The 57,671-nt window shown below is 60.6% G+C and carries 46 protein-coding genes (1 of these 46 only partly in view); 29 read left to right on the top strand and 17 right to left on the bottom strand.

The annotated features are described in order from the left end of the window. Window positions 1-301: 301 nt before the first annotated feature. The 7 genes from rnr to dnaB all read left to right on the top strand — a co-directional run bounded on the left by rnr (window position 302) and on the right by dnaB (window position 7,539). Complete coding sequence (gene rnr / locus V8J63_RS15725) at window positions 302-2,932, top strand: ribonuclease R (protein ID WP_122610363.1); 2,631 nt, start codon at window positions 302-304, stop codon at window positions 2,930-2,932. Beyond that, on the top strand, window positions 2,929-3,699 hold the full coding sequence (rlmB, locus tag V8J63_RS15730; protein WP_039756866.1) for a 23S rRNA (guanosine(2251)-2'-O)-methyltransferase RlmB: 771 nt from the start codon (window positions 2,929-2,931) through the stop codon (window positions 3,697-3,699). Before rnr ends, rlmB begins: the two co-directional genes overlap by 4 nt. Before the next feature lie 245 nt (window positions 3,700-3,944). Beyond that, window positions 3,945-4,367 (top strand): 30S ribosomal protein S6, encoded by a 423-nt coding sequence (gene rpsF, locus V8J63_RS15735; RefSeq protein ID WP_016771938.1) that lies wholly within the window; start codon window positions 3,945-3,947, stop codon window positions 4,365-4,367. 29 nt (window positions 4,368-4,396) lie between these two features. Then, complete coding sequence (gene rpsR, locus V8J63_RS15740) at window positions 4,397-4,627, top strand: 30S ribosomal protein S18 (protein ID WP_002551829.1); 231 nt, start codon at window positions 4,397-4,399, stop codon at window positions 4,625-4,627. 36 nt (window positions 4,628-4,663) lie between these two features. Then, the gene (locus V8J63_RS15745) at window positions 4,664-5,557 is read left to right on the top strand and encodes a hypothetical protein (RefSeq protein ID WP_016771937.1); all 894 of its coding nucleotides are present in this window, start codon (window positions 4,664-4,666) and stop codon (window positions 5,555-5,557) included. An 18-nt stretch (window positions 5,558-5,575) separates the two neighbouring features. Continuing rightward, the gene (gene rplI, locus V8J63_RS15750; protein WP_003221136.1) at window positions 5,576-6,022 is read left to right on the top strand and encodes a 50S ribosomal protein L9; all 447 of its coding nucleotides are present in this window, start codon (window positions 5,576-5,578) and stop codon (window positions 6,020-6,022) included. Between the two features lie 119 nt (window positions 6,023-6,141). Next, on the top strand, window positions 6,142-7,539 hold the full coding sequence (dnaB, locus tag V8J63_RS15755; RefSeq protein WP_016771936.1) for a replicative DNA helicase: 1,398 nt from the start codon (window positions 6,142-6,144) through the stop codon (window positions 7,537-7,539). Window positions 7,540-7,577: 38 nt separating this feature from the next. Here dnaB and V8J63_RS15760 read toward each other — a convergent pair whose 3' ends face one another. Next, the gene (locus V8J63_RS15760; RefSeq protein ID WP_336464303.1) at window positions 7,578-12,092 is read right to left on the bottom strand and encodes an NEL-type E3 ubiquitin ligase domain-containing protein; all 4,515 of its coding nucleotides are present in this window, start codon (window positions 12,090-12,092) and stop codon (window positions 7,578-7,580) included. 191 nt (window positions 12,093-12,283) lie between these two features. Continuing rightward, on the bottom strand, window positions 12,284-14,923 hold the full coding sequence (locus V8J63_RS15765) for a hypothetical protein (RefSeq protein ID WP_336464304.1): 2,640 nt from the start codon (window positions 14,921-14,923) through the stop codon (window positions 12,284-12,286). Between the two features lie 226 nt (window positions 14,924-15,149). Here V8J63_RS15765 and V8J63_RS15770 point away from each other — a divergent pair, with 226 nt between their 5' ends. The 4 genes from V8J63_RS15770 to V8J63_RS15785 all read left to right on the top strand — a co-directional run bounded on the left by V8J63_RS15770 (window position 15,150) and on the right by V8J63_RS15785 (window position 24,650). Next, on the top strand, window positions 15,150-17,453 hold the full coding sequence (locus V8J63_RS15770) for a YgiQ family radical SAM protein (protein WP_016771932.1): 2,304 nt from the start codon (window positions 15,150-15,152) through the stop codon (window positions 17,451-17,453). Between the two features lie 456 nt (window positions 17,454-17,909). Beyond that, a complete protein-coding gene (locus V8J63_RS15775) occupies window positions 17,910-21,185 on the top strand; it encodes a transglutaminase family protein (RefSeq protein WP_336464305.1) in 3,276 nt (1,091 codons plus the stop codon). Between the two features lie 88 nt (window positions 21,186-21,273). Beyond that, window positions 21,274-23,760, top strand: a complete 2,487-nt coding sequence (locus V8J63_RS15780; protein WP_336464306.1) for a circularly permuted type 2 ATP-grasp protein — start codon at window positions 21,274-21,276, stop codon at window positions 23,758-23,760. Further along, window positions 23,760-24,650: a transglutaminase family protein gene (locus V8J63_RS15785; protein WP_016771928.1), complete on the top strand. Its 891-nt coding sequence runs from the start codon at window positions 23,760-23,762 to the stop codon at window positions 24,648-24,650. Before V8J63_RS15780 ends, V8J63_RS15785 begins: the two co-directional genes overlap by 1 nt. A gap of 208 nt (window positions 24,651-24,858) precedes the next feature. Here the strand turns inward: V8J63_RS15785 and V8J63_RS15790 are convergent, their stop codons facing one another. Next, window positions 24,859-25,047, bottom strand: a complete 189-nt coding sequence (locus V8J63_RS15790) for a hypothetical protein (protein WP_016771927.1) — start codon at window positions 25,045-25,047, stop codon at window positions 24,859-24,861. 68 nt (window positions 25,048-25,115) lie between these two features. Further along, entirely contained in the window at window positions 25,116-25,703 is a 588-nt protein-coding gene (locus V8J63_RS15795; protein ID WP_016771926.1) for a TIGR00730 family Rossman fold protein, read from the bottom strand. Window positions 25,704-26,045: 342 nt separating this feature from the next. On the opposite strand from V8J63_RS15795, the gene azu reads away from it, so the two are divergent. Beyond that, window positions 26,046-26,489 carry an azurin gene (gene azu, locus V8J63_RS15800; RefSeq protein WP_016771925.1) on the top strand — a complete coding sequence of 148 codons (444 nt, stop codon included), beginning with the start codon at window positions 26,046-26,048 and terminating at the stop codon, window positions 26,487-26,489. Between the two features lie 116 nt (window positions 26,490-26,605). On the opposite strand, the gene nadE is transcribed toward azu, so the two are convergent. From nadE to V8J63_RS15815, 3 genes are all read right to left on the bottom strand, one after another. Beyond that, window positions 26,606-27,433 (bottom strand): ammonia-dependent NAD(+) synthetase, encoded by an 828-nt coding sequence (gene nadE, locus V8J63_RS15805; protein ID WP_016771924.1) that lies wholly within the window; start codon window positions 27,431-27,433, stop codon window positions 26,606-26,608. Between the two features lie 4 nt (window positions 27,434-27,437). Next, a complete protein-coding gene (gene pncB / locus V8J63_RS15810; RefSeq protein WP_024011382.1) occupies window positions 27,438-28,661 on the bottom strand; it encodes a nicotinate phosphoribosyltransferase in 1,224 nt (407 codons plus the stop codon). Window positions 28,662-28,875: 214 nt separating this feature from the next. Further along, window positions 28,876-29,775 (bottom strand): LysR family transcriptional regulator, encoded by a 900-nt coding sequence (locus tag V8J63_RS15815; protein ID WP_336464307.1) that lies wholly within the window; start codon window positions 29,773-29,775, stop codon window positions 28,876-28,878. Window positions 29,776-29,939: 164 nt separating this feature from the next. Between V8J63_RS15815 and amaB the strand changes: the two genes are divergently transcribed. From amaB to V8J63_RS15860, 9 genes are all read left to right on the top strand, one after another. Beyond that, window positions 29,940-31,430, top strand: coding sequence for an L-piperidine-6-carboxylate dehydrogenase (amaB, locus tag V8J63_RS15820; RefSeq protein ID WP_130888324.1), 1,491 nt, complete (start codon window positions 29,940-29,942; stop codon window positions 31,428-31,430). 90 nt (window positions 31,431-31,520) lie between these two features. Beyond that, entirely contained in the window at window positions 31,521-32,804 is a 1,284-nt protein-coding gene (gene amaA, locus V8J63_RS15825) for an L-pipecolate oxidase (protein ID WP_336464308.1), read from the top strand. 368 nt (window positions 32,805-33,172) lie between these two features. Next, on the top strand, window positions 33,173-34,306 hold the full coding sequence (locus tag V8J63_RS15830) for an ABC transporter substrate-binding protein (RefSeq protein ID WP_016771919.1): 1,134 nt from the start codon (window positions 33,173-33,175) through the stop codon (window positions 34,304-34,306). A gap of 244 nt (window positions 34,307-34,550) precedes the next feature. Then, complete coding sequence (locus tag V8J63_RS15835; RefSeq protein ID WP_016771918.1) at window positions 34,551-35,465, top strand: ABC transporter permease subunit; 915 nt, start codon at window positions 34,551-34,553, stop codon at window positions 35,463-35,465. Window positions 35,466-35,468: 3 nt separating this feature from the next. Further along, window positions 35,469-36,770, top strand: coding sequence for a high-affinity branched-chain amino acid ABC transporter permease LivM (gene livM / locus V8J63_RS15840; RefSeq protein WP_016771917.1), 1,302 nt, complete (start codon window positions 35,469-35,471; stop codon window positions 36,768-36,770). After that, a complete protein-coding gene (locus V8J63_RS15845) occupies window positions 36,767-37,639 on the top strand; it encodes an ABC transporter ATP-binding protein (protein WP_336464309.1) in 873 nt (290 codons plus the stop codon). Before livM ends, V8J63_RS15845 begins: the two co-directional genes overlap by 4 nt. After that, on the top strand, window positions 37,636-38,352 hold the full coding sequence (locus V8J63_RS15850) for an ABC transporter ATP-binding protein (RefSeq protein WP_076565449.1): 717 nt from the start codon (window positions 37,636-37,638) through the stop codon (window positions 38,350-38,352). The genes V8J63_RS15845 and V8J63_RS15850 overlap by 4 nt, the downstream gene beginning before the upstream one ends. Window positions 38,353-39,097: 745 nt before the next feature. After that, window positions 39,098-39,862 carry an SDR family oxidoreductase gene (locus V8J63_RS15855; RefSeq protein ID WP_336464310.1) on the top strand — a complete coding sequence of 255 codons (765 nt, stop codon included), beginning with the start codon at window positions 39,098-39,100 and terminating at the stop codon, window positions 39,860-39,862. 177 nt (window positions 39,863-40,039) lie between these two features. Continuing rightward, on the top strand, window positions 40,040-40,945 hold the full coding sequence (locus V8J63_RS15860; RefSeq protein WP_125926259.1) for a cation diffusion facilitator family transporter: 906 nt from the start codon (window positions 40,040-40,042) through the stop codon (window positions 40,943-40,945). Window positions 40,946-41,009: 64 nt separating this feature from the next. On the opposite strand, the gene V8J63_RS15865 is transcribed toward V8J63_RS15860, so the two are convergent. The 7 genes from V8J63_RS15865 to V8J63_RS15895 all read right to left on the bottom strand — a co-directional run bounded on the left by V8J63_RS15865 (window position 41,010) and on the right by V8J63_RS15895 (window position 46,241). Then, window positions 41,010-42,143, bottom strand: coding sequence for an AGE family epimerase/isomerase (locus V8J63_RS15865; protein ID WP_125926258.1), 1,134 nt, complete (start codon window positions 42,141-42,143; stop codon window positions 41,010-41,012). Window positions 42,144-42,322: 179 nt separating this feature from the next. Next, complete coding sequence (locus tag V8J63_RS15870; RefSeq protein WP_016771911.1) at window positions 42,323-42,895, bottom strand: HupE/UreJ family protein; 573 nt, start codon at window positions 42,893-42,895, stop codon at window positions 42,323-42,325. Between the two features lie 27 nt (window positions 42,896-42,922). Then, window positions 42,923-43,537 (bottom strand): urease accessory protein UreG, encoded by a 615-nt coding sequence (gene ureG, locus V8J63_RS15875; RefSeq protein WP_016771910.1) that lies wholly within the window; start codon window positions 43,535-43,537, stop codon window positions 42,923-42,925. A gap of 23 nt (window positions 43,538-43,560) precedes the next feature. Continuing rightward, on the bottom strand, window positions 43,561-44,235 hold the full coding sequence (locus tag V8J63_RS15880) for an urease accessory protein UreF (RefSeq protein ID WP_125926257.1): 675 nt from the start codon (window positions 44,233-44,235) through the stop codon (window positions 43,561-43,563). Beyond that, window positions 44,232-44,732 (bottom strand): urease accessory protein UreE, encoded by a 501-nt coding sequence (gene ureE, locus V8J63_RS15885; protein ID WP_016771908.1) that lies wholly within the window; start codon window positions 44,730-44,732, stop codon window positions 44,232-44,234. The genes V8J63_RS15880 and ureE overlap by 4 nt, the downstream gene beginning before the upstream one ends. A gap of 299 nt (window positions 44,733-45,031) precedes the next feature. After that, window positions 45,032-45,664, bottom strand: coding sequence for a TetR family transcriptional regulator (locus tag V8J63_RS15890; RefSeq protein ID WP_016771906.1), 633 nt, complete (start codon window positions 45,662-45,664; stop codon window positions 45,032-45,034). Window positions 45,665-45,818: 154 nt separating this feature from the next. Next, complete coding sequence (locus V8J63_RS15895) at window positions 45,819-46,241, bottom strand: hypothetical protein (protein ID WP_016771905.1); 423 nt, start codon at window positions 46,239-46,241, stop codon at window positions 45,819-45,821. Window positions 46,242-46,625: 384 nt separating this feature from the next. On the opposite strand from V8J63_RS15895, the gene V8J63_RS15900 reads away from it, so the two are divergent. After that, complete coding sequence (locus V8J63_RS15900; protein ID WP_130888328.1) at window positions 46,626-48,701, top strand: AsmA family protein; 2,076 nt, start codon at window positions 46,626-46,628, stop codon at window positions 48,699-48,701. A 119-nt stretch (window positions 48,702-48,820) separates the two neighbouring features. Here V8J63_RS15900 and V8J63_RS15905 read toward each other — a convergent pair whose 3' ends face one another. Then, window positions 48,821-49,351 (bottom strand): ferritin-like domain-containing protein, encoded by a 531-nt coding sequence (locus V8J63_RS15905; RefSeq protein ID WP_016771904.1) that lies wholly within the window; start codon window positions 49,349-49,351, stop codon window positions 48,821-48,823. A 254-nt stretch (window positions 49,352-49,605) separates the two neighbouring features. On the opposite strand from V8J63_RS15905, the gene V8J63_RS15910 reads away from it, so the two are divergent. Beyond that, entirely contained in the window at window positions 49,606-50,484 is an 879-nt protein-coding gene (locus V8J63_RS15910) for an esterase/lipase family protein (protein ID WP_336464311.1), read from the top strand. 96 nt (window positions 50,485-50,580) lie between these two features. On the opposite strand, the gene V8J63_RS15915 is transcribed toward V8J63_RS15910, so the two are convergent. Then, window positions 50,581-51,468, bottom strand: a complete 888-nt coding sequence (locus V8J63_RS15915; RefSeq protein WP_336464312.1) for a DMT family transporter — start codon at window positions 51,466-51,468, stop codon at window positions 50,581-50,583. A gap of 96 nt (window positions 51,469-51,564) precedes the next feature. Between V8J63_RS15915 and V8J63_RS15920 the strand changes: the two genes are divergently transcribed. The 3 genes from V8J63_RS15920 to V8J63_RS15930 all read left to right on the top strand — a co-directional run bounded on the left by V8J63_RS15920 (window position 51,565) and on the right by V8J63_RS15930 (window position 53,946). Beyond that, window positions 51,565-52,359 (top strand): AraC family transcriptional regulator, encoded by a 795-nt coding sequence (locus V8J63_RS15920; protein WP_336353956.1) that lies wholly within the window; start codon window positions 51,565-51,567, stop codon window positions 52,357-52,359. Window positions 52,360-52,422: 63 nt separating this feature from the next. Further along, entirely contained in the window at window positions 52,423-52,728 is a 306-nt protein-coding gene (locus V8J63_RS15925) for a PsiF family protein (RefSeq protein ID WP_016771900.1), read from the top strand. A 204-nt stretch (window positions 52,729-52,932) separates the two neighbouring features. Continuing rightward, window positions 52,933-53,946, top strand: a complete 1,014-nt coding sequence (locus tag V8J63_RS15930) for an AI-2E family transporter (RefSeq protein ID WP_016771899.1) — start codon at window positions 52,933-52,935, stop codon at window positions 53,944-53,946. 178 nt (window positions 53,947-54,124) lie between these two features. Here the strand turns inward: V8J63_RS15930 and V8J63_RS15935 are convergent, their stop codons facing one another. Then, the gene (locus V8J63_RS15935) at window positions 54,125-55,399 is read right to left on the bottom strand and encodes an Hsp70 family protein (RefSeq protein WP_336464313.1); all 1,275 of its coding nucleotides are present in this window, start codon (window positions 55,397-55,399) and stop codon (window positions 54,125-54,127) included. 290 nt (window positions 55,400-55,689) lie between these two features. Here V8J63_RS15935 and V8J63_RS15940 point away from each other — a divergent pair, with 290 nt between their 5' ends. The 3 genes from V8J63_RS15940 to V8J63_RS15950 all read left to right on the top strand — a co-directional run. Beyond that, the gene (locus tag V8J63_RS15940) at window positions 55,690-56,634 is read left to right on the top strand and encodes a DnaJ C-terminal domain-containing protein (protein WP_110603615.1); all 945 of its coding nucleotides are present in this window, start codon (window positions 55,690-55,692) and stop codon (window positions 56,632-56,634) included. 23 nt (window positions 56,635-56,657) lie between these two features. Next, on the top strand, window positions 56,658-56,963 hold the full coding sequence (locus tag V8J63_RS15945; RefSeq protein WP_016771896.1) for a chaperone modulator CbpM: 306 nt from the start codon (window positions 56,658-56,660) through the stop codon (window positions 56,961-56,963). A 207-nt stretch (window positions 56,964-57,170) separates the two neighbouring features. After that, window positions 57,171-57,671: the 5' end (the start) of a hypothetical protein gene (locus tag V8J63_RS15950; protein ID WP_336464314.1), read on the top strand. 900 nt of this gene lie beyond the right edge of the window; the window shows 501 of its 1,401 coding nt (coding positions 1-501); it begins with the start codon at window positions 57,171-57,173; its stop codon lies off the right edge, out of view.

The raw sequence follows: 57,671 nt of genomic DNA on the forward strand, positions 1-57,671 counted from the left end.
AGAAGACTCGAACTTCCACGACCGTAAGGTCACCAGCACCTGAAGCTGGCGTGTCTACCAATTTCACCACCTGGGCATCATCGAAAGCGCTTGTGCGTCGTCGATGGCGCGCACTATACGGAGCGCCTTTTTAACTGTAAACCCCTGCCGCAGAAAAAACTGAATTTTTTTACCAGCGGCGTTCAAAACGGTGTCCGAGCGTCGATACAAGGCCTTGCACAGCCTTATAGAAGCGGAAATTTCCCGTTTCCCGGCGCCTATGCCAAACTAACCCGCATATAGACAAGGTGAAAACTCTCTAATGGCCGATTGGCAGTCCCTCGATCCCGAGGCCGCTCGTGAAGCGGAAAAATACGAAAACCCTATTCCCAGCCGCGAACTGATCCTGGCGCACCTCGCCGATCGGGGTTCGCCTGCTGCCCGCGAGCAACTGGTCGAAGAGTTTGGTCTGACCACAGAAGACCAGATCGAGGCCCTGCGCCGCCGCTTGCGCGCCATGGAGCGCGACGCTCAACTGATCTACACCCGCCGTGGCACTTACGCGCCGGTCGACAAGCTCGACCTGATCCTCGGCCGCATCAGCGGTCACCGTGACGGTTTCGGCTTCTTGGTGCCGGACGACGGCAGCGACGACCTGTTCATGAGCCCGGCGCAAATGCGTCTGGTGTTCGACGGTGACCGTGCGCTGGCCCGGGTTTCCGGTCTCGACCGTCGTGGTCGCCGTGAAGGCGTGATCGTCGAGGTGGTGTCCCGCGCTCACGAAACCATCGTTGGTCGCTACTTCGAAGAAGGCGGCATCGGTTTCGTGGTTGCCGACAATCCGAAGATCCAGCAGGAAGTGCTGGTGACGCCGGGCCGCAACGCCAACGCGCAGATCGGTCAGTTCGTCGAAGTGAAAATCACCCACTGGCCAACGCCGCGCTTCCAGCCGCAAGGCGATGTGGTCGAAGTGGTCGGCAACTACATGGCGCCGGGCATGGAAATCGATGTTGCCCTGCGCACTTACGACATTCCGCACGTCTGGCCTGAAGCGGTTGTGAAAGAAGCTGCCAAGCTCAAGCCGGAAGTTGAAGAAAAAGACAAAGAAAAGCGCATCGACCTGCGTCATCTGCCGTTCGTCACCATTGACGGCGAAGATGCCCGCGACTTCGATGACGCGGTCTACTGCGAAGCCAAACCGGGCAAGCTGCGCCTGTTCTCCGGTGGCTGGAAGTTGTACGTGGCGATTGCCGACGTTTCCAGCTACGTGAAGATCGGCTCGGCGCTGGACAACGAAGCTCAGGTTCGCGGCAACTCGGTGTACTTCCCCGAGCGCGTGATTCCGATGCTGCCGGAGCAACTGTCCAACGGCCTGTGCTCGCTGAATCCTCAGGTTGATCGTCTGGCCATGGTTTGCGAGATGACCATCTCCAAGTCCGGCGAAATGACCGACTACTGCTTCTATGAGGCGGTGATCCATTCCCACGCCCGTCTGACCTACAACAAGGTCAGCGCGATGCTGGAAACGCCGAAGGCTACCGAAGCGCGCAAATTGCGTGGCGAGTACACCGACGTCGTGCCGCACCTCAAGCAGCTCTACGCGTTGTACAAGGTATTGCTGGCCGCCCGTCACGTACGTGGCGCGATCGATTTTGAAACCCAGGAAACCAGGATCATCTTCGGCTCCGAGCGCAAGATTGCCGAAATTCGTCCGACCGTGCGTAACGATGCGCACAAACTGATCGAGGAGTGCATGCTGGCCGCCAACGTGGCCACTGCCGAATTCCTCAAGAAGCACGAAATTCCTGCGCTGTATCGTGTTCACGCCGGTCCGCCGCCAGAGCGTCTGGAAAAACTGCGCGCGTTCCTCGGTGAGCTCGGCCTGTCCCTGCACAAAGGCAAGGACGGTCCGTCGCCGAAGGATTATCAGGCCCTGCTGGCGAGCATCAAGGATCGTCCGGATTTCCACCTGATCCAGACCGTCATGCTGCGTTCGTTGAGTCAAGCGGTGTACAGCGCTGAAAACGATGGCCACTTCGGCCTGAATTACGAAGCCTATACCCACTTCACCTCGCCGATCCGTCGCTACCCGGACCTACTGACGCACCGTGCGATCCGCAGTGTGATCCATTCGAAACAGGACACCCCGCACGTCCGTCGTGCCGGTGCGATGACCATTCCGAAAGCGCGCATCTATCCGTACGACGAAGCGGCGCTGGAGCAGCTCGGCGAGCAGTGCTCGATGAGTGAGCGCCGTGCCGACGAGGCGACCCGCGACGTGGTGAACTGGCTCAAGTGCGAGTTCATGAAGGATCGCGTGGGCGAGTCGTTCCCGGGCGTGATCACCGCAGTGACCGGTTTTGGTCTGTTCGTCGAGCTGACCGATATCTACGTCGAAGGCCTGGTGCATGTCACCGCGCTGCCGGGCGATTACTACCACTTCGATCCTGTGCACCACCGCTTGGCGGGCGAGCGCACCGGTCGCAGTTTCCGTCTTGGCGACACCGTTGAAGTACGCGTCATGCGCGTCGACCTAGACGAGCGCAAGATCGACTTCGAGATGGCCGAGAAAACCATCAGCGCGCCGATTGGTCGCAAAAAACGTGGCACCGAAACCGCTGCGCCTGCTGCCAAGGCTGCGGAAGAAAAGGCTCCAGCGAAAACCGCCAGCCGTCGTCCGGCCAAGGAAAAGGTCGCCGAAGCCTATCGCCCGAGCGACGCCGTGGCGAAAAACGCTGAGCTGCGCAAAAGCCGTGAATTGAAGAAGGCCTTGCTGGCCGATGCGAAAAACGGTGGTAAAGCGGCGTCCGGGGGAAAGACCGGACGGTCGGCGCCTGACAGGGCGACCGACGGCAAGCCAGCCAAGCCGAGCAAACACCGTAAGGGCCCGCCAAAAGCGGGTTCCGCTCCAGCCAAAAGTGGCGGGGCGCGTAAACCGAAGGCGAAGTCATGAGTCAGTTGGAAAAAATCTACGGCGTTCATGCGGTAGAAGCGTTGCTGCGTCACCACCCCAAACGCGTCAAGCAGATCTGGCTGGCGGAAAGCCGCAACGATCCGCGCGTGCAGACGCTGGTCGAGCTGGCCAATGAAAACCGTGTTCAGGTCGGCCAGGCGGAGCGTCGCGAAATGGACGCCTGGGTTGAAGGCGTGCACCAGGGCGTGGTCGCGGAAGTCAGCCCGAGTCAGGTCTGGGGCGAGGCCATGCTCGACGAGTTGCTTGATCGCACCGAAGGCGCGCCGCTGTTGCTGGTGCTCGACGGTGTGACCGATCCGCACAACCTCGGCGCCTGCCTGCGCTCGGCCGATGCGGCCGGTGCGCTGGCAGTGATCGTGCCGAAGGACAAGTCGGCCACGCTGACTCCGGTGGTGCGTAAAGTTGCCTGCGGCGCCGCGGAAGTGATTCCGCTGGTGGCCGTGACAAACCTGGCGCGCACTCTGGAAAAACTCCAGCAGCGCGGTTTGTGGGTAGTCGGCACCGCAGGTGAAGCCGAGGTCAGCATTTATGACCAGGACCTCACCGGCCCGACCATCCTGATCATGGGCGCCGAAGGCAAAGGCATGCGCCGCCTGACCCGCGAGCACTGCGACTATCTGGTGAATCTGCCGATGGCCGGCAGCGTCAGCAGCCTCAACGTGTCGGTCGCCACCGGCGTGTGCCTTTTCGAAGCCCAGCGCCAGCGCGGTGCGAAGGCCAAGGCCAGCGCTTCGCGCAAGCTATAAGCTGCAAGCTGCAAGCTGCAAGCCTCAAGTCAAAAGCGGTCCGCTTGCAGCTTGAGGCTTGTAGCTCATAGCTGCTGTTCAAATAATCACCAATTGCCTTGCGCCCCCGCAGTCCCTTCTCTACAATTGCGCCCCTTGCTGTGACGGCAGGCACGCATGTGCCCCGCGCCAGCAAGTCCATAAGTGTCATTCACTCCTTGTCTGACCGTTTTTGAGCGGCAGGCTACAACCCGTAAGGAGCATTCATGCGTCATTACGAAATCATCTTTCTGGTCCACCCGGATCAGAGCGAGCAAGTCGGCGGCATGGTTGAGCGTTACACCAAGCTGATCGAAGAAGACGGCGGCAAAATCCACCGTCTGGAAGACTGGGGCCGTCGTCAACTGGCCTACGCAATCAACAATGTTCACAAGGCTCACTACGTGATGCTGAACGTTGAGTGCACTGGCAAGGCTCTGGCCGAGCTGGAAGACAACTTCCGCTACAACGATGCAGTGATCCGTAACCTGGTCATCCGTCGCGACGAAGCCGTTACCGGCCAGTCCGAGATGCTCAAGGCTGAAGAAAACCGCAGTGAGCGCCGTGAGCGTCGCGACCGTCCTGAGCACGAAGGCGCCGAAGGCACCGACAGTGATGACAGCGACAACAGCGATAACGCTGACGAGTAATCCACGGACCTTATTAAGGAGCCTATCAAATGGCACGTTTCTTCCGTCGTCGTAAATTCTGCCGCTTCACCGCTGAAGACGTGAAAGAGATCGACTACAAAGATCTCAACACTCTGAAAGCCTACGTATCCGAGACCGGCAAAATCGTTCCAAGCCGCATCACCGGTACCAAAGCTCGTTATCAGCGTCAGCTGGCCACCGCTATCAAGCGCGCCCGCTTCCTGGCCCTGCTGGCCTACACCGACAGCCACGGCCGCTGAGACCGGGCAGTCGACAAGTAGCAAAGGATTGAATGCATGCGCGCCTTAGCTGAGTTCATCATGCGAGGCCGAATGCAGGCCACTCTCGTGGTGGCCGGATGTGCAACATTGCCGTTGTTGTATTGGTTGGGTGCTGCCGCCGGGAGCCTTGTGCTGCTGCGGCGCGGATTGACGGACGCCCTTGGCGTTCTGTCACTGGGACTGCTGCCGGCATTGATCTGGTGGCTGTATGCCGACGACCCACGGGCACTTCTGGTGCTGCTGGGGTCTTCGGGGCTTGCGTTGGTTTTGCGCGCAAGCGAATCCTGGGTCCGCACGCTGCTGGTCAGCGTAGTGATCGGAGTGGTGTTTTCAGTGGTGCTCGGGGTCGCGTTTGCGGCCCAGATCGAGATGCTTGCACAGGCCCTTATAAAGGTCATGCCGGCACTTCTTGGTGAGACCTACAAGCAATTGTCGGTCGATGAGCAAGCGCGTTTCGCGTCCCTGATTGCACCAGTCCTGACCGGACTGATTGCGGCCTTGTTGCAGATCGTCAGCGTGCTGAGCCTGATTGTCGGGCGGCATTGGCAGGCGTTGTTGTACAACCCGGGTGGTTTCGGTCGCGAGTTTCGCGCCATCCGCATCCCGCTGGGGCCGGCGATGTTACTGCTGGCGTTGATGCTTCTGGGCCCGAATCTCGGTGCACAGATGGCCATGTTGACGCCGTTGTGCAGTGTACCGCTGGTGTTCGCCGGGCTGGCCCTGATTCACGGGCTGGTCGGGCAGAAGCGACTGGCCGGTTTCTGGCTGGTGGGGTTGTACGTCACGCTGCTGTTGTTCATGCAGCTGATCTATCCGTTGCTCGTGGTTCTGGCCATTGTCGACAGCCTGATTGATTTTCGCGGTCGTCACGTGTCGAAAGACACCGACAGCGCGAACGGTGAAGGTTAAAAGTTAGAGGATTTTCACATGCAACTGATCCTTCTGGAAAAAATCGCCAACCTGGGCAACCTGGGCGACAAAGTAAACGTTAAGGCCGGTTACGGCCGTAACTACCTGCTGCCTTTCGGCAAGGCTACCGCTGCGACCGCTGCCAACCTGGCTGCGTTCGAAGAGCGTCGCGCCGAGCTGGAAAAAGCCGCCGCAGACCGTAAGGCATCGGCTGAAAGCCGTGCTGCCCAACTGGCCGAGCTGGAAGTGACCATCACTGCCACCGCTGGCGACGAAGGCAAGCTGTTCGGTTCGATCGGTACTCACGACATCGCTGACGCACTGACCGCTTCCGGCGTTGAAGTGCAGAAGAGCGAAGTTCGTCTGCCGAACGGCACCATCCGCAACGTGGGTGAATTCGACGTGGCCGTGCACCTGCACGCCGAAGTTGAAGCCACCGTACGCGTTGTCGTGGTAGCAGCTTAAGCAACACGGATCGGCTGGCGGCTTGTCCGTCAGACGGTTAACATCGGGCACGATCCTGTTTACAGGTCGTGCCCTTTGTCTTTCTGAATTCCCTGCTTTTCACTAATACTCAAGTGGCCATGAACGATATCTCCGCTCCCGAGCAATACGATCTGCAAACCGCTGCCCTGAAGGTGCCGCCGCATTCCATCGAGGCTGAACAGGCCGTACTCGGTGGTCTGATGCTGGACAACAACGCCTGGGAACGCGTGCTTGATCAAGTCTCCGATGGCGATTTCTATCGACATGACCACCGTCTGATTTTCCGCGCGATCGCCAAACTGGCCGATCAGAACTCGCCGATCGACGTCGTGACCCTTGCCGAACAACTGGATAAGGAAGGTCAGACGTCGCAAGTCGGCGGCCTCGGCTATCTTGGCGAACTGGCGAAAAACACCCCGTCCGTCGCCAACATCAAGGCCTATGCGCAGATCGTCCGCCAGCGTGCGACGTTGCGCCAATTGATCGGCATCAGCACCGAGATTGCCGACAGCGCCTTCAACCCGGAAGGTCGCACCGCTGAAGAAATCCTCGACGAAGCCGAACGGCAGATCTTCCAGATCGCCGAAGCGCGGCCGAAGACCGGCGGCCCGGTCGGCGTCAATGAGCTGCTGACCAAGGCCATCGACCGCATCGACACGTTGTTCAACACCGCCGACGCGATCACCGGTCTGTCTACGGGTTACACCGACCTCGATGAGAAGACCAGCGGCTTGCAGCCGTCCGACCTGATCATTGTCGCCGGCCGACCGTCGATGGGTAAGACCACCTTCGCGATGAACCTGGTGGAAAACGCCGTGTTGCGCAGCGAGAAGGCTGTCCTGGTTTACTCCCTCGAGATGCCAGGCGAATCGCTGATCATGCGTATGCTGTCTTCGCTCGGCCGAATCGATCAGACCAAGGTGCGTTCCGGCCAACTCGAAGACGACGACTGGCCGCGCCTGACATCGGCGGTCAATCTGCTCAACGACCGCAAACTGTTCATCGATGACACCGCCGGCATCAGCCCGTCGGAAATGCGCGCGCGAACCCGGCGTCTGGTGCGTGAGCACGGCGATGTCGGCCTGATCATGATCGACTACCTGCAACTGATGCAGATTCCCGGGTCCAGCGGTGACAACCGCACCAACGAGATTTCCGAGATCTCGCGATCCCTGAAAGCCCTGGCCAAGGAATTCAACTGTCCGGTAGTGGCGCTGTCGCAGCTCAACCGTTCCCTTGAACAGCGCCCGAACAAACGCCCGGTGAACTCCGACTTGCGGGAATCCGGAGCGATCGAGCAGGACGCCGACGTGATCATGTTCGTTTACCGCGACGAGGTGTATCACCCGGAAACCGAGCACAAGGGCATCGCCGAAATCATCATCGGCAAGCAGCGTAACGGCCCGATCGGTTTCATTCGGCTGGCGTTCATCGGTAAATACACGCGCTTCGAAAACCTCGCACCAGGCAGTTACAACTTCGACGACGACGAATGACAGCAGGCCGGATCATCCGGCTGCTGTCTTGGCCTGCTTCAATCGGCCGAAACTGCCGTCTCGCTGCTGGCAGGCTTTTCAACTGCCTCACCGGGGCGAATTTCCTCGCGCGTCAGTGACTGGATCAGCGTCGCTTCGATAATGGCCAACTGTGCAGTGACGTCATTGGTTTGCGCGTCGTATTCGGCCTGGGTCAGTACTTTTTTCGCGAATTGCTCGTCCAGTGCCGCCTGTCTCTGTTGATAAGGCTGACGTGCGGCGTCGAACCGGGACGGATATTTGTGCGTGATGAAGTCCTGCCAGAATTCCATCGACACCAGAGCCTGAAACTCTTCGGGAGAGCCGTTCAAGGCGATGACTTTACGGTAGGCGACTTCCAGCATGGGCGGTGTGACGCCGGCCATGCCGATAAAGGACAGCGTCTGCGGCTGAAACGGCAACTGCAGCCGATCCTTGAGGCCAAAGCGGTAGGCCATGGTCATTTCATGCGGGTCGCTCAGGCGCAGGCGCTGGGTATTGCGCTCACGCGCTGGAGCCTGTGGATCGTTGGCGATTGTCCTGCTCGCAGCGATATCTGCTGCGGCCAGTTCATCGACCTGCCTTAGCCTGAACAGACTTCTGGACAGATCCACCAGGCGAGTGCCATCCCCGTCTTGCCTTGCCTGCACTCTGGCCGTATGCGTCATGGTCAGCACTTGCAGGTCAGTAAACGTGGCGGCGGCAAGGTCAGTGCAGCCGGCTTCGCAGGCGCGATCGAAAACATCTCTGCGCAGAGCGCGTGATTGCACGTTGTTCTCGCTGATGGCATCGACCACGTCCCAGACCTGCCGACGGAAATCGGCGTGGTGGCCGAGTCTGGAAATGATGTTGAAAAAGCCATCCGAGCCGTCCTGTGCTTTCAGTCTGTCCAGCTGCGCGGTGCGTTTCGTCGCCTCGGTTGCCGTCATACCGACGGTCAACTGCGGATAGGCCGACGCCGCGTTCATTAGCGCCGGCTGTGGGCGGGCTGCCGGGGCAGAAGTGGTCAGCAGGTTCAGAGGATTGTAAAGCGATGTTGCGGAGTGGCGCAGCCGCTCACTGTAGCCGGCCAGGCGTTCTCGGGTGTATTCGTTCAGGGGGTTATCGCTTATCTGAGTGCCGCTGTTGACCTGAATCGAATGCCTCAGGCGATCCGCTGCCGGTGCGACGACAAAGCTGGGCAGGTTCGTGATCCGGTTGTTGTTCAGAAGTATCCTGCCCAACAGGGGCTGATCGAACAGTCCGGCTGGCCAGCTTCCGATGCCGGTGTTTGACATGTCGACTTCGCGGATATCAGTGATCGCGCTGAAATCCGGGCTCACGTTCAAGTGCGGGTTGTCGTGTATCCACAAGGCCCTCAAGGTCGTTCTACCGGCCAGTATCTGCGCGGTCTCGGCGGTGAGTTCGAGTTGATTCCCCTGCAGGAACAGACGGGTCATCCCGTGCATTTCGCCGATGGCCGGCGGGAGATCCCTGAGACGATTGTTGGCCATGTTCAGCCAGCGCAAATGGCGGAAGCGGGTCAGAAAACCTTCCGGGGATTCGGTGAGATTCATGTTGTTGAGTTTGAGCGAGCCGACATGGCTGAAATCGGTGTTCAGATCCGGCAGGGTCGGCAACGTGAGGCCGCTCAAATCCAGCTCCAGACCTATCGGCGTGCCGTCGAAGGCGTGTTTCTGCGGCGTTTCACGTCGCCAGCAACTGATGATCCGATCCCGTGCCTCGATGCGCTCATTGCGGGTTTGGGTGTTGATCTGCAACTGATTGACGCGGATATAGCGCAGAGGATTGCTGCCTCCTGAAAAAACCCAGTTATCCAGCTGGTTTTTCAACACGGCGAAATCCTGTTCGAGCTCCAACAGCCTGGTCGCGACAGTGGCCTTGTCATGGTTCCAGATAAACTCCCGGCATTCCTTGATGCTTTTGCTCGGAAACAGTTTTCGGTAGCGCTGCGCGCGCGAGTTCTCACTGTCGAATACAGCGGGGTGGGCCGGAGTCATCAACTGCGGATGCAGTTCGTTGAGTTTTCGCCAGTAGCGATCGAACTTCCTCCAGTAAGGCGAAGGGAAGTCATTGCCTTCAAGCAGCGTGTGGTTGTTGATCCGCGCGACCACAGCCAATTGATCGGCTGGCGGGTTGATGTGTGCGTCGGGGACTTCGCGCAGTTTATTGTTGCTGAGGTCGAGGCCGGTCAAGGTGATCTTGTCAGCCAGGCCGATGGGCCACTCACTGATGCCGGTGTTCTTCAGGCCCAGTGTCTGCAGCCCGGACATCGCACTGAAATCGGGCAGCATCTGGAGTGGGTTGTTCGACAGGTCGATGCTGACCAACTGATGCAATGCACTCAATGCACCAGCGCTGTTCTCATCGAGTTTTATCTGGTTTGAGGTCAGATTCAGGTGGGTGAGCCGGCTCATCGCGCTGATCTCTGCGGGCAATTTTTCCAGACCGCAATGGCTGATCGTCAAGTTCTCCAGATTCGGCAACCGCGACAGGAACGTGTCGGCAGTGTCGGACCAGACGACGCTATCAAGAGTGAGCAACGTCAACCGACTGAAGTCGGCAGTCAGTGGCGGTAGCGGTCCTTTCAGTGGTGGCAGCGCAAGGTGCGGCGATTGCTGGAGCCAGCAGTCCTTGATGATCCGGGCAATGTGTTCTGCCCGAGCCTTTTCCCGGCCGGCCACGCTGGATGTTCCCGGCTGGCTGTCGGCGACGTAGGCCAGCAGTTGCGCATCGAGCGCCTTGAACTCTGCGAAACGCTGGCTGATCGTGGCTTCTGCACTGTCCCCCAGGCCAATCAGGTATTCCCGGGCGGTTTGTGGCGTTTTGTCCGGATACATCTGCAGCAGCATGGCGACTTCAGGGATGTCGCCATCAATCCGGAATGCACCTGTGCGTGCGCTGGTGATCAGTGCCGGATATTCCGCCGTAACCCGCTGCCAGTAGACTTCCAGCCGCCGCCAATAGCCGCTGGCAAAGGGGTTGCCTTCGATCAGGGTGATGCGGTTGATGTTGGCTATGGCGAGCAATTGATCACTCGCCGGGCTGATGACTGTCTGCGGAATTTCACGCAATCGGTTATTGCGCAGATCGAGCGACTCCATCGCCAATTGATGCTGCAATCCGGTTGGCCAGTCATCCAGTTGTGCATTGCGCAGACCCACGGACTTGAGCTCAGGCATGCCGCTGAAATCCGGGGCCTTGCCCAGCGGGTTGTCCGACAGGTCGAGTTTTTCCAGTTGGCTGAGCGAAGCCAGCTCGCTGGCGGTCTGGTCGCTCAGTTCAATGTGGTTCGCTCGCAGGTCCAACTCCTTGAGGGCTGGCATTTGCGCAAGGTTCGCCGGCGGCCTGGCGAGCGCCGAGGCATTGATTTTCAGACGCTCCAGGGCAGTGAACCCCTTGAGGAAGTTTTCGCCCCCCTCCGACCAGGCGACCGCCTGCAAGTGCAGCGTGCGGACATGGCTGAAATCTGCGGACAGCGGAACAATGCCTGCGTCGCCAAGATCCAGTTGCAACGTTGTTCCTGTCTGACGTTTCCAGCAGCGCTTGATCTCTTGCGCGGCGCGCTCCACCGAGGGATTGGTCGCCCCGCCGGCCAGCTCACTGGTTTTCAACCAGGTCGCCAGCTCCAGCTTCAGGGTCTTGTATTCATTCTCGAGGCGCGTCAAAAAGCTTGGTACATCGTCACCCTGGGTGCGCAACAGCGTGCGGATTTGCTCGCTGTCCAGAGATGGATAGAGTTTTCGCAGTCGCGACTGGGGCGTTCGCAGTCGATTGACCGCGGCATTGAGCCGCTCGCGCAGCCCCGGTGAAGCAGGTTGGTCGGCACTGCCGCGCTGCATCCCGCCGGCCCCGCCGACCACGATGCCCTGCCAGCCCTGATCGGCATCGAATACGACAGGCTCTGATCTGCCCGGGCGCGTAGCGCTGTAGATGTTGTCGACGTCAGCGGCGACAGGATCTTCAGGGCGGACGATGCGCATCACCTCGGTCAGAGGCGTCGAAGCATCGTGATCGTGCAGGACCTGATAGCTGTGATTGTCGATCACTGCGTAGAGTTTGCCGTCATGGTGGTACAGCCCATCGCTGTCGCGTGAGCTATGGCTGAAGTCGAGCGGAGTGCGAAACGCTTGCAGGCGTGTCACCGATAAAGCGAAGGTGCTCGGTGGCGAGAACTCCAGCGCATGCCACCTGCCACTCTCCGGATCGTGCAGCATCAGCGGTCCGGAGGGCTTCGATTCGCTCGCCAACCCGGCGCGCCAGAGGCCGCTCGGCGAATCCTTGCTCACCTGCACGAAACCGCCGTCGGCCATTTCCACGTAGTGACGACCCTTGAATGTCCTCAGGCCTTCGGCGTTGGCGTCAGGCAAGCCGGTTGCGACAGCGAGGCGGTAATGCTCGACGGGGTGGCCTGTGTTGACCATGGTTTGCAGCGCTGATGCAGCCGCATGCACTGTGACATTCGGCGCCGGGATGATCGCATCAGGATCGTTGCTGTCCGTGCGCCGGTTCGCGCGGATTGGCGGGCCGCTCAACGCGGTTGGGTCAAGACTGGGGCGCGGCGTGAGGAGGGGACGCTGCGGGATGGCATCGGCGGATGTATCCGGTCGAAGATGAAAATTACCGGGGGGAGCAACTGGGTGCGGCGTTTTGCTGCGCATGTCTTACGTTCCTTGTAGTGATTGAGCGGTCGCGTCCGCAACGGACGCTGCCGGCCGGTTCGGCGTCATGCCTGATGATGTGTCTCGGGATGGAAAGAGGTGGCGGCGAGGTCGAAAATTTTCTGCGCTGCGTGGCCATCGAGGGCGGCGCGCCAGATAGGTCTGTGTGGCCGCTGCGCCAGTTCTTCCCGGCGCTGCGAACGCACACCCATGCGGCTTTGCTCAAGGGTTTTCAGGTGCCCGCCGGAAACATTGAAGTTGAGATCGGGCGTATCCGGTTTCGCGTAATGAAAGTGCGCGTGCCAGAGGGGGTCGTAGGTGTGCGCGTCAGTCAGTAGATAGACGTCGATAAAGTCTCGATTCTGCCCCTTGCCGCGTTTCAACCGGGTCTCGATTTTCTGCGCACGCACTTCGCCCTTGTCGATCAGATACAACAATCGGTCGGGGCTCAGAAAATGTTTGTCCTTGTAGATCCGGACACGAATGTTTTCGCCCTCGCTGCGCAGGCGTTCACTGGTGTCCTGCAGGCGTTGGATCAGCGCATCTGTTTCGCCATCGGTGGGCTCCTGTCGCCGAAGCTGGAGTGCGATCTCATCCATTGCCCCGGCCTTGCGCTCAAGCATCTCGACAATGTTGTCCGGATGGTTTTTGCGCGACTCTTCGCGCCGGGCTTCGCGCACATGTGCGTCGGTTTGCTCAAGGTGCTGATTGGCTCTGAGAGTCAGGTCGGGCAGGTTTGTGTCCTGCGTTGCGCGGACGGGGTGCCACTCACCAGCCCTTTGTTCATAGGTCTGCACTGGCTGTTGCGGGTCGTGCAGACTGCGTACATCGATGACTTCTTCGTTGTGCGCGGTACGTCGGGACTCGCCGACATGGATCTTGTAAATACCGTGTTTCTTTGCCTTGAAAATGCGCTTGGGTGGCGGTTGGAAGCCGGATCTGTCCTGCTCCGGAACATACTCGAAATCAATGGCCTGATCGTTGATCGGCAGCGCCGGGAGATCAGGCTGGCGTTGATATTGGAACAGGCGATGAGTCAGCGTCTCTTCGAATATTTTCAGCTCCGCGGTGATAGCCGTGCGTGACGTTGCGTGCTGCTCATCGGGTGCCAGATCAAGGCGCTCGTACCAGTAGCGAAGGGCTGTGCATTCCTGGAGCAGATCACGCAATATCGCAGGGTGCGAAGTCTCCGGAATTTTACCCAGCGCTCCATACACGAAAGTTACCTGACCAAATCTGGTCGCCAGTTCGGAGGCCTGAGGGTAGTTTCCGCCTGATTGATGGTCGTCCAGCATCAGGCTTTTGGCCAATACCCACGAAGCCACGACGTCGTGAGTGTCCATTGGTGTCAGAGCGTATGCACTGAATTCGTCCGGCGCGACCCGCCATGTGTTCACCAGATTGTCGGCAATGTGCTGGCGCTCTCGCATATGACCGAGAATTTTCCCCAGGACGTTGACTGTTCGCGGGAGCCTGTCGATGTCGATCAGTGGCCCTCCCAGCGCATGGCGGGTCAAGCCGCATTCGACCAATTGATCGTAAAAGCTCATTTGGATCTTGTGCATCGCAATCATTTTTTTGTCGTAGTCTTCCTTCTTCATGAAGTGCCGTACCGCGGGTTTTTGCTGCTTATGGAATTTTATTGCTTTTGCAAGGGACCTCAGCGCCTGGTGGCTGTGTAATTCACGATCAAGCAGCGCCATCGCTTCGCGCTTGACCGCGCCTGAGCGCTCGCCCCCCGCTTCCCTGATGCTGCGCCACACCTCCTTCAGGTGTTCACTTTTAGCGGTGTCCTGCTCGATTCGCTTGTTGAAGTGGCCAAGTCTGATTCCGACTTCCACCCGCTGCCATAGCTCTGAGGGCGCCACTCCTGTCCCTCTCTGCATCCCGGCTGCCCCCGTTACACTGGTCCCTCGCCAGCCGTAGCGAGCGTCGAAAATGATCGGTTCCGACCTGCCTGGACGGGATGCGACGTAAACATTCGTGGCATCGCTGGCGATGGGATCGTCGGGGCGAACGATGCGCATGACCGCCCTCTGCGGCGCTGATGCATCAAGATCATGCAAGACCTGATAGGCCTGATTCTCGATCTGCACATAGAGTTTGCCGTTGAAGCGCAACAGGCCATCGCCGCCCGGCTCGGTCGTGCTGAAATCCAGATCGGTGCGAAACGCCTCGAGCCGGCTCTGGGATAGCGGGTAGGTCGATGGCGCCCAAGTATCGACGGGTTGCCAGAGACGGCTCTCGGCATCGAACTGCAACAGCGGACCGGACGGGTGCAATTCGCTGGGCAATTTCGCCCGGTAAAGACCGCTGGCGGGGTCCAGACCGACCTGCACGGTGCCACCCTCAGGCACTTGGACATACTGACGTCCCTTAAGCGTCGAAATGCCTTCGGCATTGGCTGACGGCAACACGACCAGCGAAGTGATCCAGTAATCTCCCAAGGGCCGCTGATGCACAACTGCAGCCGATTCGGCGGCCGCTGTCGTGCTGACCGTTGCCCGCGCAGGCACGGAGGTAATGCGGTTGAGCCCGTGATCGATCGATGTCGATACCGTTGTGAGAGTCGGGCGTGTAGGAATTCTGTGCCCCGGTCCGCCATCGGAAAGCGCCGTGAAACCAGGCCGGGTGATCGAATAATCGGGTCGCGGGTTATGAACCGAGACGGTCGTGATGCCTCTGGTTGGTGGTTTGGGTGCCATTGCCTGTCTTCCTTTTCGTTTAATGCCCCGCTGCTCTTGGGAGTGCGACGGGCGGGCGGCTTCCTTGCCGTTTCGTGCGTCGTGCGTTCAACAAAAACGCGTAATGTGTGGCGGGTTGGCGGCGCGAGAGCAGCGCACAGAGAAACCGACCACCGTCGTCGGAATTGGTCAAAATTTGTGCTATATTCCGCGCCCGCGATTTTTCACTTCAACACCGGTCGTCGACATGCAAGCAGCCAAGCCGTTATTTGACTATCCAAAATATTGGGCCGAATGTTTCGGGCCAGCGCCATTCCTGCCGATGAGCAGGGAGGAGATGGATCAGCTCGGCTGGGATTCGTGCGACATCATCATTGTTACCGGTGATGCCTACGTCGATCATCCGTCGTTCGGCATGGCGATCATCGGCCGGCTGCTGGAGTCGCAAGGCTTCCGCGTCGGGATCATCGCGCAGCCGAACTGGCAGTCCAAAGACGACTTCATGAAGCTCGGCGAGCCGAACCTGTTCTTCGGCGTCGCGGCGGGCAACATGGACTCGATGATCAACCGCTACACCGCGGACAAGAAAATCCGTTCCGATGACGCGTACACGCCCGGCGGCATGGCCGGCAAGCGTCCGGATCGCGCCAGCCTGGTTTACAGCCAGCGCTGCAAGGAAGCCTACAAGCACGTGCCGATCGTGCTCGGCGGCATCGAAGCCTCGCTGCGCCGCATCGCCCACTACGACTATTGGCAGGATCGCGTGCGCAACTCGATCCTGATCGACGCCAGCGCCGACATTCTTCTTTACGGCAACGCCGAGCGCGCGATTGTCGAAGTCGCCCAGCGCCTGTCGTGGGGCCACAAGATCGAAGACATCACCGATGTGCGCGGCACCGCGTTCATCCGTCGCGACACGCCGCAGGGCTGGTACGAAGTCGACTCGACGCGCATCGACCGTCCGGGCAAGGTCGACAAGATCATCAACCCGTACGTGAATACCCAGGACACTCAGGCCTGCGCCATCGAGCAGGAAAAAGGCCCGGTCGAAGATCCGCAGGAAGCCAAGGTCGTGCAGATCCTGGCCAGCCCGCGCATGACCCGCGACAAGACCGTGATCCGCCTGCCGTCGATGGAGAAGGTGCGTAACGACCCGGTTTTGTACGCCCACGCCAACCGCGTGTTGCACCTGGAAACCAACCCGGGCAACGCCCGTGCGCTGGTGCAGAAGCATGGCGAGCTCGATGTCTGGTTCAACCCGCCGCCGATTCCGATGACCACTGAAGAAATGGACTACGTGTTCGGCATGCCTTACGCCCGTGTGCCGCACCCGGCGTACGGCAAGGAGAAGATCCCGGCGTACGACATGATCCGTTTCTCGGTGAACATCATGCGTGGCTGCTTTGGTGGCTGCACCTTCTGCTCGATCACCGAGCACGAAGGCCGCATCATCCAGAACCGTTCCGAAGAGTCGATCATTCGCGAAATCGAAGAGATCCGCGACAAGGTCCCAGGCTTCACCGGGGTCATTTCCGACCTCGGCGGCCCGACTGCGAACATGTACCGCATCGCCTGCAAGAGCCCGGAAATCGAATCCGCCTGCCGCAAGCCGTCGTGCGTGTTCCCCGGTATCTGCCCGAACCTGAACACCGACCACTCGTCGCTGATTCAGCTGTATCGCAGCGCCCGTGCCCTGCCGGGTGTGAAGAAGATTCTGATCGCTTCCGGCCTGCGCTACGACCTCGCCGTCGAGTCGCCGGAGTACGTCAAGGAGCTGGTGACCCACCACGTCGGCGGTTACCTGAAGATCGCTCCGGAGCACACCGAGGAAGGTCCGCTCAACCAGATGATGAAGCCGGGCATCGGCAGCTATGACAAGTTCAAGCGCATGTTCGAGAAGTACACCAAGGAAGCGGGCAAGGAGCAGTACCTGATTCCGTACTTCATCGCCGCCCACCCGGGCACCACCGACGAAGACATGATGAACCTCGCCCTGTGGCTCAAGGGCAATGGCTTCCGCGCCGACCAGGTGCAGGCGTTCTACCCGTCGCCGATGGCCACCGCTACGGCGATGTACCACTCGGGCAAGAACCCGCTGCGCAAGGTGACGTACAAGAGCGACGGCGTGACCATCGTCAAGAGCGAAGATCAGCGTCGTCTGCACAAGGCGTTCCTGCGTTATCACGACCCGAAAGGCTGGCCGATGCTGCGTGAAGCGCTGATCCGCATGGGCCGCGCCGATCTGATCGGGCCGGGCAAGGATCAGTTGATCCCGGCGCATCAGCCGGCCACCGACAGCTACCAGAGCGCCCGTCGCAAGAACTCGACGCCGGCCGGCAGCCACAAGGTCGCCAAAGAGAAGACCACCAAGATTCTCACCCAGCACACCGGTCTGCCGCCGCGTGCCAGTGATGGCGGTAATCCGTGGGACAAGCGTGAACAGGCCAAGGCTGCGGCATTCGCCCGCAACCAGCAGGCGGCCAAGGAACGCAAGGATGCGGCCAAAGGCAAAGGGCCGAAGCCGACACGCAAGCCGGTCGTGCCGCGCTAAACACTGCTTGAGCTGAACAGAACGCCAACCTTCGGGTTGGCGTTTTGCTGATCGTTCCCACGCTCCGCGTGGGAATGCCTCTCGGGACGCTCCGCGTTCCAGCCGTTACTCGCAGTATTGTCGAACATGGTTGTGACGCGGAGCGTCACGGGCTGCATTCCCACGCAGAGCGTGGGAACGATCAAGTTGTTGCCGCTGGCCTCTTCGCGAGCAGGCTCGCTCCCACAGGGGAACGCATTGCACATGTGGGAGCGAGCCTGCTCGCGAAAGCGTCCGATCAAACACCGCAAGAATCAGCGTTCGCAACATTTGCGTGCAACTGAGCCAAACCATTTCCTCGCATCGCCCGGTTTTGGTGCTGTACTGCCTTGAGCATTTCGCGAAAGCGCGCAAGCCCGTGCATGGCATAAGTCTTGCGCGCTTTCCCATACGCCCAAGGCTCGCAGGAGGCACGCCGTGTCGATTCATGTCGCATTGCATCACGTCACGCATTATCGCTACGACCGCGCTGTCGAACTCGGCCCGCAGATCGTCCGCCTGCGCCCGGCGCCCCACAGCCGCACGCGAATTCTTTCCTATGCGCTGAAAGTCTCGCCAGAGCAGCATTTCATCAACTGGCAGCAAGACCCCCAAGGCAATTACCTGGCACGTCTGGTGTTCCCGGAAAAAACCGCAGAGCTGCGCATCGAAGTCGATCTGGTCGCGGAAATGGCGGTGTTCAATCCGTTCGATTTCTTCCTCGAAGCGTACGCCGAGCGAATCCCGTTCAGCTACGCCGCCGACGAGCGCAAGGAGTTGGCGCCATACCTCGAAACCCTGCCGCTGACGCCAACGTTCAAGGCTTACCTGGACAGCATCGACCGCACGCCACTGCCGGCGGTGGATTTTCTGGTGGCGCTCAATCAGCGCCTCAGCGAAGACATCGGCTACCTGATCCGCATGGAGCCCGGCGTGCAGACTCCGGAGCACACACTGCAACACGCCTCCGGTTCCTGCCGTGATTCGGCATGGTTGCTGGTGCAGCTGTTGCGTAATCTCGGTCTGGCGGCGCGGTTTGTTTCCGGCTACCTGATTCAACTGACCGCCGACGTGAAAAGCCTCGACGGCCCGTCGGGCACCGAAGTCGACTTCACCGACCTGCACGCCTGGTGCGAGGTGTATCTGCCGGGGGCCGGCTGGATTGGCCTTGATGCGACGTCCGGGTTGTTCGCCGGGGAAGGGCATATACCGTTGGCGTGCAGTCCCGATCCGTCCTCGGCGGCGCCGATCAGTGGTCTGGTCGAACCTTGCGAGACACAGTTCAGCCACGAAATGTCGGTCGAGCGAATCTGGGAAGCGCCACGTGTCACCAAGCCCTACACCGATGAACAGTGGCGGGCGATCCAGGCGCTGGGGCGGCAGATCGATGCCGATCTGCTCGAAGGCGATGTGCGCCTGACCATGGGCGGCGAACCGACCTTCGTCTCCATTGACGACCCGGACGGCGCCGAATGGAACACTGCCGCGCTGGGGCCGGACAAGCGTCGGCTGTCCGCCGAACTGTTTCAACGCATGCGCAAGCAATATGCACCGCAGGGGCTGGTGCATTTCGGTCAGGGCAAGTGGTATCCCGGCGAGCAATTGCCGCGCTGGTCGCTCAATTGTTACTGGCGCCGCGACGGTCAGCCGATCTGGCACAACGACGCATTGATCGCCGACGAACAGCAGGACTACGGCGCCGACGGCGAACTGGCCGGACGCTTTCTTGCCAGCGTCGCCGAGCGCCTGAAGTTGCCTGCACGCTTCGTCTTCCCGGCCTACGAGGATCATCTCTATTACCTCTGGCGCGAGGGCGCGTTGCCCGGCAACGTCAGCGCCGAAGATTCGCGGCTGGAAGAACCGCTGGAGCGCGCGCGATTGCGCAAGGTCTTCAGTCAGGGCCTGAACAAGGTGATCGGCCAGGTGCTGCCGCTGGCGCGCACGGCAAAGGGCGATCAATGGCAGAGCGGGCGATGGTATCTGCGCGATGAGCACTGTCGCTTGGTGCCGGGGGATTCGCCGCTGGGTTATCGCTTGCCGCTGGCGTCGCAGCCGTGGGTGAAAGCGGCGGAATATCCGTTCATCCATCCCAACGATCCGAATCAGGACTTCGCTGAACTACCGGATGCCGCGCAGCTCGGTGTGCACGGCGAACCTGCTGCGCTGGATGAGCGGGTGCCGAAAATCGACGAGTCCGCTGACTGGCTGACCCGTACCGCATTCTGCGCCGAGGCCCGCGAAGGCCGGCTGTATCTGTTCATGCCGCCGCTGGAGCGGGTCGAGGATTATCTGGAACTGGTCTCGGCCATTGAGGCCACCGCTGAAGAACTGCATTGCCCGGTGCTGCTGGAAGGCTATGAACCACCAAGTGATCCGCGCCTGAGCAATTTCCGTGTCACTCCGGACCCGGGCGTGATCGAGGTCAACGTGCAGCCATCGGCGACCTGGGACGAGTTGGTCGAGCGCACTGAGTTTCTCTATGAACAGGCACGACAGACCCGGCTGACCACCGAGAAGTTCATGATCGACGGGCGCCACACCGGCACCGGCGGCGGCAACCATTTCGTCCTTGGCGGCGCGACACCGGCGGACTCACCGTTTCTGCGGCGGCCGGATCTGCTGCGCAGTCTGATCAGTTACTGGCACAACCATCCTTCGCTGTCGTACCTGTTTTCCGGCCTCTTCATCGGCCCGACGTCCCAGGCGCCACGCGTCGACGAGGCGCGTAATGACGCCTTGTACGAACTGGAAATCGCTTTCGCGCAGATGCCGGAACCGGGCGAGGAATGTGCACCGTGGCTGGTCGATCGACTGTTGCGCAATCTGCTGATCGACGTCACCGGCAATACCCATCGCGCCGAATTCTGCATCGACAAACTGTATTCACCGGACGGCGCCACCGGGCGTCTCGGCTTGCTGGAACTGCGCGCTTTTGAAATGCCGCCCCATGCGCGCATGAGTCTGGCTCAGCAGTTGCTGCTGCGGGCGCTGGTCGCGCGCTTTTGGCGCGAGCCTTACGCGCCGGCGAAACTGGCACGCTGGGGCACCGAGCTGCACGATCGCTTCCTGCTGCCGCACTTTATCGAAGAGGATTTCGCCGACGTCATCGTCGAGCTCAACAACGCCGGCTATCCGTTGCGTGCGGAGTGGTTCGCGGCGCATCTCGAGTTTCGTTTTCCCAAGGTCGGTGACTACGCCGTCAATGGCATCGAGCTGGAGCTGCGTCAGGCGCTCGAACCCTGGCACGTGCTGGGCGAGGAGGGCTCGGCGGGCGGCACGGTGCGCTACGTCGATTCATCGCTGGAGCGCTTGCAGGTCAAACTCAACGGCTTGCCGCCACAGCGCTATCTGCTGACTTGCAATGGCGTCGCGGTGCCGTTGCACCCGACCGGGCGGGTGGGTGAGTTTGTCGCCGGGGTGCGCTTTCGGGCGTGGCAACCAGCCAACTGTCTGCATCCGACCATACCGGTGCACGCGCCGTTGGTGTTCGACCTGCTCGATACCTGGATGGGGCGTTCGCTGGGTGGTTGCCAGTACCACGTCGCCCATCCCGGCGGGCGCAATTACGAGACCTTGCCGGTCAATGCCAATGAAGCGGAGAGCCGGCGCATGGCGCGGTTTTTCCGCCTCGGACACACGCCGGGGAAACTTCCCGTACCCAAGGTAGAAATCAATGACGAGCTACCGATGACCATCGACCTGCGCCGTTACTAGAGCCTACGCAACACGCGGATTTTTCGTATATCCGCGTGTCATGTGCCTGCGTTAGTCTGACCGTTCCCTGCTGTCTGCCGAGCTTTCCATGCCTGACCTGTTAGACCGCTACCCGCTGACTGCGGGCACCTATCACGAACTGCTCGACGGCAGCGGCGCAGTGCGTGCGCATTGGCAGCGCCTGTTCGATCAGTTGCAGCGCAGCAGCCCGGCGCAACTGGTGCAGCGTCAGGCCTTGCTGGCGCGGCAGATTCAGGAAAACGGCGTCACCTATAACGTCTATGCCGATCCCAAGGGCGCTGACCGGCCGTGGGAGCTGGATCTGCTGCCCCATGTGATCGCGGCTGATGAATGGCAGCAATTGTCCGCTGGCATCGCTCAGCGTGCGCGCTTGCTCAATGCAGTGCTGGCGGATCTGTACGGTCCGCAGCGGTTGATCAGCGAAGGCCTGCTGCCCGCCGAGCTGGTGTTCGGGCACAACAATTTTCTCTGGCCCTGTCAGGGCATTGCCCCGCCCGAGTCAGCCTTTCTGCATTTGTATGCCGTGGATCTGGCGCGCACGCCGGATGGTCGCTGGTGGGTCACTGCCGATCGCACCCAGGCGCCGTCCGGGGCCGGCTATGCGCTGGAAAACCGCACCATCGTCTCCCGCGCCTTTCCCGATTTGTACCGTGATCTGAAGGTTCAGCATCTGGCCGGTTTCTTCCGCACCTTGCAGGAAACCCTGGCCCGTCAGGCACCGCAGGGCGATGACGCACCGCTGGTGGTGCTGCTGACGCCGGGGCGGTTCAATGAAAGTTATTTCGAGCACCTGTATCTGGCGCGCCAGCTCGGTTATCCGCTGGTCGAGGGCGGCGATCTGACTGTGCGTAATGCCACGGTGTACCTGAAAACCCTCAGCGGCCTGCGCCGGGTGCACGCGATCATGCGCCGCCTCGACGATGATTTCTGCGACCCGCTGGAACTGCGGACCGACTCGGCGCTCGGGGTCCCCGGTCTGCTGGAGGCGGTGCGTCAGGGGCGGGTGCTGGTGGCCAATGCGCTAGGCAGCGGGGTGCTGGAATCGCCGGGGCTGCTGGGGTTTTTGCCGAAGATCAACCAGTTCCTGTTTGACGAAGAACTGATCCTGCCGTCGATCGCCACCTGGTGGTGCGGTGAAGCGCCAGTGCTGGCGCAGGCGTTGGAAAAACTTCCGGAGCTGCTGATCAAACCGGCGTTCCCGTCGCAGAGCTTTGCTCCTGTTTTCGGCCGTGACTTGAATGAAAGTCAGCGCCTCGAGCTGGCGCAGCGTATGCAGGCACGGCCTTATGCGTACGTCGCGCAAGAGCTTGCGCAACTGTCGCAGGCGCCGGTCTGGCAAGCCGAGGACGGTCATCTGCAACACCGCGCGATCGGCATGCGCATGTATGCGGTGGCCAGCCACGACGGCTACCGCGTGTTGCCGGGTGGTCTGACCCGAGTGGCGGCCGACGCCGATGCCGAGGTGGTGTCGATGCAGCGCGGCGGGGCGAGCAAGGACACCTGGGTGCTCAGCGACCGTGCGCCGAGTGGCGAGCAGTGGAAGGCGCAGCGCAATGTCGGCGTGCACGATCTGGTCCGCCGCGATCCATATCTGCCGTCGCGGGTGGTGGAAAATCTGTTCTGGTTCGGCCGCTACTGCGAGCGCTGTGACGACAGCGCGCGGCTGCTGCGCATCATGCTCACGCGTTACGTCGATGGCGATGATCCGCAGGCGCTGCAAGCAGCGGTCGATCTCGGCGAGCGGCTGGCGCTGTTGCCGGATGAGGGCGAACTGCCGGAGCGCCTGCTCGCTGCGTTGCTGGGCGAGGATTGGTCGTTCAGCCTGCGTTCCAATTTGCAACGCCTGCAATGGGCCGCCTCGCAAGTGCGCGGCAAGCTGTCCCGGGAAAACTGGCAGGCGCTGGTCGAATTGCAGCGCGAGGCGCTGGAGCTGGAAGTCGATGAACCGGACTTCGGCGAACTGCTGGATTTCCTCAACCGTCTGGTGATGTCGCTGGCAGCGCTGTCGGGGTTTGCCCTGGATGACATGACCCGCGACGAAGGCTGGCGTTTTCTGATGATTGGCCGGCGCATCGAACGCCTGCAATTTCTCAGCAGCAGTCTGGCGGCGTTTCTGCGCGGCGCGGGTGCGTTCGATCAGGCGGGGCTGGAGTGGTTGCTGGAGTTGGGTAACAGCAGCATTACCTATCGCTCGCGCTATCTGGCGGTGGCGCAACTGATTCCGGTGCTGGATTTGCTGCTGCTGGATGAGCAGAACCCCCACGCGGTGCTGTTTCAGCTGAAACTGGTGACACGCACGCTGAAACGCCTGAACGACGATTTCGCCGCGCCTCGGGAAACCGCGCTGCCGCAACTGGTCGAGCGCCTGTCGCGGTTTGATCTCGGTTGCCTGGAGAATCCGCTGTTCGGCAAATCCAGCGTACGTGCCGCGCTGGATGGTCTGGCCGATCTGTTGCATAAAATCGCCGAAGCCAGCGGCCAGGTATCGGATCGTCTGGCGCTGCGCCATTTCGCCCATGTCGATGATGTCAGCCAGCGAACGGTGTCCGTGTGATGAGCGCTCAATATCAGATCTTCCACGACACCTGTTATCACTACGACAGCCCGGTCTCCCTCGCGCAGCAACTGGCGCACTTGTGGCCGCGCGAATGCAGCTGGCAGCGCTGCACCGAGCAGCAGTTGCTGATCAGCCCCGAGCCGACCATGCGCCGTGATGAACTGGACGTATTCGGCAATCCGTTGACGCGTCTGGCGTTTGAGCGGCCCCATGATGAATTGCAGGTCAACGCCCGGCTGACGGTGGAGGTGCTGGCGCGACCGGCGCTGGATTTCAACCAGTCGCCCGCGTGGGAGCAGACCCGCGATGCGCTGACCTACAGCAGTCAGCCGTTGTCCGCCGACTTGCTCGAAGCCTGTCGCTACCGGTTTCAGTCGCCTTATGTGCATTTGAAGCGCAGCTTCGTCGAGTTCTCGCAAAGCTGTTTTCCGCCAGGGCGACCGTTGCTGCTCGGGGTGCAGGCGCTGATGCAGAAGATCTTCAGCGAATTCACCTTCGATGCCGAAGCCACCCAGGTGGCGACGCCGCTGGTGGAAGTGCTGGAGCGTCGACGCGGCGTCTGTCAGGACTTCGCTCATCTGATGCTGGCCTGTGTGCGCTCGCGCGGTCTGGCGGCGCGTTATGTCAGCGGCTACCTGCTGACCCAGCCGCCGCCGGGGCAGCCACGCCTGATCGGCGCCGACGCCTCGCATGCGTGGGTATCGGTGTTCTGTCCGGTATCGGGCTGGGTGGATTTCGATCCGACCAATAATGTGCAGCCGGCGCTGGAACACATCACGCTGGCGTGGGGAAGGGATTTCTCCGATGTGTCGCCGTTGCGGGGGGTGATTCTCGGTGGCGGTAATCACGACCCGGAAGTGCGGGTTACGGTGATGCCTCAGAATTGATGGGTTTTCAGATGTGGGAGCGAGCCTGCTCGCGATAGCGTCAGGTCAGCCAATGGATTTGTAACAGATACACCGCTTTCGCGAGCAGGCTCGCTCCCACAGTGATTTTGGTGTGTCAGGGAAAGCAGGGCTGTGAGGGCCGGCAGCAGAACTGCCAGCCCCGTCACAAATCCGCAGGGTCTGATTCGATCATCAAACCCGGTGGGGCTCAGGCGTCGGGCGTCTGATCTTTCGGTGCATCGGATGCATCAACATCATCATCGGTCGCCACTTCACCGTCAGGGTTCAGTGCCGCTTCTTCAGCGGTTTGCTTCTTGCGCTGAAGCTTTTCCTCTTTCTTCTGTTCCTTTGCCAGGTCTCGTTGACGTTTGGCGAAGGAGTAATTGGGTTTGGCCATGGGCGATCCTCTGGGGTCGAAGGTGAGGTTGAGCGGCGCGTATTCTGCCCTGTATCGGTGTCCGGGGGTTAACCGGGTTTTTGGTCGACCCACTTGGGCGTGACGGTCGGCTGCCACTGATCGAGGGCGTCGAGCAGGGAATCTGGCGATTCGCTCACTTGCAGCATGTCACGGTGTGGCGCGCGAACGAAGCCTTCGCCGACGATATGATCGAGAAAAGCCGTGAGTTTGCTGTAGAAACCGTTCACTTCCAGCAGCCCCAAAGGCTTGCCGTGATAGCCGAGCTGGCCCCAGGTCCAGACTTCGAACAGCTCTTCCAGCGTGCCGAGGCCGCCGGGCAGGGCGATGAACGCATCGCTCAGCTCAGCCATCCGCGCCTTGCGCGCATGCATGCCGTCGACCACTTCCAGGCGCGTCAGGCTCTTGTGGCCGATCTCCTTGTCCATCAGGCTTTGCGGAATGATGCCGATCACTTCGCCGCCAGCCGCCAGCGCGGCATCAGCGACAATGCCCATCAAACCGACGGCACCACCGCCGTAGACCAGCGTCAGATTACGCTCGGCCAATGCCCGGCCGAGGGTCACGGCAGCTTCGGTGTAGGCCGGCACGGTACCGGCGTTGGCACCGCAAAACACACAAACGGATTTCAGCGACATGCGTTACTCCTGAGTCGATCAGTCGCACAGGGTAACGGCTGGCACGCTGCGCTCCAAGGTCTAGACTTCGCGTTCGGGTGATTCAAAAGTACCGCTGGCGCCACAGGCGTAGGCGGCGAGCAAGCTGCACAACAGGCCGTTAAAGAACATGACTGGCACTCCGTTTCAGTAGGTGGGCCGATCATAGGTCTGGGCCAACGAAATGGCCGTTAGATTGTGTCGATGAGTGTCATAGCCTGAAAGTTGTATACAATTTTTGACTCAAGTCATATGAACTTGCGATGATTTCAGGCAGTCTTTCCACCACTAGTGTTTTTGTTAACCCTGCCTTGGAGATTCACCATGTTTTCCAAAGTTGTTGCGGTATCCCTGCTGGCGCTGGCCAGCAGCCAATTGATGGCTGCCGAGTGCAAAACCACCGTTGATTCCACCGATCAGATGTCCTTTAACACCAAGGAAATCGTGATCGACAAGAGCTGCAAGACCTTCACCGTCGAACTGACCCACTCCGGCAGCCTGCCGAAGAACGTCATGGGTCATAACCTGGTGATCAGCAAAGAAGCTGACATGCAGCCAATCGCTACCGACGGCCTGGCAGCCGGTATCGACAAGAACTACCTGAAAGATGGCGACGCACGAATCATCGCCCACACCAAGATCATCGGCGCCAAGGAAACCGATTCGGTGACCTTTGACGTTGCCAAGGTGGCTGACGGTGGCTACGGCTTCTTCTGCTCGTTCCCTGGCCACATCTCGATGATGAAAGGCACCATCGTCGTCAAGTAATCAGGGCCAATGTGGGAGCGAGCCTGCTCGCGAAGAGGCCATCCGCTTCACTGATGGCCAAAGAAAAAGCCCGCTGAGGATCACTCCTCCGCGGGCTTTTTCATGCCTTTGAAAAATCAAGGCGCAAACGGCATGACCCGCTTGTGATGAGTCTTGTTGTACGTATCGACAATGATCTTCGCCGCCTCGTCCCGCACCGTTTCCCCGTGCAGAAACGCATCGATCTCGGCATAGGTCACGCCATGCGCTGCTTCGTCCGGTTTGCCCGGCGAAAGATCTTCCAGGTCTGCCGTCGGCACTTTCTCGACCAGCGTTTCCGGCGCGCCAAAGCTGCGGGCAATCGCACGCACCTGATTTTTCACCAGACCGCTGAGCGGGGCGAGGTCGCAGGCGCCATCGCCGAATTTGGTGAAGAAACCCATCACTGCTTCCGCCGCGTGGTCGGTGCCAATCACCAGACCGCCCGCCACCCCGGCAATCGTGTACTGCGCCACCATGCGCATCCGTGCCTTGGTATTGCCCAGCACGAAATCCACTGACGCCGCCGGTTTGCCTTCGAACGCCGACACCTGAGCCGCCAGCGCCTTGACCGCCGGGCCGATGTTCACGGTGTGGATTTCGTCAGGGGCGATGCAGTCGAGCGAGGCCTTGGCGTCGTGCTCGTCAAACTGGGTTTCGTAGGGCAGGCGCACGGCGATGAATTTGTAGCGGTCGTCGCCGGTTTTTTCGCGCAGTTCACGTACCGCGCGCTGGGCCAGGAGGCCGGCGGTCAGTGAATCGACGCCGCCGCTGATGCCCAGCACCAGGGTCTTGAGCCCGGAATTGACCAGACAATCCTGAATGAACGTCAGGCGCCGGGCGACTTCGGCCTGCAGGGCCTGATCGTCGGCGAACGGTGGTTGCACCTTGAGCTGCTCAGCAATCTCACGCTGTACGGCTTGCATGAATTCACTCCTTGCTAGATAGACTGGATTCGGCAGGAACCTGAAACACATGTCGCAAATAGGCGACGAAATTCGGATCTTTGCAGTGGGTCTTGCCAGGCTCGTCGGAGATCTTCGCCACCGGCTGGCCGTTGCAGGCGGTCATTTTAAGCACGATGCTCATCGGTTCGACACCCGGGATATCGCAGGTGAGGTTGGTACCGATGCCGAAGCTCACATTGATGCGACCGTGCAGCGCGCGGAAAATCTCCAACGATTTCGGCAGGGTCAGACTGTCGGAGAACACCAGGGTCTTGCTCATCGGGTCGATGCCGAGCTTGTGGTAGTGCGCGATGCACTTTTCGCCCCACGCCACCGGGTCCCCGGAATCGTGGCGCAGGCCATCGAAGAGCTTGGCGAAGAACAGATCGAAATCGCCAAGAAACGCATCGGTAGTGATGCAGTCGGTGAGGGCGATGCCGAGCAGGCCACGGTACTCGCGAACCCAGCAATCGAGCGCGGCGATCTGGCTGTCGATCAGGCGCGGGCCGAGTTGCTGATGGGCCATGATCCACTCGTGGGCCATGGTGCCCAGCGGTTTCATGTCGAGCTCGCGGGACAGATGCACGTTGCTGGTACCGACGAAACGCCCCGGGAAATCATGCTTGAGCACGTTGACCACTTCGGCCTGCACGCCAAAGGAAAAGCGTCGGCGGGTGCCGAAATCGGCGACCTGCAATTGCGACAGCTCATCGGCCGAAGCATTGGCGGTCAGCCAGTCGAACTTGCGATACAGCTGTTCGCGTGCCTGCTCCAGCGAGGTCTCCCGGTAGCGATAGCGATTGCGCACTTCGCTGACGATCGCCAGCAGCGGCACCTCGTAGAGGATCACATGCAGCCATGGCCCGCGCAGGCGGATGAACAGTTCTCCGTTCTCGATGCCTGTGTGCAGATAGCGCAGATTGAAGCGGAACAGGCCGAGGAAGCGCAGAAAATCCGGTTTCAAAAAGCTGATGCGCTCGAGAAAACTCAACTGATCGGCACTCAGGCTCAGCTCGGCCAGACGCTCGATCTGATGACGAATCTCGGCCAGATACGGACGCAGGTCCTCGGCGTTGCGGCAACGGAACTCCCATTCGACTTCGACGTTGGGGTAGTTGTGCAGCACCGCCTGCATCATCGTCAGCTTGTAGAAGTCGGTGTCGAGCAGGTTCTGCACGATGCGATCGGCAAACACACTCTCGCTCATAAACGGGTCTCCAGTTGCGCCGCGCCTGGCGCGGTCTATATCGATGGCGCTAGTGGCGCATATCGGCGGTGGGGATTGCCAGCATTTTTTCAGAGCGCCGCAGATCCACTGTGGGAGCGAGCCTGCTCGCGAATGCGGTGTGTCAGTTAAAGATGATGTGGCTGACCCGACGCTTTCGCGAGGAGGCTCGCTCCCACAGGGATCCCGGTTGACCTCACAGCGGGCTATCGATTTGTTCAAGCATCCATTTCACAAAATCCCGCACCTTCGGCACTTCCGCCGCGTGCTCCGGGTAGGCCAGGTAATAGGCATCGCTGCTGGGCATTGCATGCTGCCAGGGTATGACCAGTTTGCCTTCGGCCAATTCCTCTTCCACCAGAAACCGCGGCAGCAGCGCCACGCCACAACCGACCTGGGCGGCGCGGATGCACATGTAAAAGGTTTCGAAACGCGGCCCGTGGTAGCTGTGTTCGGTGTGGTAGCCCTGACTGTCGAACCAGTCGTGCCAGGCCTGCGGTCGCGAGGCATTTTGCAGCAGCACCAGGTCGGTGAGTTGCGTCGGGTCAGTGAATGGTGTGTCCGGCAGGCTGGCCGGGGCGCAGACCGGCACCAGTTGTTCGCCGAACAATTTCAGACATTCGGTGCCCGGACGCGAAGCCTGGCCGAAATAGAAAGCCAGATCGCTGCGCCCTTGCAACAGATCGTCGGCCTCCTGTTCGTTGCACAGATCCAGATGAATCGACGGATGGCGCAGGCGCCAGCCTTTCAGGCGCGGCACCAGCCAACGGGCGCCGAAGGTGGAAGGGGTAGAGACTCGCAGGACTTCGGTCTCGCCGCCGTAGGAACGCAGGTAATGCGTCGACATCTCCACTTGGCTGAGGATTTTTCTTACCTCGACCAGATACAAATCCCCGGCCGGCGTCATCTGCAAGCGCCGACGCACGCGGCGGAACAGCAAGTGCTGCAACAGTTCTTCAAGCTGCGCGACCTGTTTGCTCACCGCACTCTGGGTCAGGTTCAGCTCTTCGGCGGCGCGGGTAAAACTCAGGTGCCGGGTCACGGCCTCGAAGCATTGCAGCGCGGTGATCGAGGGCAAGTGGCGTTTGTTCAGCATGGCCAGTCCTTTTTCTTGTCTTTCGCTAGGCAGCATGAATAAACGGAATGATATCTGGCGTAAAGGTCGTTTGTTGCATCGCCGCAGTGAGGCTACAACTAAAGGCCTGCCCGGCCATGCGAAGGATGGCCGCACACATTCTGTTTTTGCTTGAGGAGAGACCGATGGTAGCCGCATTGCTTGATCGTCTGGGAGTCAACCCGGCCCTGTACCAGAACGGCAAAGTGCCGGTGCATTCACCCATCGATGGCAGCGAAATTGCCTCGGTGAACTGGGAGGGCGCAGCCGAAGTCGAGCAGCACATCAGTCGCGCAGATCATGCATTCGAGCACTGGCGCAAGGTGCCAGCGCCGCGTCGCGGTGAGCTGGTGCGCCAGTTCGGCGAAGTGTTGCGCGAGTACAAGGCCGACCTTGGCGAGCTGGTATCGTGGGAAGCCGGCAAGATCACTCAGGAAGGTCTGGGTGAAGTGCAGGAGATGATCGACATCTGCGATTTCGCCGTTGGCCTGTCGCGCCAGTTGTACGGTCTGACCATCGCCTCCGAGCGCCCGGGCCACCATATGCGTGAAACCTGGCATCCGCTTGGCGTGGTCGGCGTCATCAGCGCGTTCAACTTCCCGGTCGCAGTGTGGGCGTGGAACACCACCCTGGCGCTGGTCTGCGGCAACCCGGTGGTGTGGAAGCCATCAGAGAAAACCCCGCTGACCGCGCTGGCCTGTCAGGCGCTGTTTGATCGCGTAGTGAAGAATTTCAGTGATGCCCCACCGAGCCTGTGCCAGGTGGTGATCGGCGGTCGCGATGCCGGCGAAGCGCTGGTCGATGACCCGCGTGTCGCGCTGATCAGCGCCACCGGCAGCACGCGCATGGGCCGCGAAGTGGCGCCGAAAGTCGCCGCGCGTTTCGCCCGCAGCATTCTTGAGCTGGGCGGCAACAACGCGATGATCCTCGGCCCGAGCGCCGATCTGGACATGGCGGTGCGCGCGATTCTGTTCAGCGCCGTCGGCACCGCCGGGCAACGCTGCACGACTTTGCGCCGTCTGATCGCCCATGAATCGGTCAAGGAAGAAATCGTCACTCGCCTCAAGGCTGCCTATTCGAAAGTACGCATCGGCCATCCGCTGGAAGGCAATCTGGTCGGCCCGCTGATCGACAAGCACAGCTTCGAAAACATGCAGGATGCGCTGGAACAGGCACTGAGCGAAGGCGGCCGGGTGTTCGGTGGCAAGCGTCAACTGGAAGAGCAATTCCCCAACGCCTACTACGTGTCGCCGGCCATCGTGGAAATGCCTGAGCAGAGCGACGTGGTCTGCAGCGAAACCTTCGCGCCGATTCTCTATGTGGTTGGCTACAGCGATTTCGAGGAAGCGCTGCGCCTGAACAATGCCGTGCCGCAAGGCCTGTCATCGTGCATCTTCACCACCGACGTGCGTGAGGCCGAGCGGTTCATGTCGGCGGTCGGCAGTGACTGCGGCATCGCCAACGTCAACATCGGCCCGAGCGGTGCGGAAATCGGCGGTGCATTTGGTGGCGAGAAAGAGACCGGCGGCGGCCGTGAGTCCGGCTCCGATGCCTGGCGCGCGTACATGCGTCGGCAGACCAACACCGTCAACTACTCGCTGGAATTGCCGTTGGCGCAGGGCATTACATTCGATTAAGCAGCTACAAGCTTCAAGCTACAAGCGTCAAGCAGACCGGCTTGCAGCTTGTAGCTTGTGGCTTGCAGCTGCTCCGACAGGAGCTTGGCAATGCTGTTACGCGAAGAATGTCTGTGGGAAACGCTCACGCCACAACGCCCGGATAACGCGGCGCTCAGAGGCGAGGTCAAGGTCGATGTCTGTGTGATCGGCGCCGGGTTCACCGGGTTGTCGGCGGCGCTGCATCTGCTGGAAAAAGGCAAAAGCGTCTGCGTGCTGGAAGCGCATCGCGCAGGGCACGGTGGCTCCGGGCGCAATGTCGGGCTGGTCAACGCCGGCATGTGGATTCCTCCGGACGAGATCGAAGCGGGGTTCGGCGAGGCGGTCGGCAGTCAGCTCAACCGCATGCTCGGTGCGGCGCCGGCGCTGGTGTTCAGCCTTGTGGATAAATACGCCATCGATTGCCAGTTGCGCCGCGAAGGCACTTTGCACATGGCGCATAACGCCAAGGGCGAGGCGGATCTGCGCAGTCGCGAGCAGCAATGGAAACGTCGTGGCGCGCCGGTCGAACTGCTGACCGGCAAGGCCTGCGAGCAAGCCACCGGCACGCAGAAAATCGCCGCCGCGTTGCTTGACCGCCGCGCCGGCACGCTCAATCCGATGGCCTATGTCACCGGGCTGGCCAATGCCGTGCGCGGGCTCGGCGGGCAGATGTTCGATCATTCGCCGGTGACTCGCCTCGAGCGCATCGGGCAGAACTGGTCGGTGCAAACCGCCCAAGGTTCGGTACTCGCTGAACAAGTGGTCATCGCCTCCAATGCCTATACCGAAGGCGACTGGACCGAGCTCAAGCGCAATTTCTTTCCCGGTTATTACTACCAGGTCGCCTCGGTGCCACTTACCGAAGACGCTGCGCAAGAAATTCTCCCGGGCGGGCAGGGCTCGTGGGACACCCGTCAGGTATTGAGCAGCATCCGTCGCGACAAGGACGGGCGCCTGTTGCTTGGCAGCCTCGGCAATGGCAATCAGAAACCGACCTGGTTTCTCAAGGCCTGGGCTGATCGGGTGCAGCAGCATTACTTCCCCAATCTGAAGCCGGTCGAGTGGGAATGCACCTGGACCGGGCGCATTGCCTTTACCCCTGATCACCTGATGCGGCTGTTCGAGCCCGCGCCCGGACTGGTAGCCGTCACCGGTTATAACGGTCGCGGCGTCACCACCGGCACGGTGGTCGGCAAAGCCTTCGCCGATTACCTGTGCAACGGCGATCCGCAGGCACTGCCGATTCCCTTCGCACCGATGCAGCCCCTGGCCGGAGTGGGCTTGCGCAGTTGCCTGTACGAGGCCGGGTTTTCCCTGTATCACGCGGGCCAGTGCCTGCGCATCGTCATTTGAGTGTTGAAATTTGTTGCCGCAAGCGGCGCTTTTGCATCCAGCGACTAGCCTGTAATGGTGCGGGTTGTAGCAGTCCCGCACCAGCAGTGTGCAGTTCGGTGACGCGGGCTGTTACAGGCTGGTTGCACGTCGTTTGCCGCTGCGGTTGCAATGATGGCGCGTGCGGGTTGCGCCTGAAAAAACAAATGGTTTCACCTTCCGCGGTTTAGACGGTTGCACGCCCAATGAAAATGGGACCGAAACAGTCGAAATAACAACAACGCAGCGACTTTTTGAAGAATAAAAAACCGATGGCACGGGCCTTGCTCTGAGCTTTGAGTGAAGTGAAGTCGCAGTGCCAACTAAAAAAAACCTTGGAGCACCACCTCATGTCCCAGACGTTTTACAAGAAAGGCTTTCTGGCCCTCGCAGTCGCTACTGCGCTGGGTGTTTCTGCGTTTGCTCAAGCTGATATCAAGATCGGTGTAGCGGGTCCTATGACCGGTGCCAACGCGGCATTCGGCGAGCAGTACATGAAGGGTGCACAGGCGGCGGCCGATGCGGTCAACGCGGCGGGCGGCGTCAACGGGGAAAAAATCGTCCTGGTCAAAGGCGATGACGCCTGCGAACCGAAGCAGGCAGTGACGGTCGCCAAGGACCTCACCAATCAGAAAGTCGCCGGCGTGGTCGGGCACTTCTGCTCCTCGTCGACCATTCCAGCCTCGGAAATCTACGACGAAGCCGGCATCATCGCGATCACCCCGGGCTCGACCAACCCGCAAGTTACCGAACGCGGCCTCAGCGCCATGTTCCGTATGTGCGGACGTGACGACCAGCAAGGCATCGTTGCCGGCGACTACATCGTCGACATGCTCAAGGGCAAGAAAGTCGTTGTGCTGCACGACAAGGACACCTACGGCCAAGGCCTGGCGGACGCCACCAAGGCTCAGCTGGAAAAACGCGGCGTCAAGCCTGTGCTGTACGAAGGCCTGACCCGTGGCGAGAAAGACTTCAGCACCATCGTCACCAAGATCCGTGGCGCCGGCGCCGATGTCGTCTATTTCGGCGGCCTGCATCCGGAAGCCGGTCCATTGGTTCGCCAGCTGCGCGAGCAGGGTCTGAAAGACGTCAAGTTCATGTCCGATGACGGCATCGTGACCGACGAGCTGGTGACCACCGCTGGCGGCCCGCAATTCACCGACGGCGTGCTGATGACCTTCGGCGCCGACCCGCGCCTGTTGCCTGAAAGCAAGACCGTAGTGGACGCGTTCCGCAAGGCCGGCACCGAGCCTGAAGGCTACACCCTGTACGCCTACGCCTCGGTTCAGACCCTGGCGGCAGCGTTCAATGGCGCCAAGTCCAACAAGGGTGAAGAGGCTGCGGCCTGGCTGAAGAAAAATCCGGTGAAAACCGTGATGGGCGAAAAAACCTGGGACTCCAAGGGCGACCTGAAAGTCTCCGACTACGTGGTTTACCAGTGGGACAAGGACGGCAAATACCACCAGCTGGAAAAGCAGAAGTAAGGGGTGAAGCGATCACTCGGCTCACTTGAAACCCTGTGGGAGCGAGCCTGCTCGCGAAGACGCACTGACAAACAACCTCTGCGTTGAATGTTCAACCGCTTTCGCGAGCAGGCTCGCTCCCACAAAGGGGTTCCGTGTGGTCAGGGCTGATCACGCTCCGACATTGCTCCGACGTACATCTGTATTTTTCCTAGAAGAACCGCGCACCCTTGGTGCGCAGGTTCTCACTGCGTGAGATTGCGTTATGGATGGTATTTTCCTGCAGCAACTGGTCAATGGCCTGACCCTCGGGTCGGTCTATGGCCTGATCGCCATCGGCTACACAATGGTCTACGGCATCATCGGCATGATCAACTTCGCCCACGGCGAGGTTTACATGATTTCCGCTTACCTGGCGGCAATCAGTCTGGCTCTGCTGGCTTACTTCGGTATCGAATCCTTCCCGCTGCTGATGCTCGGCACGCTGATCTTCACCATCGTCGTCACGGCGGTATATGGCTGGGTCATCGAGCGTGTTGCCTACAAACCCCTGCGTAACTCGACCCGCCTGGCGCCGCTGATCAGCGCTATCGGTATTTCGCTGATTCTGCAGAACTACGCACAGATCGCTCAGGGCGCCAAACAACAGGGCGTGCCTACGCTGCTGACCGGTGCCTGGCGTGTTGAAGTCGGTACCGGCTTCGTACAACTGACCTACACCAAAGTCTTCATCCTGATCGCCGCGTTTGTCGGCATGGGGCTGCTGACCTACGTCATCAAATACACCAAGCTCGGCCGCATGTGCCGTGCGACCCAGCAAGACCGCAAGATGGCCTCGATCCTGGGGATCAACACCGACCGGGTGATTTCCTATGTGTTCATCATCGGTGCAGCCATGGCCGCACTGGCCGGTGTGCTGATCACCATGAACTACGGCACGTTCGACTTCTATGCCGGCTTCATCATCGGCATCAAGGCGTTCACCGCAGCGGTTCTGGGCGGCATCGGTTCACTGCCCGGCGCGATGCTCGGCGGGATCATCCTTGGCATCTCCGAGTCGCTGTTCTCCGGTCTGGTCAACTCCGACTACAAAGACGTGTTCAGTTTCTCGCTGCTCGTCCTCGTACTGGTCTTCCGGCCGCAGGGCCTGTTGGGCCGTCCTCTTGTGTCGAAGGTGTAAGCGATGTCTGCAACCACTGAAAAATCCATCGATATCAAAAAAAGTCTGGTCGAGGCGATTCTTGCCGGCCTGATTGCGCTGATCGTGTTCGGGCCGATTGTCGGCGTGGTTCTCGACGGCTACAGCTTCAACCTCGAGGCGACTCGCGTGGCGTGGATCATTGCCATCGTCATGGCCGGTCGCTTTGCCCTCAGCCTGTTCCTGCAAACCCCCAAGGGCCTGAAGATCCTCGACGGGTTCGAGAGCAGCGGTTCCGGCGTGCACGTGCTGCCGGCGGACTACAAATCGCGGCTGCGCTGGATCATCCCGCTGATTATCGTGCTGGCGATCATCGTGCCGTTTGTTTCCAACTCCTACCTGCTCGGCGTGGTCATCCTCGGGTTGATCTACGTGCTGCTGGGGCTGGGGCTGAACATCGTGGTCGGTCTGGCCGGGCTGCTCGATCTCGGTTACGTGGCGTTCTACGCCATCGGTGCCTACGGTCTGGCTTTGGGTTATCAATATCTGGGTCTGGGTTTCTGGACCGTGCTGCCGCTGGCGGCAATCACCGCAGGCCTGGCCGGCTGCATTCTCGGTTTTCCGGTGTTGCGTCTGCACGGTGACTATCTGGCGATCGTGACCCTGGGTTTTGGTGAAATCATTCGTCTGGTGCTGAACAACTGGCTGTCCCTGACCGGCGGCCCGAACGGCATGCCGGCGCCATTGCCGACGTTCTTCGGCCTGGAGTTCGGCAAGCGGGCGAAGGATGGCGGAGTACCGTTCCATGAGTTCTTCGGTCTGACCTACAACCCCGACGTGAAGTATTACTTCATCTACGCAGTGCTGTTCCTGGTGGTGCTGGCGGTGTTGTACGTCAAGCATCGGCTGGTGAAGATGCCGGTCGGTCGCGCCTGGGAAGCCCTGCGTGAAGATGAAATCGCCTGCCGCTCGATGGGCCTCAACCACGTGCTGGTCAAGCTCTCGGCGTTCACCATCGGTGCGTCGACGGCGGGTCTGGCCGGGGTGTTCTTCGCCACTTATCAAGGCTTCGTCAACCCGACCTCGTTCACCTTCTTTGAATCGGCGCTGATCCTCGCCATCGTCGTGCTCGGCGGCATGGGCTCGACCATTGGCGTAGTCATCGCCGCATTCGTGCTCACCGTCGCTCCGGAACTGCTGCGCGGCTTCGCTGAATACCGCGTGCTGCTGTTCGGCATCCTGATGGTGTTGATGATGATCTGGCGACCACGCGGGCTGATCCGCATCAGCCGCACCGGGGTCAAACCACGCAAAGGTGCCATTCACTACGAGAGGACTGCGCCATGAGTGAAGTCGTACTCTCTGTTGAAAAACTGATGATGCATTTCGGTGGCATCAAGGCGTTGAGCGATGTCAGCCTGAAGGTCAAACGCAATTCGATCTTCGCCCTGATCGGACCCAATGGCGCCGGCAAGACCACGGTGTTCAACTGCCTGACCGGTTTCTACAAGGCCACAGGCGGCAAGATCGAACTCAATGTGCGCGGCCAGCAGACCAACGTCATCCAGTTGCTGGGCGAGTCGTTCAAACCGGCCGATTTCGTGTCGCCGAAATCCTTCCTCAGCCGCATGTACTACAAGATGTTCGGCGGTACTCACCTGGTGAACCGTGCAGGTCTCGCCCGTACGTTCCAGAACATTCGCCTGTTCAAGGAAATGTCGGTGCTGGAAAACCTGCTGGTGGCGCAGCACATGTGGGTCAACCGCAACATGCTCGCCGGTATTCTCAACACCAAGGGCTATCGCAAGGCCGAGAGCGATGCGCTGGATGTCGCGTTCTACTGGCTGGAAGTGGTCGATCTGGTCGACTGCGCCAACCGTCTCGCCGGTGAACTCTCGTACGGCCAACAACGCCGTCTGGAGATCGCTCGGGCCATGTGCACGCGGCCGCAGATCATCTGCCTCGACGAACCGGCCGCCGGCCTCAATCCTCAGGAAACCGAAGCGCTCAGCGCGATGATCCGGCTGCTGCGCGACGAGCACGATCTGACCGTGGTGCTGATCGAACACGACATGGGCATGGTCATGAGCATTTCCGATCACATCGTGGTTCTTGACCACGGCATCGTCATCGCCGAAGGCGGGCCGGAAGCGATCCGCAATGATCCGAAAGTGATCGCGGCCTATCTGGGCGCCGACGAAGAGGAGCTGGTATGAGTCAACCGATCCTCGAACTGCGCAATCTGGACGTGTTCTACGGCCCCATCCAGGCGCTCAAAGGCGTTTCCCTGCAGATCAACGAAGGCGAGACCGTCAGCCTGATCGGCTCCAACGGTGCCGGCAAGTCGACCTTGCTGATGTCGATCTTCGGCCAGCCACGGGCGGCGGGCGGGCAGATTCTGTATCAGGGCGTCGACATTACCCACAAGTCCTCGCACTACATCGCCTCCAACGGCATCGCGCAGTCACCGGAAGGGCGGCGGGTGTTCCCCGACATGACCGTCGAGGAGAACCTGCTGATGGGTACCATCCCGATTGGCGACAAGTACGCCAAAGAGGACATGCAGCGCATGTTCGAGCTGTTTCCACGGCTTGAAGAACGGCGCAATCAGCGGGCGATGACCATGTCTGGCGGTGAACAGCAGATGCTCGCCATCGCGCGTGCGCTGATGAGCCGGCCGAAGCTGTTGCTGCTCGATGAACCGAGCCTGGGCCTGGCACCGATCGTGGTGAAGCAGATTTTTGCCACTCTGCGCGAGTTGGCCAAAACCGGCATGACCATCTTTCTGGTCGAGCAGAACGCCAACCATGCGCTGAAGCTGTCGGACCGGGCGTATGTGATGGTCAACGGCGAGATTCGCCTGACCGGCACCGGTAAAGAACTGTTGGTGAACGAGGAGGTGCGTAACGCCTATCTTGGCGGGCACTGATTCTTCTCGCGGTTGTACACAGCCCCGGCGACGAAAGTCCCGGGGCTTTTTTATTTTTTGGAATTCACCACAGGTAAATTGGCTAATTCCCGAAATTGTGGAAAACAAATTCCCCAAGCTGCCAAAGCGCGACATATAGACGCTGCAAATGGCTGTTTTTCCACAGTTTTGACTTGTCCCCGGTTACTGTGGAACTGGCTGTGAATAACATGGGTGTATATGGTTGCAGGCCTTGTAATACGTGGCCTCCAGGCTTGTGATTGTTTTTTGATCAGTCAGTTTCAAGCAGGCGCGAGGCGCCATTGTCAACCTTTTTATAGCGAATCCAGGTCGGGTACTGTTGTGTGTAAAAGCCTGTGGATAAGTCTGTGACTAAACTCTGGAAAGACCTCGCGGAGCGCCGTAATTGCTGGCCTCGCGCAATCACCCGGTTGCACCGTCCGTCGTGCAAAATGCCCTGTGCCGCACATCCCCCGCCTCACGGTCAAGCAAAAAACTTTCCATTTCGCCCGCAAAGCCTTGTGTGGCGCGGCTTTGCGCGTTTGCACTTGCCCCCGGAAACTGTGGAGCAGACTGTGGATAACATGCGTGCACATGGCTACAGGCCACGCTGGCTATGGCCTAGGCAGGTCTGGTTGATTTTTGTACAGCTGGCAAGTGTTGCCCGTATCCGCGAGGGCGGGCATGCTGCCTGCTGATTTTCTATTCCAAGGGCTGCCGTGGCGGCCGAAGCAAGGAGAACACGATGTCCGACACCCTGTTTATCACCGGCGCGACGTCCGGTTTTGGTGAAGCCTGTGCCCGGCGTTTTGCCGAGGCTGGCTGGAAGCTGGTCGTGACCGGCCGTCGTGAAGAACGCCTCAATGCCCTCTGCGCAGAACTGTCGAAGCAGACCGAAGTGCATGGTCTGGTCCTCGATGTGCGCGATCGCAAGGCGATGGAGGAGGCAATCGCCAACCTGCCGCCGTCGTTTGCCAAACTCCGTGGCCTGATCAACAACGCTGGCCTGGCGCTCGGCGTCGACCCGGCGCCGAAGTGCGATCTGGATGACTGGGACACCATGGTCGACACCAACGTCAAAGGCCTGATGTACGCCACCCGCCTGCTGCTGCCTCGGCTGATCGCCCACGGCCGTGGCGCCGGTATCGTCAACCTCGGTTCCATCGCCGGCAACTATCCGTACCCGGGCAGCCACGTGTACGGCGCGAGCAAAGCCTTCGTCAAACAGTTCTCGCTGAACCTGCGTTGCGACCTGCAGGGCACTGGCGTGCGGGTCAGCAATATCGAGCCCGGCTTGTGCGAAAGCGAGTTCTCGCTGGTGCGTTTTGCCGGTGATCAGGAACGCTACAACGCCACCTACGCCGGCGCCGAGCCGATCCAGCCGCAGGACATCGCCGAGACGATTTTCTGGGTGATGAACACCCCGGCGCACATCAACATCAACAGCCTGGAACTGATGCCGGTGAGCCAGACCTGGGCCGGGTTTGCCATCGAGCGTAACAAGGCTTGATACCGCGCTGAGGCCATTCGCGAGCAGGCTTGCTCCCACAGGAGAATGCATTTCAAACTGTGGGAGCGAGCCTGCTCGCGAAAAGGCCGGCACAGGCAAAACAGGACGATAAGCTAAACTCCGCACTCAACCAGCCCACTGCATTCGGCGGTGTGCAAGGTTTCATGAGGAGTTCAAGTGAGTAACCGAGGTGAGCAGGCACTGCTCAAACAGTCGACGCTGCTGATGCTGGCGGTGTCGATTGCCGGGATCGTCACCGGTTTTGTTTCAGGTTCGCAATCCATCCTGTTCGATGGCTTTTTTTCGCTGATCGCGACATTCATCAAAATCCTGATGCTGATCACCGCCCGGCTGATCGCCAAGCAAAGCAATCAGCGTTTCCAGTTCGGCTTCTGGCATCTGGAACCGATGGTGTTGCTGATCGAGGGCAGCTTCCTGCTGTTGATCGCCATCTACGCCTTTCTCAACGGCGTGTTCGGCATCATCAATGGTGGTCGTGATATCGAGTTGGGTCTGGTGATCGTCTATGCGGCGGTGTTTACCGTCGTCGAGTTCGCCTACTTCTTTTACGTGCGCCGGCGTAATCGCACGCTCAAATCCAGCCTCATCCAGTTCGACAACATCAGTTGGCTGGTGGACGCGATGCTGTCTGTGGGCCTGTTGATCAGTTTCCTCGCGGCGCTGCTGCTCAAGTCTCAGGGCTATGGCGAGTGGGCGGTGTATGTCGACCCACTGATCCTCATCGTGCTGGCCCTGACCATGCTGCCCCCGGCGTTGAAGATCCTCGGCCCGGCGTTGCGTGATGTGCTGGGTATTGCCCCGGACACTCTGGATGAGCAGGTCAGGCAGGTCATGGAGGTGGCGAAGGTCGAGCATGGTTTCGAGGATTACGTGTCCTACGTGCAAAAGCACGGTCGGGCGCGGTTCATCGAAATTCATGTGGTGTTGCCGGCGGAGTATCCGCTGCGCAATGTCGCGCAGCTGGACGCGCTACGTGAGCAGATATCGGCGCAGTTGGGTGAACCGGATGCGGCGAGGTGGCTGACGATCAGCTTCACCGGGGACAAGAAGTGGATTGCCTGATCTGACCCGGATGTCTGCTGAGAACACAGTAACCCTCTAGCCCCAAAATCCTGCTTTGCACAGGTCAACGCAGATATTCAGCCAAACCGTGATAGCAAGTCGCCAAATGATAAGGCGTAGTCGAAGGCATGTCCTTGCGGCTGACCTCCCCATTTTCATCCCGACACTCATGCCAGCCGCCGGCATGCAGAAACCGCTGCTGCAACGCCTGCAACTGGCGCAGTACTACCGCTTCGCTGTCCGCCCGCAAGGTCAGCGCGCGCAGGTATTCGGCCTGAGCCCAGATGCGCTGGGTCGAATCCCTCGGCCGTCCATTGCCATCCAGATCGAGCATCGCCCGCACCGCGCCGCAGGACTCCAGCACGCCGTACTGCTCGGTAAAGGCAAATGCCCGATCCAGCGCCCGATGCAGTTTCGAATCGCGCAACAACGCCGACGATTCGAGCAGGAAATACCATTCGAACTGGTGCCCCGGTTCGTACCAGTTATCCACAGCCCCCAGTGGCTTCTCCATCAATACGCCATATTGCGGATCGACGAATTGCTTGTGCATGGCTGTGCATAACTCAAGCAGGGCCTTCTGCGTCTGCGGGTCTTCGCGCACCGTCAGAGTGGCGAGGAAGGCTTCGGCCAAGTGCATCAGTGGATTTTGCAGTGGGCCGGTTTGCAGGGTGAGCCAATCACGCTCAAGGCAGGCTTCGTACAAACCGTCGCCGGTGGCGAATCGGCGGCCGATGATTTCCAGCGCGGCGTTGAGTGTCGATTCGGCCAGCGAATCCCGGGACTTGTCCCAATAATGCGCGCAGGCAAAGAGGATGAAGGCGTGGGTGTAGAGATCCTTGCGCTGGTCCAGCGGCTTGCCCTGTGCGTCGATGCTGTAAAACCAGCCGCCGTGCTCGGCATCATGGAAGTGCCGTTGCAGGGAACGGAACAGCGCGGCGGCGCGGACTTCGGCGTTATCCACAACCCCGATCAGGCTGGAGAACAGATACAGCTGCCGTGCGCAGGCCATCGCCCGATAGCGTTGCGCTGGCAACGGCTGGTGTGTAGCGTCCAGCGCCTCATAGGGCAACGCCATGTCGGCATTCCAGCCCGGGCCTTGCCACAGCGGCACGATCACGTCGAGGAAGTGCTGCTGCACTTGGCCAAACAGGGCGGTCAATTCGGGCAGGGCGGTGGAGCGGGAAGCGTGGGGCATGGGCGGGCGTCACGGGCTTGGGCGATTGCGCGACATGGTAGCAGAGAGCACCGCTTGAGAGAGGCGGTGTCTGTCAGGCCGTCTTCGCGAGCAGGCTCACTCCCACAGTGGATTTGCAGCGTACACAAAACCTGTGGGAGCGAGCCTGCTCGCGAAGAGGCCAGTGCAGGCGCTAAAAATCAGCCTGCCAACAACCAGACGCCAGTCGCCGCCGAAGCCGCACCCGCCAACCGCACCAGCGGCGCCGCTGCCTGCGGAAGAACTCGCACCACGCCATAACCGAGCGCATGCAAAACCGCTGTCGCCGCGACAAACCCGGCCGCATACGCCCACGGACTGCTCATGTCCGGCAACTCCAGCCCATGCGCCACGCCATGGAACAGCGCAAACAGCGCCGTCGCGGCCACCGCCATCACCAGTGGCGGACGTACCGCCAGTGCCACGGCCAGGCCCAGCGCCAATACCGAGGCGGCTATCCCGCTCTCCAGCGCCGGCAACTCCAGCCCTTCAAAACCGAGCAAACCTCCGAGCAACATGGTGCCGACAAAAGTGCACGGCAGCGCCCAGCGCGCCGCGCCTTGTTGCTGCGCCGCCCACAAACCGACGGCGAGCATTGCCAGCAAGTGGTCGAGCCCGCCGATCGGGTGGCTGATGCCCGCGACGAGGCCACTGTCGCCATGGCCCGGGTGAGCGAACGCCAGTGCCGGTGTCAGCAGCAACGCCAGAGCGCCAAGAATGCGTTTGAGTGTCATGGATAAGCTTCCTTGTGGATAAGTGGATCAGGCGGCGGTCAGCAGGCCCTGACGTTCGATGAAGGCGATGATTTCTTCGAGGCCCTGACCGGTTTTCTGGTTGCTGAACACGAACGGCTTGCCGTTGCGCATGCGTTTCGTGTCGCTGTCCATCATTTCCAGCGAGGCGCCCACCAGTGGCGCGAGGTCGATCTTGTTGATCACCAGCAGGTCGGACTTGCAGATCCCCGGGCCGCCCTTGCGCGGCAGCTTGTCGCCGGCGGAGACGTCGATCACGTAGATGGTCAGGTCGGACAGCTCCGGGCTGAAGGTCGCCGAGAGGTTGTCGCCGCCGGACTCCACCAGAATCAGATCCAGCCCGGGAAAACGACGGTTCAGTTGATCGACCGCTTCGAGGTTGATCGAGGCGTCTTCACGGATCGCCGTGTGCGGGCAGCCGCCGGTTTCCACGCCGATGATCCGCTCCGGCGCGAGGGCTTCGTTGCGCACCAGGAAATCGGCGTCTTCGCGGGTGTAGATGTCGTTGGTGACCACGGCGAGGTTGTAACGCTCGCGCAGGGCCAGGCACAGGGCCAGGGTCAGCGCGGTCTTGCCGGAACCGACCGGGCCGCCGATGCCGACGCGCAGAGGTTGTGTATCCATTTCATTCTCCAAAATAAACAGCCCTAAGAGCGGAAGAGACGGCTGTACTGGCGCTCGTGGGCCATGCACGCCAGGGACAGGCCAAACGCGGCGCTGCCGATATGTTCGGGATTTATGCGGGTTGCATCGTGCTGCGCCTGTTGCAGCAGCGGCAGCAGTTCGCTGGTCAGGCGCTGGGCGGCTTGCTGGCCCAACGGCAGGGTTTTCATCAACACGGCGAGCTGGTTTTCCAGCCAGCTCCACAGCCACGCGGCAAGAGCGTCCTGCGGGCTGATGCTCCAGGCGCGTGCTGCCAGCGCCCAGCACAAGGCCAGGTGCGGTTCTGTGGTCTGGTCAAGAAAGTCGCGGGCAGGCTCGTCGAGTTCCGGCAAGCCGTTCAACAACTGCTGCAAGGAGTAACCCATCTGCCGGCTCTCCAGATGCAACTCGCGGGTTTCGCGACTGGCGCGGTGGCTCTCGCAGAGTTGTCGTAGCTCGGCCCAGTTTTCATCTGCTGCGGCTTGGCAATGCGCCAACAGCAGCGGCGCTTCGAAGCGGGCGAGATTGAGCAGCAGTTGATCGCTGATCCAGCGGCGGGCGGCGTCAGGGTTGTGGACCCGGCCGTTATCCACCGCCATTTCCAGACCCTGGGAATAGCTGTAGCCGCCAATCGGCAATTGCGGACTGGCCAGACGCAGCAGCGCCCAGGCCGGATTCACAGGCGCACGCCGAACTGGTGAAGTTTTGGCGCGTAGTTGAAGTCTTCGTCACCGTGGCGGGAATGATGATGGCCGCCGCCGTAAGCGCCGTGTTCCGGCTGGAACGGCGCTTCGATAGCCTCGACCCGGGCGCCGAGCTGTTCGAGCATCGCTTTGAGCACGTAATCGTCGAGCAGGCGCAGCCAGCCATCGCCGACTTGCAGGGCGACATGGCGGTTGCCGAGGTGATAGGCCGCGCGCGTCAGTTCGAACGCATTGGCGCACGTGACGTGGAGCAGTTGTTCGGGACGGGCGCAGACGCGCACGACACGGCCGTCTTCGGCCTGCAGACATTCGCCGTCATACAGCGGTGGCTGGCCGCGCTCCAAAAACAACCCGACGTCTTCGCCTTCGGCACTGAAACAGCGCAAACGGCTTTTGCTGCGCGCTTCGAAGGTCAGGTGCAGCTCGGCGGCCCAGACGGGTTGAGGGTCGATTCTGCGATGAATCACCAGCATCGGAAAGCTTCCAGCAATGAACGTTGATTGGGCTAGAGCAAGCGCCGCGCCAATCGGGCGATCTGTAGGAAATAGCTGTCGGCGCGTGCCTGATCTTTCAACAGGCGCGGCGATTCTGGAAGGTTTTGGTGCATGAAGGATTTGTCATGCACCAAAGCGAGGCCATGACGGATGTTCAATGTGGGAGCGAGCCTGCTCGCGAATGCGCCGTGTCAGACAGATGTATTCAGCTGACCCAGCGCTTTCGCGAGCAGGCTCGCTCCCACGGGGGCTTTGCGCTGTGTCAGATAGACAAGGGATTACTCGGTACTGCCCAGCCCTTGCCAGTGCTTGAGGCCGATGAAGATGAAGCGCAGTTGCTGGGTGATCTTCGCCTGCGGGGTCAGGTGCTCCGGCAAGGCCTCGGCGGGTGGGTCGATGATGTCTGGGAGGGTGGCGAACACCGATTTGACGATCAGGTCGGCCATCACGCTGAGGCCGGCCAGATCCAGATGTTGCAGCTTGGGCATCAGCGCCAGGTCCGCCGCGAGGTCGGCGCTGATGTTCTCCCGCAGGCGTCCGATTGCCTGACGTACCGGCAGCGAGCCGCCGTATTGTTCGCGGGCGAGAAACAGGAATTGCGAGCGGTTGGCGTTGACCACATCAAGGAAGATGCGCACCGAAGCGTCGATGATGCCGCCCATGACGAATTCATTGTGGCGCACCAGGCGGATGGTCTCGCGGAAGGTCTGGCCGACTTCACTGACCAGCACCAGCCCCAACTCGTCCATATCGGCGAAGTGCCGGTAGAAACCGGTGGGCACGATGCCGGCGGTCTTGCTCACTTCGCGCAGGCTCAGGCTGCCGAATCCTCGGCCGCTTTCCATCAGGTGGCGGGCAGCGTCCATCAGTGCGTTGCGGGTCTGTTGTTTCTGTTCGGCGCGGGGCAGCATCGCAGGGTGTGTTCTTCGGCAGGACAAGCGCCGCACTCTAGCAAATAGGCTTTGTCGGCGTCGAACGGGGAGTCATGCAGCGAGGGATTCACAGAAGCTGAAAAGTCAAAAGCCCAATCCGCTGATTGGGCTTTTTCGCTGGGCCGTCATAGGCTCAGCTCACGGCGCTGTTGCGTTCGATCACACGGTCACCACCACCTTCGGCGAGGGCTTGACCTTGTGGAGTCTTGTCGTAGCCGTCTTCCACCAGACCTTTTTCTTCGAGACGATTGCGGCCGTTTTCGGCTACAGCCTGGCCTTGTGGCGTCTTGTCATAGCCATCTTCAACCAGACCTTTTTCTTGGAGGCGGTTGCGACCGTTTTCAGCCAGAGTCTGACCTTGTGGGGTTTTGTCATAGCCGTCTTCAGCCAGAGTCTGGCCTTGTGGGGTTTTGTCGTAGCCGTCTTCAGCGAGAGTCTGGCTGAACACCGAGTGGCTGTCTTTGACTTGCGGAGTGGCCTGATCGGCAGCGGGCAGGGCGAAAGCAGTGCTGGCTAGCATCGACAGGGTAAGGCTGAGCAGTAATTGGCGTTTCATGATAGTGGCTCCTTGGGAGGGCGATAAAGTGGGTACGAGGGCAATGCTACTCTCGATAAGTCGATATAAAAGTTCATAAACGCAATGGTAATAATCAACAGAATTGATTGTTCGGCGCGAAGGCTCTAGATCGGGCCTTTGCGGGCGACGGTTTTGCACCGTCGTGGGTATTTTCGACTCACTCGCGCCTCGTAAAAGTGCGGGCGGCGGTAACACTGCTCGACCGATCGGTCAGTTTTGCCGGGCTTTTTATGGCTTAAACTGCCTTTCAATTAAACCTGCGGGCCTTTCGCCAGTCACAGACTGCATAGGGGCCGCTTCGGTCTGCCGTTTCAGCTGTGCGTCGGGATGTTCGGCGTGCGGTCGTGATCAGGAGCTTTGTGCATGACGCGCACTGGAAAAATCTTCAGCTGGACCTTCGCCATCCTCGCGCTGCTGCTGGCAGCCTTGATTCTGATCATCGCGTTTTTCGACTGGAACCGGATCAAACCCACGATCAACGCCAAAGTTTCGGAAGAACTGCACCGGGCGTTTGCCATCAATGGCAACCTCGCGGTGATCTGGCAGCGCGAGCCGGAAGAAGGCGGCTGGCGCTCTTGGGTGCCTTGGCCGCACGTGGTCGCCGAGGATCTGAGCCTGGGTAATCCTGACTGGTCGAAGCAGCCGCAGATGGTCACGCTCAAACGCGTCGAACTGCGCATTTCGCCGCTGGCCCTGCTGGCCCAGCGCGTGGTGATTCCGCGTATCGACCTGACCGAGCCGAATGCCGAACTGCAACGTCTGGCCGATGGCCGCGCCAATTGGACGTTCAAATTCGATCCCAAGGACCCGAACGCCGAGCCGTCGAGCTGGGTGGTCGATATCGGCGCGATCGGTTTCGACAAGGGCCACGTGACCCTCGACGACCAGACCCTGAAGACCAACCTCGATGTGCTGATCGACCCGCTCGGCAAGCCGATTCCCTTCAGCGAGATTGTCGGCGAAAAAGCGGCGAAAACCGCTCAGGACAAGGGCGGCGCACCGCAGGACTATGCCTTTGCACTCAAGGTCAAAGGCCAATACCACGCGCAGAACCTCACCGGTCAGGGCAAGATCGGCGGGCTGCTGGCCTTGCAGGACGCCAGCAAGCCGTTCCCGTTGCAGGCCCAGGCGAAGATCGGCGACACCCGTATCGAACTGGCCGGCACCCTGACTGACCCGCTGAATCTCGGCGCCCTCGACCTGCGTTTGAAGCTCGCTGGCGACAGCCTCGGCAATCTTTACCCGCTGACCGGCGTGACCCTGCCGGACACCCCACCGTATTCCACCGACGGCCACCTGATCGCCAAGCTGCATGACGAGGCCGGGGCGAAATTCACTTATGAGAAATTCAACGGCAAGATCGGCGACAGCGATATTCACGGCGACTTGACCTACGTGGCCAGCCAGCCACGGCCGAAACTCACGGGTGCGTTGCTCTCCAATCAGCTGCTGTTCGCCGACCTTGCACCGTTGATCGGCGCTGATTCCAACACCGAGCAAAAGGCCCGTGGCGGCGCGAGCAAGCAGCCGGCAGACAAAGTCCTGCCGGTCGAAGAGTTTAAGACTGATCGCTGGCGCGCCATGGACGCGGATGTCGAGTTCACCGGCAAGCGCATCGTTCACAGCGAGAAGCTGCCGTTCAACGACCTCTATACCCATCTGAAACTCAACGACGGCGAACTCAGCCTGGAACCGCTGCGCTTTGGCGTCGCCGGCGGCACCCTGGATGCGCTGATCCGCCTCAATGGCCGCACCGAGCCGCTGGAAGGCCGGGCGCGGTTGACCGCACGCAAATTCAAACTCAAAGAGCTGTTCCCCACTTTCGAGCCGATGAAAACCAGTTTCGGTGAGCTCAATGGCGATGCCGACATCAGTGGCCGGGGCAACTCCGTGGCCAAGCTCCTCGGTGGCGCCAACGGCAATCTGAAGATGTTGATCAATGACGGCGCGATCAGCCGCGAGCTGATGGAACTGGCCGGGCTCAACGTCGGCAACTACGTGGTCGGCAAGATCTTTGGCGACAAGGAAGTGAAGATCAACTGCGCGGCGGCGGATTTCGACATCAAGACCGGCTTGGCGACCACACGGCTGTTTGTCTTCGATACCGAGAACGCAATCATCTACATCGATGGCACGGCGAACATGGCCACTGAACAACTCGATCTGACCGTGACCCCTGAGTCGAAAGGCTGGCGTCTGATCTCCCTGCGCTCGCCGCTGTATGTGCGCGGCAAGTTCATCAAACCGGATGCCGGTGTCAAAGCCGTGCCGTTGATGCTGCGTGGCGCGGGGATGGTTGCGCTGGGCGTGATAGCCGCACCGGCGGCGGGATTGCTGGCGCTGGTGGCGCCTAGCGGTGGCGAACCGAATCAATGTGCGCCGTTACTGGAGCAGATGAAGCAGGGCAAGGCGCCGGTGACCGTTAAACCCAGCAAGTAATGCGGCGTCTCTGAGGGCGCCTTCGCGAGCAGGCTCGCTCCCACATTCGAACGCATTCCTTCAATTGAAATACGTTCCAGTGTGGGAGCGAGCCTGCTCGCGAAAGCGGTGTGACGGGATTACAGATCGTTAAGGATATCCGCCATGTCGTCGGCGTGTTCTTCTTCCTGTGCGAGGATGTCTTCGAAGATGCGGCGGGTGGTCGGGTCCTTGTCACCGATGTACTGGATGATTTCGCGGTAGCTGTCGATGGCGATGCGCTCGGCCACCAGATCTTCGTAAACCATTTCCTTGAGCGTGTTGCCGGCCACGTATTGCGCGTGGGACATCTTGCTCAGCAGGTCAGGGTTGAACTCAGGCTCACCGCCCAGTTGCACGATCCGCTCGGCGAGGCGATCGGCGTGCTCGGCTTCCTGGTTGGCGTGTTCGAGGAATTCGTCAGCGGCGACGTTAGCTTTCAGGCCGTTAGCCATGAAGTAATGACGCTTGTAGCGCAAGGTGCACACCAGTTCGGTGGCCAGCGACTCATTGAGCAAACGCAGTATTTCCTCACGGTTGGCGTTGTAGCCCTCGGTGACCGCGCCGTTTTCCACGTGTTGCCGCGCGCGTTCGCGCAGGGTTTGAACATCAGACAAATGCACGTCACTCATTTCATTCTCCTGGAGGCTAATCCGATGGGCGCCACGTTCTGAAGACGCGGTCGCTACTGTGGGTGTGAGTCTTGAGCGAAGCGAAAAGTTTTATGCGATTTACGCCGGACTCGGTTCAGGAACTGCTGAGGACTGCGATGTCGGCAGGGTCAGAGCTGGAATAGGCTTATCGTTGAGTTGTCATCGTCGAGGTGGATGCTTGGCGAGCGTCTTGCACGTCTGGCCTCCACCCACCGCGCACAAGGATGTACCCCATGTCGACACGTTATCCACTGGTGCTGGTGCCGGGTATGCTCGGCTTTGTCCGGCTGGTGCTTTATCCGTATTGGTTCGGCATCATCAAGGCCTTGCGCCGTGGTGGTGCGACGGTGGTTGCTGTGCAGGTTTCGCCACTCAATTCCACGGAAGTGCGCGGCGAGCAATTGTTGATGCGGATCGAGGAGATCCTTCGCGAGACAGAGGCGCAGAAGGTCAACCTGTTCGGTCACAGTCAGGGCGCGTTGACCGCACGGTATGCGGCGGCGAAGCGCCCGGATCTGGTCGCCTCGGTAACATCGGTGGCCGGGCCTAATCATGGTTCGGAGTTGGCCGATTATCTGGAAAAGCACTATCCCGCCAACAGCGCCAAGGGGCGCTTGCTCGAAGCGTTGCTGCGCCTGATCGGCTGGGTCATGGCATTGCTCGACACGGGTTACCACGGGCCGAAACTGCCGGTGGATATCCACGCTTCCCACCAATCGCTGACGACGGCGGGCGTTGCAATATTCAATCAGCGTTATCCACAAGGGCTACCGGAGGTCTGGGGAGGGCAGGGGCCGGAAGAGGTCAACGGTGTGCGCTATTACTCCTGGTCAGGGACGCTGCAACCGGGCAAGACCGATCGTGGCGGCAATCTTCTTGACGGCACCAACCGCAGTTGTCGCTTGTTTGCCAGGACCTTCGTTCGCGAGCCGGGGCAGTGCGATGGCATGGTCGGCCGTTACAGCTCGCATCTGGGCACGGTGATCGGTGATGACTATCCGCTGGATCATTTCGACATCGTCAATCAGTCGCTGGGACTGGTGGGCAAAGGCGCAGATCCGGTAAGGCTGTTTGTCGAGCATGCGGCGCGGCTGGAGGCTGCAGGGTTATAGCCAAACAGACCGCGTCATCGTTCTTCGCGAGCAGGCTCGCTCCCACAGGTGTCTGCATGTCAACGTGGGAGCGAGCCTGCTCGCGAAGGGGCCTTATCAGGCAACGCCGACCCGCGGGCCCAGCACCGTGGTCCAGCGCTCCGACAAAACCACCCCAGCCAAGGTCAGCAACCCACCCACCAGGTGATACATCGCCAACTGTTCCTTCAACACCACCGCCGCAATCAGCGCGGTAATCAATGGCAGCAGATTGAAAAACAGCGTCGTCCGGCTCGGCCCCAGTCGCTGCACCGCCTGCATCCACGCCAGCGGCGCGACCATCGAGGCCAGCAGGCATGCATACAGCACCAGCGGCACGTTCTGCAGGTTCAGCCCGGTCTTTGGCGAAGCAGCGAACAATGGAAACAACACCACAATCGCCACCAGCACCTGCAAGTACAGCAGCACCAGTGGCGGCAGGCGCAGTTGCCACTTTTTCAGCAGCGTGCTGTAAACGGCGTAGGCCAGCGTGGCGATCAGCATCATCGCATCGCCCAGATTGACCCCGTGTTGCAGCAGCGCTCCGAGGCTGCCGGATGACACCACCACCAGCACGCCAGCGAACGACAGCACCGCACCGACCAGCGCACCAGCCGTCAGGCGCTGGCCGAGGCTGATGATCGCCATGGCCAGCGACATCAATGGCATCAACGACAGGATGATGCCCATGTTGGTCGCGGTGGTCAGTGTTGCGGCGAAATAGGCGAGGCTCTGATACACCGCCATGCCGAGCACGCCGAGGACGAAAATCCGCCTCAGGTTCGGCCGAATCTGCGGCCAGTGGGCGATGACTTTCGTGAGCATGAATGGCGTGAACAGCACGCCGGCCAGTAGCCAGCGATAGAAACCGATCTCGGCGGGGAAGATCGCCCCGACCGCCAGTTTGTTGATCACGGTGTTGCCGGCCCAGATGAAGATCGCCAGCAGGGGAAACGCGTATTGCATGGGACAAAACCAGAACGTTGATGAAGCGCGATTATCGCCTGTCTGGATGCAGGCCTATACTGCGAACCGGACAACCTGCCTCTGCATCCGGACAGCATGAACAGCAAACACATCGATCTGCTCGATTTCAGCGAACTGCCGTCAGTGGTGTATTTCCGCTACGCCGATTTCAATGCCCACGAATATGCCGCGCCGCATCGCCATCCTTGGGGCACGCTGGAATACGCGGCCCATGGCGTGTTGCACATGGATGTCGACGGCAGCCGCTTCATGTCGCCGCCGCAGTACGCGGTGTGGGTGCCGCCCGAGGTCGAGCACAGTTTCTACAGCCATCAGCCGGTCAACTACCGCGCGGTGTGTCTTGATCCAAGCGTTTGCACACGATTGCCGGCGCGGGCCTGCACCTTGGCGATCAGTGACATTCTCAAGGCGATTCTCAAGGACTTCGCTGCCCGCGATGTGAAGATTCCGGAGCATGAGGCCGATCAGCGTCTGGCCCAGGTATTGGTCGATCAACTGCAACAGGCACCGGTGCAGGAATGTTACCTGCCGTATGCGAGCAGCCCGGGCTTACTGACGATTCTCGACGCCTTGCAGGCCGCGCCGGGCGACAACCAACCGTTGGCGCATTGGGCCGCGCAAGTGCATGTCAGCGAGCGCACCCTGGCCCGGCAGTTTGTCCGCGAGCTGGGCATGAGCTTTGGCGAGTGGCGTCAGCGCTTGCGTTATCTGGCGGCGATCGAGGCGCTGGAAACCTCGCGTTCGGTGCAGGAAATCGCTTTCGACCTCGGCTACAGCAGCGGCTCGGCCTTCATCGCCATGTTCGCCCGCCAGGCCGGTTGCACGCCGGAGCAGTATCGGCGCAGCCACCTCGAGGGCAGGAAGGTGTAACAAGCTTTGACTACACTGCGACAGAGGCCGCATCCATCGGTGCGGCAACAAGGAGAAAACTCCATGAAGATGTTGCGTGTGCCGTTGTTGATGATCGGGCTGCTTGTGTGTTCCCAGGGTTTCGCCGCCACGGCGCAACAGAACAAGATGACCACCTGCAATGCCGATGCGACCGCCAAGAGCCTGAAGGGCGACGAGCGCAAGGCGTTCATGAGCACCTGCCTGAAAGCGGCACCAGCGGCCAACGATGGCAAGGAGCTGACCCCGCAGCAGCAGAAGATGACCACCTGCAATGCCGATGCGAAAACCAAAGCGCTGACCGGTGATGCGCGCAAGGCGTTCATGAGTGAGTGTCTGAAGAAAAAGTGAAGCGGTAAATAATGTGGTGAGCTTGCCGGCCTCTTCGCGAGCAGGCTCGCTCCCACATTTGAAATGCATTCCCCTGTGGGAGCGAGCCTGCTCGCGAAAGCGTCGCTGAATGCACCGCAAATCCCACGCCCCGCATATCCCTAGTGCTAACCCCGGATCGCTGGCAGACTGCCCATCCTTTCACGCCGTTCGTTTTGAGGCTGTATGCCAACGTTTTCTCAGCGTCATGTTGTGTTCTGGGTCAGTTGCATCATCATTTTTGGCGGTTTGCTGCTGGTGCTGCCGCTGCGCCTGCTGCCGAGCCTGCTGGCCGGGTTGCTGGTGTTCGAGCTGGTGAACATGCTCACCCCGCAACTGCAACGGCTGATCGAAGGGCGGCGTGCGCGCTGGTTGGCGGTGGCGCTGCTCGGCACGCTGGTAGTAAGTGCGCTGGCGCTGATCTTCGCCGGCGCCATCAGTTTCCTCCTGCATGAAGCGGAAAACCCCGGCGCCTCGCTCGATAAATTCATGGGCGTGGTCGATCGCGCGCGCGGACAGTTGCCGCCGTTCATCGACGCTTACCTGCCGGCCAGCGCGGCGGAATTTCGCGTGGCGATCGGCGAGTGGGCGAGCAAGCATCTGGCCGACCTGCAACTGGTCGGTAAGGACGCTGCGCACATGTTCGTCACCCTGCTGATCGGCATGGTGCTCGGCGCGATCATCGCCTTGCAGCGCATCCCCGACGTGACCAAGCGCAAGCCGCTGGCCGCCGCTTTGTTCGACCGTTTGCATCTGCTGGTGCAGGCGTTTCGCAATATCGTCTTCGCGCAGATCAAGATTTCCCTGCTCAACACCGTGTTCACCGGGATCTTCCTCGCGGTGATCCTGCCGATGTTCGGCATCAAGCTGCCGCTGACCAAAACCCTGATCGTGCTGACCTTCCTGCTCGGCCTGCTGCCGGTGATCGGCAACCTGATGTCGAACACGCTGATCACCATCGTCGGCCTGTCGCTGTCGATCTGGGTGGCGATCGCCGCGCTGGGCTACCTGATCGTTATCCACAAGCTCGAATACTTCCTCAACGCGCGCATCGTCGGCGGGCAGATCAGTGCCAAGTCGTGGGAGTTGCTTCTGGCGATGCTGGTGTTCGAAGCCGCGTTCGGTTTGCCGGGGGTGGTGGCGGGGCCGATTTATTACGCGTATCTGAAGAGTGAGTTGAAGCTGGGCGGGATGGTCTAAGGCCAGGCAACTGAATTGAATGCATCTGTGGCGAGGGGATTTATCCCCGTTGGCCTGCGCAGCAGGCCCCTGCTTTCAAGCTCAGGAGCGGGGCCGCTTCGCGGCCCAACGGGGATAAATCCCCTCGCCACAGGATAAATCCCCTCGCCACAAAGGCTCTTCGCCACAGAGATTGTGATCAGGCCATCGAACCGTAACGCTTCATCGCTTCAATCGCCAAACCGCTACCAATGCTGCCAAAGATGTTGCCTTCGACATGCCGGGCGTTCGGCAGCATTGCCGAGACGCTGTTGCGCAGGGCCGGGATGCCGCTGGAGCCCCCAGTGAAGAACACCGTGTCGACCTGATCGACCGCCACGCCAGCGTCATTCAACAACTGCGTAACGCTGCCACGCACACGCTCCAGCAAGGCCTCGATCGCCGATTCGAACAACGCGCGGCTCAGCTCGACGCTCAGCCCGGCTTCGATGCGGTCCAGCGGCACGTGGCGGCTGTCGGCGTGGGTCAGCTGGATCTTGGTTTCTTCCACTTCCATCGCCAGCCAGTGCCCGGCGCGCTGTTCGATCAGCTTGAACAGGCGATCGATGCCGCCGGCGTCTTCGATGTCGTAACGCATGCTGCCCAGCGCCAGCGTGGATTTCTGCGAGTACACCGAGTTGATCGTGTGCCAGGTCGCCAGGTTCATGTGGTGGCTGGTCGGCATGTAGGCGCCGCTCTTCATGCGGCTGCCGTAGCCGAACAGCGGCATCAGGCCTTGCAGACTCAGCTGTTTGTCGAAGTCGGTCCCGCCGATGTGCACGCCGCCAGTGGCGAGGATGTCGTCGTGACGGTTATCGACACCACGACGATCGGGGGACAGGCGCACCAGCGAGAAGTCGGAGGTACCACCGCCGATGTCGACGATCAGCACCAGCTCTTCTTTCTCGATGGTCGACTCGTAGTCGAACGCTGCCGCGATCGGTTCGTACTGGAACGACACATCTTTGAAACCGATTTTGCGCGCCACTTCGACCAGGGTGTCTTCGGCTTCCTGGTCAGCCAGCGGATCGTCATCGACGAAGAACACCGGACGACCCAGCACCACTTGGTCGAATTCCCGACCAGCGGCGGTTTCGGCGCGGCTCTTGAGCTGGCCGATGAACAGCCCGAGCAGGTCCTTGAACGGCATCGCCGTGCCGAGGACGCTGGTGTCGTGCTTGATCAGCTTGGAGCCGAGCAGGCTTTTCAACGAGCGCATCAGCCGGCCTTCGTAGCCTTCCAGATACTCATGCAGGGCCAGGCGACCGTAGACCGGGCGACGTTCCTCGATGTTGAAGAAGACCACCGACGGCAGGGTGATCTTGTCGTCTTCCAGCGCGATCATGGTGTCCATGCCGGGGCGCAGCCAGCCGACGGTGGAGTTGGACGTGCCGAAGTCGATGCCGCAGGCACGGGCTGGAGAGGCGTCTTTCATTTCTTTCGGATTCCGGTGAAAAAACGGCCGCGCAGTGTATGTCAGTGCGCGGCAGATTCGAAGGCCGGTCATCCGCTATTTCGCCGGCAGACAGCTTGAAAAGCGCCGCTTCGCCCCAAACTTGCTGGCATGGGCCGGCAGACACACCGGCGGTCGCAAGAACCGTCGTCCACTGCCGATAAACTTCTGCGGCGCCACCCGGTCACAAACTTGAGATCGGTCAACCCGGCACGTGCCAATCGGCGCATGCTGGTCTCGGCGCGAAATCGATAACGGATGGTGATCCTTCCATGGACTTCAAAGACTATTACAAGATACTCGGCGTGGAGCCGACAGCCGACGACAAGGCCATCAAGGCGGCCTATCGCAAGCTGGCGCGCAAATACCACCCCGATGTCAGCAAGGAAAAAGACGCCGAGGCCAAGTTCAAGGACGCCTCGGAAGCCTATGAAGCGCTGAAAAGCGCCGACAAGCGCGCCGAATACGACGAACTGCGCCGTTATGGCCAGCACGGTCAGCCGTTCCAGGGCCCGCCGGGCTGGCAGAGCCGCGGCGGCTTCGGCGGTGGCGGTGGCGACACGGGCGACTTCTCGGACTTCTTCAGTTCGATCTTCGGCAATCGCGGCCCCGGTTTCGGTGGCGCCGAGAGCCGCCAATCACGCGGACGCCGAGGGCAAGACGTGGAAATGGAACTGCCGGTCTTCCTCGAAGAAACCCTGTCGAACGAATCGAAGAAAGTCACCTTTCAGGTGCCGCAATACAATGCGCACGGCCAGCATGTCAGCAACACCAGCAAGAGCCTGAACGTGAAGATTCCGGCCGGCGTTACCGACGGCGAGCGGATTCGCCTGAAGGGCCAGGGCGCACCGGGCATCGGTGGCGGGGCGAATGGCGATCTGTACCTGACTATCCGGTTTGCGCCGCACCCGAAATTCGATGTCGAAGGCGAAAACCTGATCATCACCTTGCCCCTGGCTCCATGGGAGTTGGCATTGGGCACTGAAGTGGCCGTGCCGACCCTGACCGGCAAGATCAACCTCAAGGTCCCGGCCGGCAGCCAGAACGGCCAGCGCATGCGCGCCAAGGGCCATGGCCTGCTGAACAAGGCCGGCGAACGCGGTTATCTGTTCGTGCAGCTCAAGGCCGTGATGCCGAAAGCCTCCGACGAGGAGGTCAAGGCGCTGTGGCAGGAACTGGCGAAGAAAGCCGCGTTCAATCCGCGAGAGAACTTCTGAACCCGACGACGGAGTAGCCCATCATGAGCAGCCCCCTGATCGTTCAACTGGACCTGGCAGAATTCTGTGAGGCGGCCGATTTGTCGGACGTCTACGTGATCGAAATCGTCGAGCACGGCATCCTCGAACCTCAGGGCGCGCAGCCCCGGGAATGGCGCTTCACCGACTACGAATTGGCCTTGGCCAAGCGCGCGGCGAAGCTGCGCCGTGATCTGGAACTGGAGTGGGAAGGCGTGGCGCTGGCGCTGGATCTGCTGGATGAGGTGAAGCAGTTGCGCGCCGAGAACCGCATGTTGCGTCAACGGTTGGGGCGGCTGGTGGTCGAATAAGTTGTTTGAGGCGATGAGGTCTGTTTCGGCCTCATCGCGAGTCGGCCCGCTTGTGCCGGGTTAGTGTTTGCGAGTGTTTCACCCGGTATGAACCGGCTGGATGGTCTGATAGTTTTCCGGGCACATGTTGGCAATGGATGCCGACGGTCGTAGCGCCAGCCAGCCAGACTGGCCAGCGCTGCGCAATCTTTGCAAGGAAGCCTGTCAATGCCAGTCAGACCCAAGCCGCCCAAGCCGGGCGCAGTCGATATCACCACCCCTGGACGCACATCCCGGGATTCCGCCACGCACGGTATCGAGTCGCCGCACCTGACCCCCGGTCCGTTCATTCGCAAGACCCCGCCCGATACCAGCGAACCCGGCAGTAGCACGCAGCAAATGGAAATTGCAGCCACGCCGCACAGCGTGCAAGTCCATCCGACGCCGTCTACCTCGGGTTCCGTCCCAACGGTCGCAGCCTCCGCGCTGGAGCGTTACCTGATCGCCTCGACAGCCCCTCTACCGCAAGCGGACGTTGACGGGTTTCGCCTATTCAAGGGGCGCCAATACGTGGACTTGCAGGGCGGCGGTACGGTGCTGATCGGCGTCGATGCCGAGACCGGTCTGCATCGGGCCCGGCTGTCCAGCGAGCTGCAGCCGTCCGGTCCAGTGCTTGCCTATGATCCGTTGAACAAGCACTGGTACTCGCTGGAGGATTTCAGCGCATCG

This window comes from Pseudomonas sp. CCNWLW23 (assembly GCF_037095675.1).
Lineage (GTDB): Bacteria > Pseudomonadota > Gammaproteobacteria > Pseudomonadales > Pseudomonadaceae > Aquipseudomonas > Aquipseudomonas atacamensis.

Coding starts and splice junctions, on each gene's coding strand:
- rnr (WP_122610363.1), top strand. CDS start 302: ATGGCCGATTGGCAGTCCCTCGATCCCGAGGCCGCTCGTGAAGCGGAA.
- rlmB (WP_039756866.1), top strand. CDS start 2,929: ATGAGTCAGTTGGAAAAAATCTACGGCGTTCATGCGGTAGAAGCGTTG.
- rpsF (WP_016771938.1), top strand. CDS start 3,945: ATGCGTCATTACGAAATCATCTTTCTGGTCCACCCGGATCAGAGCGAG.
- rpsR (WP_002551829.1), top strand. CDS start 4,397: ATGGCACGTTTCTTCCGTCGTCGTAAATTCTGCCGCTTCACCGCTGAA.
- V8J63_RS15745 (WP_016771937.1), top strand. CDS start 4,664: ATGCGCGCCTTAGCTGAGTTCATCATGCGAGGCCGAATGCAGGCCACT.
- rplI (WP_003221136.1), top strand. CDS start 5,576: ATGCAACTGATCCTTCTGGAAAAAATCGCCAACCTGGGCAACCTGGGC.
- dnaB (WP_016771936.1), top strand. CDS start 6,142: ATGAACGATATCTCCGCTCCCGAGCAATACGATCTGCAAACCGCTGCC.
- V8J63_RS15765 (WP_336464304.1), bottom strand. CDS start 14,923: ATGGCACCCAAACCACCAACCAGAGGCATCACGACCGTCTCGGTTCAT.
- V8J63_RS15770 (WP_016771932.1), top strand. CDS start 15,150: ATGCAAGCAGCCAAGCCGTTATTTGACTATCCAAAATATTGGGCCGAA.
- V8J63_RS15780 (WP_336464306.1), top strand. CDS start 21,274: ATGCCTGACCTGTTAGACCGCTACCCGCTGACTGCGGGCACCTATCAC.
- V8J63_RS15785 (WP_016771928.1), top strand. CDS start 23,760: ATGAGCGCTCAATATCAGATCTTCCACGACACCTGTTATCACTACGAC.
- V8J63_RS15790 (WP_016771927.1), bottom strand. CDS start 25,047: ATGGCCAAACCCAATTACTCCTTCGCCAAACGTCAACGAGACCTGGCA.
- V8J63_RS15795 (WP_016771926.1), bottom strand. CDS start 25,703: ATGTCGCTGAAATCCGTTTGTGTGTTTTGCGGTGCCAACGCCGGTACC.
- azu (WP_016771925.1), top strand. CDS start 26,046: ATGTTTTCCAAAGTTGTTGCGGTATCCCTGCTGGCGCTGGCCAGCAGC.
- nadE (WP_016771924.1), bottom strand. CDS start 27,433: ATGCAAGCCGTACAGCGTGAGATTGCTGAGCAGCTCAAGGTGCAACCA.
- pncB (WP_024011382.1), bottom strand. CDS start 28,661: ATGAGCGAGAGTGTGTTTGCCGATCGCATCGTGCAGAACCTGCTCGAC.
- V8J63_RS15815 (WP_336464307.1), bottom strand. CDS start 29,775: ATGCTGAACAAACGCCACTTGCCCTCGATCACCGCGCTGCAATGCTTC.
- amaB (WP_130888324.1), top strand. CDS start 29,940: ATGGTAGCCGCATTGCTTGATCGTCTGGGAGTCAACCCGGCCCTGTAC.
- amaA (WP_336464308.1), top strand. CDS start 31,521: ATGCTGTTACGCGAAGAATGTCTGTGGGAAACGCTCACGCCACAACGC.
- V8J63_RS15830 (WP_016771919.1), top strand. CDS start 33,173: ATGTCCCAGACGTTTTACAAGAAAGGCTTTCTGGCCCTCGCAGTCGCT.
- V8J63_RS15835 (WP_016771918.1), top strand. CDS start 34,551: ATGGATGGTATTTTCCTGCAGCAACTGGTCAATGGCCTGACCCTCGGG.
- livM (WP_016771917.1), top strand. CDS start 35,469: ATGTCTGCAACCACTGAAAAATCCATCGATATCAAAAAAAGTCTGGTC.
- V8J63_RS15845 (WP_336464309.1), top strand. CDS start 36,767: ATGAGTGAAGTCGTACTCTCTGTTGAAAAACTGATGATGCATTTCGGT.
- V8J63_RS15850 (WP_076565449.1), top strand. CDS start 37,636: ATGAGTCAACCGATCCTCGAACTGCGCAATCTGGACGTGTTCTACGGC.
- V8J63_RS15855 (WP_336464310.1), top strand. CDS start 39,098: ATGTCCGACACCCTGTTTATCACCGGCGCGACGTCCGGTTTTGGTGAA.
- V8J63_RS15865 (WP_125926258.1), bottom strand. CDS start 42,143: ATGCCCCACGCTTCCCGCTCCACCGCCCTGCCCGAATTGACCGCCCTG.
- V8J63_RS15870 (WP_016771911.1), bottom strand. CDS start 42,895: ATGACACTCAAACGCATTCTTGGCGCTCTGGCGTTGCTGCTGACACCG.
- ureG (WP_016771910.1), bottom strand. CDS start 43,537: ATGGATACACAACCTCTGCGCGTCGGCATCGGCGGCCCGGTCGGTTCC.
- ureE (WP_016771908.1), bottom strand. CDS start 44,732: ATGCTGGTGATTCATCGCAGAATCGACCCTCAACCCGTCTGGGCCGCC.
- V8J63_RS15890 (WP_016771906.1), bottom strand. CDS start 45,664: ATGCTGCCCCGCGCCGAACAGAAACAACAGACCCGCAACGCACTGATG.
- V8J63_RS15895 (WP_016771905.1), bottom strand. CDS start 46,241: ATGAAACGCCAATTACTGCTCAGCCTTACCCTGTCGATGCTAGCCAGC.
- V8J63_RS15900 (WP_130888328.1), top strand. CDS start 46,626: ATGACGCGCACTGGAAAAATCTTCAGCTGGACCTTCGCCATCCTCGCG.
- V8J63_RS15905 (WP_016771904.1), bottom strand. CDS start 49,351: ATGAGTGACGTGCATTTGTCTGATGTTCAAACCCTGCGCGAACGCGCG.
- V8J63_RS15910 (WP_336464311.1), top strand. CDS start 49,606: ATGTCGACACGTTATCCACTGGTGCTGGTGCCGGGTATGCTCGGCTTT.
- V8J63_RS15915 (WP_336464312.1), bottom strand. CDS start 51,468: ATGCAATACGCGTTTCCCCTGCTGGCGATCTTCATCTGGGCCGGCAAC.
- V8J63_RS15920 (WP_336353956.1), top strand. CDS start 51,565: ATGAACAGCAAACACATCGATCTGCTCGATTTCAGCGAACTGCCGTCA.
- V8J63_RS15925 (WP_016771900.1), top strand. CDS start 52,423: ATGAAGATGTTGCGTGTGCCGTTGTTGATGATCGGGCTGCTTGTGTGT.
- V8J63_RS15930 (WP_016771899.1), top strand. CDS start 52,933: ATGCCAACGTTTTCTCAGCGTCATGTTGTGTTCTGGGTCAGTTGCATC.
- V8J63_RS15935 (WP_336464313.1), bottom strand. CDS start 55,399: ATGAAAGACGCCTCTCCAGCCCGTGCCTGCGGCATCGACTTCGGCACG.
- V8J63_RS15940 (WP_110603615.1), top strand. CDS start 55,690: ATGGACTTCAAAGACTATTACAAGATACTCGGCGTGGAGCCGACAGCC.
- V8J63_RS15945 (WP_016771896.1), top strand. CDS start 56,658: ATGAGCAGCCCCCTGATCGTTCAACTGGACCTGGCAGAATTCTGTGAG.